The organism is Sagittula sp. SSi028 (assembly GCF_048553715.1).
Classification (GTDB): Bacteria; Pseudomonadota; Alphaproteobacteria; order Rhodobacterales; family Rhodobacteraceae; genus Sagittula.
Window position 1 is genome coordinate 1 of sequence record NZ_JBLZNC010000004.1, and the last position, 56,134, is coordinate 56,134.

The following is a 56,134-nucleotide window of genomic DNA, read 5'->3' on the forward strand; positions in this document are numbered from 1 at the left end:
GACTTCGGAAAGAAAGGCTCCAGACGCGCCATCTGCGCATCACTCAACCAGAAGAGATCAGACATGTTCACCGCTCGATTTTCGAGCCGTGAATCACGCTGATACCGGGAAGTCAGTGGGTCCTGAACCTAAAAGCTTCCGCCGTGATAAGATAATAACCACATCGAAGCAGAAACGTTAAGTCGATCGACCGCTTACTGATCTTTCGCCCTTTTCTCAAAAAATCGCGAAATAAGATGATCATTCATAATGCAGTTCACCTTCTAAATCGGAAACAAAACGCCTAATAACTTGAAGTTCTTCGGACAAATAATTAATGTCGATATTCACCGATTTATCGCCCAATATATACGCTCCACCCCCCTCTGAACCATCAAATCTTGAATCGGAACTCATTTCTCCATCCAGTACACTAGGGCTCGAGCCTGCCGAAATAACACTTTCCCCAATTTCTTCGTATGCTAAAACACCAGCACGCCCCTTCACCGCGCCCGGCGTCTTTGCCACCTCTGTATTATGATCCATGTAATTGAAAATTTCGAGTACTCCCATACTAGACAACCTATTTATCAACATATCATCTAGCTTTTCAGGAAGTAAATTTCGTTCCAAGTTGAGAAATGGGACTATAAAATCTTCATCATTTTCTACACTGACGATAGAATCCATTAAAAACGGGAGTATTTCCTCTAGGGCATCCCCCATATATATACTATTCTCATTTATGAATTCCACTGCGTTATTGTTTTGAGAGCGTGAAATGTACGCCTTGACCAACGAAGTTCCTAGCTTGGGACCGATCTCTTCCTGTCTATATTCAGGCCAAAGACTTTCCGTATAAGAAATCGTTTGATCGCTTACAAATTTGCCTTCCAACAAATGAATATCAATTAGATTCACCAGCTTTTCCACGGAGTAATCGTCATTTCGAGCAACAAAAACCGAGCTTGGATCAACGGCGATAGAGCCGTCTATCATCCTAGTATCCAAGCTCGAACCAAAGCTGGATTCGTGACCATCCAATGACACAAGCCTATCCTGAAGCGCGTACAGAGCATCCAATTCGCCGCTATTCTCTAAAATTTCTGCAATACGCGGCGCTAGGGCGAAAAAAAGAGGCGCAGACAGTTCATTCATTATTCTTTTAAGCGCATATAATTCATTATCATTTGCATCATACCCCGATGGACGAGACAATACACTCCAGAATCTCATACTATCATCGCAGTGGAGGTAAAGATTGATAGCGTCACCTCCGGTTTGATCCCCGTCTACTAAGAAGCTGATCTCCCGGTAAACTCCTGAGCCTCCTCCCGCATAGACATCTAAAACCTGTCTAGCTTCAACTCCAAATCCGTAAGATATAAGCGCACCAACATAACGGAACAAATTATCTCTATCCATGATATCGATATCGGAGTATAAACTGGATAGTAGCTCAGGAACATCAACTTCGTACCCAGTCAACTCCCTATCGATTATCGGATAGATTTCATTTTCAGCATCTTCACATACTTCGTATCCAACGGAAACCGCATCGTTCTCTCTAATACCCATTTCTATTTTTTTCGAAATTTTGGGATCAACGACTAAGAATTTTCGATCAGTCCCTAGCAATTCCCCGGAACTATTCGAACTCTTTTTCGTACTAATTTCCTCGCTGTTGCGTCCAACCGTTTTAAATAAACTTAAGTTGTTGATGGATCGATCAAAGCCAAGTCCGCTGTTTAAACGCCCGGTATTATAGCTTCCCGTGGGTTTAAGGACGTCGTACGCCCACGAAAAATTCGGGAGATTTTCTATCGTGGTATTCTGTTCAAAGCTACCTGCCTGCGTCAACAGAGAATTCTGGGGCACCACGATATTTTCTTCCGCTTCGGAATAAGTAATCTCGCTGTATGCTCGAGAATCTCCATTAATCGGATCATCGGATATATCTATAACCAAAAGACCACCATCTTCATAAGAATTCACAGAACAATTACATGCCATAGTGAATGACAACCCTTCGGAGTTGATCCGGTTAACAGACCGAACTCTATTCCTGTCAATTCGATCAAAAGCTCCCCGTAAATCTATTTCTCCGCCCATTTGATCAAACGAAACATAAAATTCCCTTGTGCCGGACTCCCAATCCAGACTCCAATTAACCCCCTGTGGAACTGGTAGCGTGAATCGGGTGAACCCGACATGATCGCCCGACCTCAGAATAAGTGACTGAGCCGAGGCGCATGAAGGCAGTGCGCACGCTAAAATTATATAGAGTAACCTCATATTACGCGGCGTCCTGTTTTACCGACTTCAATGCTTCTTCGAGGTCTTCAAAGCTCGGTCGGAAGTGCCCAGGGGTGTTTTGGCGTCCAACTTCAATGCAAATATTTGTTGCATGGTTATGAAGGTTGGCCACTAACACTTCTCGTATAAGGTGGTAAAAGTGCATATCCTCTTCTGCCACCGCTTTGACCTTCGTTGCAAATGGGCCGACTAGGCCGTACGCTAGAAAGACCCCTAGAAATGTGCCCACAAGAGCGCCGCCAATAAGCTTGCCCAAAACTTCAGGGGGTTGGTCGATCGAGGCCATCGTTTTAATCACGCCAAGTACCGCGGCGACAATTCCAAGAGCGGGCAGGGCATCTGCAGTTGACTGTAAAGCATGACTGCTATGCTGAGCATGATGAGCCATGCCTTCCAACCTTTTATCCAATACCTCTTCAACTTGGTGAGGATCATCGTAGTTCATCGAAACGGATCGCATGGTGTCGCAAATTAATTCTAAAGCGTATTTGTCACCCACTATCTTTTCGTATTTTCCAAATATTGTAGACTCCGTCGGACTTTCGATATGCTCTTCAATCGCGACCGGATTTTGGCGGGCTAACCGAATGAGTTCAAACAGTAAACAAAGCAGGTCCCGATAATCTTCGTTATTCCATTTAGCGCCTTTGAAAACCTTACCGACGTCCTTCATCGTGTGTTTAATAGTGCCGCCGTCATTGCTGATCATGAATGCGCCAACGGCAGCGCCGCCGATCATCATAAATTCAAACGGAAGGGCCTTAATAATAATGCCCATCTTACCGCCTGCAGCTAAGTATCCGCCAAAAACCATCGCGAAAAGCACGACGATGCCAATCATCCCAAGCATCTAAGCTCTCCCATTTCGATCTGCTCAACAAAATGAAGTGCGGGTATTAAGATTTTCTGTCTGATCTCATCACATCACAACAAAATCGGCGTGTAAGGCGCCCGCGGCTTTGATACTTTTAAGGATATCGATCATGTCACGCGGAGCGACACCAAGGGCGTTCAGGCCTGCGATAACTTCTGACAAATTGGTACCCGACGGGATTTCAGCAAGACCGATACCCGGCTCTTCCTCGATCCCGACGCCAGTCCGAGGAACCACGACCGTCTCTCCCTCGGCGAACGGATTTGGCTGAATGACAAGCGGAGCCTCTTCAATACGAAGTGTTAATCCACCTTGTGACACAGCAACCCGCGATATCCGGACATCGGCGCCCATGACAATGGTACCTGAGCGCTGGTCAACGACAACACGCGCTCGGCGTTGAGGCTCCACAGACAGGTTTTCGATTGCAACGATCGTTCGGGCCGGAGAACCTGCACGGGCTTGGCTCAGATCCAATGTAACGGTTCCCCCGTCCAACATTGTCGCCGCCCTGCGGCCCAAGGAGCGGTTGATGGCGGCCTCGATACGGGCCGCTGTCGTGAAATCAGGCTCCCGCAACGCTAGCCGAATGGTCGATAGCGCGTTGAAATCGAAAGATACCTCGCGCTCTACCCTTGCACCCGATGGGATCACGCCTGAAGTGGGGACACCTTGGACGATCCGTGCTGCATCTCCTTCTGCTTCGGCGCCACCAGCGATGACTGTTCCTTGAGCCACCGCGTAGATCTGGCCATCCGCAGCATTCAGCGGTGTCATGATAAGGGTCCCCCCAAGCAGACTGCTGGCGTCGCCAATTGCCGAAACTGTTACATCGATTTGTCCACCGGTCCGCGCGAAAGCTGGAAGCCGCGCGGTCACAAGCACAGCTGCCACGTTGCGTGGCCGGAACTGCTCGCCGGTGACATTCACGCCCAGCCGTTCAAGAATGTTCTGCATAATCTCCTCGGTGAATGGAGAATTTCGCAGACCATCACCGGAGCCGTTCAGCCCAACCACCAACCCATAGCCGACAAGATCATTCGAACGGACACCATCGACCTCTACCAAGTCCTTGATCCGGACAGATTGAGCGGAACTGGTTGTGGAAAACAGGCCAAAACAGGCCAGCGCAAAACAAATGAGACGCAGCATCAAAGGAACTCCGCCAGGGATAACCGCTGAGACCGAACGGTGATCGCGTAAAGGCTTTCGAGTTGGCTGCGGATGCTTTCATAGCGTGACGCAGTTTCATATTGGTCGGTCCCGACCAGCTCCAATCTGGCAATACGCGTGGCGGTGATTTCAGCCGCATTTCTGGTGGTCGTTTCTTCGACGCGCGCCTCCAGCGCACCCAGCCCAGCGCGAAGCTCTACCAGGCCCTCCTGTGCGCCCAGAAGGTCCCGACCGGCCTTGGACAGGACTTCGACTTGAACATCGGTCGACAATCCCAAAGTGGGGTCCGCTGCCAGAGCCGCCATAACAAGGGGCTTCAGAACCTGTCTGAACGTGGGATCTGTCGCCCGAATATCTACATCTGCAGTTTCCGTTTCGCTGAGCCGGAGCGGCGAAATTCCTGTGTCAGACCCTGTATAAGTGGTTGTTTCAAAGGAACCGCCCGTATCAAAAAGAGGATCCAAAGCCGCTTCGACATCGGCCAAGCTGCTTGCCCCGGCCAAAGCAGTACGCGCGTCGTTCAACAGATCATCTGAAGGGGCGAGCGCCTTTTGATCCGTTGCAGTCCCGGAAAACAGAAACCGCCCCGCAACATTTCGATTCAATGCGTTCATAATCTGGGCCAACGCATTTTCGGCGTCATCCGCCAACGTCGACAGCAGGGCACCATTCGGAGTCAATTCCGCCGCAATAAGCGATTGGGACACACTCTCTGATCTGGTCTGGATTTCATCCATCGTGACCTGCATCGAACTCGTCAGAAACGTCGCTTCGGTCGTATTCACACGATACGCTTCAAGCCTCGCAAGGGATCGATCAATTGCAAGCAGCCCGGATACATCCCCCCCAAGGTGTTGGCCGGGATCAGTCACGAACCCGGTCGCAACCTCCACGGCCAGCTTGTCCATCTCCTCGCGAAGCGAAACTTGATTGGTGCGCAAAATAAGTGCGCGGGCCATATCACCAACGACTTCCATAGGCTTCTCCTTAGATAGACAACAGCCGCTCGTACAAAGTATCCACTGTCGAGATGACCTTTGCATTTGCTGCGTAATATTGTTCGATTTGCATAAGTTTCTGGAGCTCTTGGTCCGTATCGACGCCTTTCGACAACTCCATCTCTTTCAGCGTCGTGTTTTGCGCGACCTGAAAGGTGTAGGCATTTTCGCTGCGCACCCGTTCCCCCGCCACAGCCGACGAAAATTGGGACACTTGGCCAATAAAGCTGCGCGCGACGGACGATAGCGCTGCGGAGCTTGGGGCAACCGCATCGCTCAACGCGTCAGCGATCCTTTGCACGAGCGATGCATCGCCGACATTTCCGGCAGTCGCCGCGCCCAAGCCGTCACGAATGCGCCAAACTTCATCCGAACCGGGCGCGACAATCGGGTTAATCTGAAGCCGCCCTGCCAGACCAGTTTCATTTGTCGACACAAACGCCACGCCGTTGTCGGTGAACAGACCCGCATCGCCTGCCGCCAGCGTAGAGTCAGGTCCGCCCGGCCCCAAACGCTCAATCAGATCACGGGCAATGCCGTCGAGTTCAGCCTGGCGTTGCACAGCAACTTCATCCCGAATCTCAAACTGCGCCGCCAAACTTCCACCGGCGAACATTCCTGTATCGCTCGTCGAAACGGCGGTACCGTTCAGTGTCAGACCGGACAAAAGCCCACCTGACAAAGTCGTGCCAGCGTCAATCGATCCGGTGGTGGTAAACCCGATCTCGAACCCGCGCCCATCCAGCAACGTTGCCCCGTTCTGCGTGAATAGCGCGATGTCCCCCTTCTCACGCTCCACCACACGCAGGGGAACAATCTCTGAAATTTGGTTCAGAATTGCCTGGCGTTCATCAAGCGCCGATGCGGTTTCGGTTCCCGTCGCACTGGCTTTGATCAGCACATCATTCAGGTCGCCAAGTCGCGAAATTGCATCGTTGAGATATCCCACCTGCGTCGCGATAGATGTATCAGCGGCTTGTCGAGAAATCTGGATCTCAGAGGATAGATCATTGATTGCATTCGCCAAATCATTCCCGGTTGTCGCAATCAATTCCAGCCGCTGAGTCGAAGCGGGATTGGATGAGGCCGACAAAAGGGCATTTTCAAACGACGTCACACGATCGGTCAGGGAGCCCGCAGTACCGGAGTCCCCAACCATGTCTTCCAATCGACTGGCAAAGCTGAACATATCGTTTGCATTGGCCAATCTGGCGTCCGACACCATGCGATCCGCAAGCAAGACGGGGTCTGATTGGCGGATAACAGTGGTGACATTTACCCCGCCCAGATTTCCTGCGCTGAGGGCGGAAAGTCCTAGTTCGCGACGCCCGTATGCCTCGTTCGTGGCGTTCGAAATATTGGTCGATACCACGCCAGCGGCACGGGTGTTGGCCTTCAAGCCGGTGAACGCGATGTTCAATGCACTTGATAGGGACATGTCCTGCCCTCCTTGCTATGCGACGATTAAATCAGCGCTTGATGTTGGTCGTTTCCTGCAACATTTCGTCGACGGTCTGGATCACCTTCGCGTTCGACGAATACGCACGCTGCGTTTGGATCATGTCGGTCAGTTCACCTGCGACATCGGTGGTGGATTCTTCGCGCGCGTAGGGCACAATCTCACCGGTTGGCCCGTCACCGGCATCCCACAGGAAGAAGCTGCCGCTGTCCGCCGACGGCTGGAACACTTGGTCGTTCAGAGCGATCATTCCGTTCGGATTGGGGACATCGACCAGCGGCACCTGAAAGATCACAGCGCTGATGCCTGTATCAAAAAATGCGTAAACCCGCCCGTTTTCATCCACTTCGACCGAGGTCATATTGCCCGCCTCGGAGCCATCCTTGGCGATATTCAGCGGTGCGAAACTGTCAGACCGCTGTGTGAGACCACCGTTGGTAAACAATTGACCAATGGTGATTTCAATCGGGCCGCCCGCAGCGTTGACAATGACGGAACCGGTTGATGCATCATAGGTGCCGCCGTTCGTAATCGGCGCACTGACAGACGCCAACGTACCGCCAGCACCGGGCGTATTATCGAATGTGACGGTGTAGTCCCCGATTATAGCGCCCGCGCTGGCAGAATCGGCAATCGAAATTGTCCATTCATTGGATGAGCCAGTTCCCGGGACTGTCGGTGTAAAACTGACCGTCAGCGTCTCGGATCGCCCGAGGTTGTCATAATATTCGACCGGAAGTTCCAATGTGTCGCCATCCGCACCTGCCGTTGTTTCGGTCGCTGGAAGGTTGACCCCCATCGTGATCGCCGTTGTTGGCTCGCTGAGGTATTGGTTTAGAGCGATCTGAACGGGTTCAAGGCTGGCCGACGTGTCACGCGCATAAGTTGGAATAGAGCCATCGGCGTTGGCCTCCCATCCCATCAGCATCAGCCCCGACTCGGTCCGAAGATACCCCTCTGCATCAATTCGGAACGAAGCGGTGGTCGTCATATACATCTGAGGGCTGCCGTTCCCGGCCAGCACCTCTGTCGCCTGCGCGACAGGCAGAAACCCTGTACCCCGAACCGCCAAATCGGTCGGATTGTTGGTAGACACCAGGGCACCATTTTCGGACACAAGGCGGTTCGTCGTCGTCCGAACACCGCCCGCCGTGTATGTGCCGCTACTGCCCGAAGTGACCATTGCCGAAAATTCGGTTTCGACACGCTTGTATCCCTGTGTCGCAGAGTTCGCGATATTATCGGAAATTGTCGCCAAACGACTGGCGTTCGCTGCCAGCCCTGCCACACCTGCGTTGAGGGAAGATGAGATCGTCATGACACGCCTTTCTGCTGTCTCGCTCAATGTTCGAGACCAGAGATAAGGGCATCGGATTTAACGACGGGCTAACATCTAAAATCCAATCGAATCTTCCGGTGAAGCTTGCGGCAGAATTGTGTTCATACGTCCCTCAAGAAAACGATCTCGATCCGGCTGTTACGGATACTCATAGGATTATCTTGTGAAGGCTCTCGATCACCATGGGATGTCAGGCGGTTCACCCGTTGAGCATCAAGCCCGTAAGCAACCAAAAGCGACTGAAACGCGGCAGCGCGTTCCGCAGATAATGTCCATGCAGGATCCTCCGCCAATGCGCGCGGATATGCTGGAGTATGCCCCTCGACCGCCATTTGATTGGGAATAGCTTCTGCCGCACGGACGACCATTAACGCGAGCTGCTCTAACAAAGGTGTCGGATTGGCACGCTCATCGAACAGCCGGCCGACCTCTGTCTCATACAGTTCTACGATGAGCCCTTCGTCAGTGACACGTGTGACAATGTGTTCGAGGGTTTCATCGGCGAGCATGCTTTCACCACCCCGCCCCATCAAAAGCTCTTCGACCTCTTCGAATTGCTCTTCTTCGACCTCGCCTGTGTCATCCGCATCTGAACTGTCCCCGGGCGTGGAATAGGCCCCGGTTTCGCCGTTCTCGGACGCGGGCCGTAGGCTGGTTGAGCCCGTTCCAACCCGCGGCAAGGTATTTTCGGCAAAGACCGAATCTCCACCTAAAGCACCGCTGCCACCACCCGACACCCGCGCAATTGCGATTGTCGGGGTAAAATAATCTGCGATCCCCTTGCGCTGTTTTTCAGTCGTCGCGTTCAACAGCCACATCAAAAGGAAAAAGGCCATCATTGCGGTCACAAAGTCCGCATAGGCCACCTTCCACGCGCCACCATGGTGCCCATCACCCCCGGACACTTTCTTGCGCTTAATGATGATTGGGGCCAGCTCATTATCGCTCGCCATCCCACTCGCCTTTCTCCCACCGATGACCGGTTTAAAGGCGCGGGCTTACCGTCCGCTTAACGTTTAAAAATGTCCTCTTAAACAGGGCCCGGTTTGTCCTATGCATTGATATGACGGGAAAAACCGTCGCCAGCATAAGCCGTAAATCAGACAGCGGTGTGCGGTGACGGGCGTACAGAAGATCCAGTTTTGCTTTCACCGGAATGCAGCGACGACAATACGTCAGCTCCGTCTCTTGTCCGGTTTCGCAATCGGCAAGAATGCGCGCCTCATGCGCGTGATACACAAGGCTTGCCAAGCCGGTAATACCTGGCCGATCCTTTAGAACAGCGGCGTACAGATCAGGAAACATTTCCGTGTACCGTCGCAACGGGGGGCGCGGGCCCACAAACGACATGTCACCACGTAACACGTTGAAAAGCTGAGGCAGTTCATCCAAGCGATGACGGCGCAGCCACCGCCCCGTCGGTGTGATCCGCCCGTTTTGATCACCTCCAGTGGCCCTCAAAGGCGTGTTGTCCACACGCATGGTGCGAAACTTATACAGGCGAAAACCGGTTTCCGGTGTCTTCATGCGTTCGGATACGTAGAAGACCGGCCGCCCCTCACAGACCAAAATCAGCAAGGCGATCAACGCCATAAACGGAGACATAAGTACCAACAGGCCGACCCCATAAACGACGTCCAACATCCGCGTAAGGCGTTTCATCCAAACGCGGCGGACCTTGATGTCGGTTCGTGGTAAACGATTTTCTAATGAGTCATAGGCCATGGTTACCCAGAGCTTTGGCAGATTTGACTTAATCACCTCTGAATTTTGCCAACGCAGCCTGAACTTTCTGGCGAGAGGCACAATGAGAAGACCCTGGCCCCTTTTATTCGTTGCTTTCGCCTTTGCGTTGGCCGCGTGCAGTTTGCCGCGCGGCGCCGCGCTACACTCTGAAATCGTCAAAGCCGCGGCGGAAAACACCGGTGATTTCCAAGTGATCCCCGTCACACGAGCGAACGCAGAAGTTGTCGGCAACTGGGCCCAATCGACGCCGATCCACCGTTGGCCCACGCGCAATGACACTCAAGCCGCTGAAATTATCCGAACCGGAGACGTGTTGGATGTGACCGTCTGGGACAGCGCGGAAAACTCGCTGCTCACCAACCCCGGTGAAAGATACACCAAGATAAATGCTCTTAAAGTTGATGAACTTGGTTCTATATTTCTGCCTTATGTCAACAAGATAGCTGTGCGCGGCCTGACGCCGGATGCCGCGCGTGGCAAGATCCAGAAACGTCTTGAACCCATCGTTCCCTCTGCGCAGGTGCAGGTTTCGCTGACCCAAGGGCGCGGCCATGCGGTTGAAATCGTCGGTGGCGTGAACAAGCCTGGCTCTTATCCAATTCCATCCCACACTTACCGGATCCTCGGCCTCTTGGCCGACTCCGGGGGCATCACGCCCGATCTCCGCAATCCGCAAGTGCGTCTGATACGCGGCGGGCGAACCTACGAAATGTCGGCAAATGCGCTTATGTCCGATGGCCAGAGAAACGTTATTCTTTATCCAAAAGACAGCGTGATCGTGACGGAAGACAACCGCAGCTTTACCGCAATCGGCGCGTCAGGAATCGAGGATTTGATCTACTTTCCCAAGGATCGCCTAACCGGGATGGAGGCGCTTTCGCTGGTTGGCGGCCTATCGGATACGCGTGCCGATCCCGAAGGTCTGCTTGTCCTCCGAGACTATCCCAACGACATCGTAGGACGTGGCCCGACGCATTCGCAGGTGGTTTTCACCTTTGATTTGACGACGGCAGACGGCCTATTTGGCGCGCGCCATTTCGATATTCGCCCGGGGGATACAGTGCTTGCCACGGAAAGCCCTGTCTCAAACATGCGGACCATTCTAGGTCTGTTCGGGTCGACGCTTGGACTTGCGACGCAGACCTCCGCTGTAACCAATTAGGGTCAGCGCCCGCGACGTAGGTACACGTAATAGGCACCGCTTCCACCGTGTTTCAGATGCGCCTCGGAGACTTGCAGGATCACCGAATTCAGCGGAGCCATGGTCAGCCACAAAGGCACCTGCTGTTTCAACACGCCACGGCGGCGCGGCGCGGGATCATACGGGTCCTGTGGGCTTCCCTTGCCGGTAATGACCAGAACCAGCCGATGACCTTTGCTTTGCGCCGTCATGATAAAACGGTTCAACGCCGGATGCGCCTGATTGAGGGTCATGCCATGCAAATCGATACGCGCGTCAGGCTTTAGTTTACCACGCTTCAGACGCTGAAAGGACTTGCTGTCCATGCGGACCGAGGACTGTCGCAAACGATCAGATGTTGTCTGCGGCGCCGCATAGCTCTGTGCAGCGGATAGTTTTTGACCGATGGTAAATTCAGACACGGGCGGTTCGGGATCGGGGACTGCGCGCTTGGGCGCGCCATCCTGAATATCTGGTTTTGACGCAGCAGGCCGCAATTGGTGTGGCATCGGGTCTGCGTCCCGCGTCACCTGGCGCCACAGGTCCATCTCCTCAGCGCGCAAATGTCTGCGGCGACGGCTCATTCTGCCCATTCCGGAAGCAAGGCATAGGCGCGTTGGATAGGCATCAAAACCACCATTCGACCGGGGTCCTTCATACGACCGGCAATCCGCCCCGCCTGATCCCCTGTTCCGACAAAAACATCCGCCCGTTGCGCGCCTTTAATGGCAGAGCCGGTGTCCTGCGCGATCATCAAACGGTTTAGCGGGGCTTTGCCGGCCTTTTCGATCCAGACAGGGGCCCCCAGCGGCGTATATTTGGGATCAACCGCGATCGACCGCATGGCGGTGATTGATCGGTTCATTGCCCCCAGCGGCCCCTTGTCCGAAGGCACCTCGCTCACCTCACGGAAGAAGACGTAGCCGTTGTTATGAAACAGCAATTCACGCCCTTCGCCGGGATTTCTACGGACCCAACTTTTAATCACATCCGCCGATACCTGATGTGACTCGTAGATCCCCCGCCGCACCATTTCTTGTCCGACCGAGCGGTAGCGATGCCCGTTAAACCCCCCGTAACCCACCCGCAGGGTCCGCCCATCCGGGAAACGGATGCGGCCAGACCCTTGGATCTGCAAGAAAAACAATTCGACCGGATCATCAACCCAGGCAATTTCCAGCCCGCGGTTTTCCATCACACCAGAGGTCAGGATATCGCGCCGCGTCAACCAGGGGCGATTGGTGCGCGCTTCTGGCGGCATGCTGTAGACCGGATAGCGGTATCGGGTCGTGCGCACCGGAGAGCCATCGAGTTCCGGTTCGAAATACCCGGTAAACAGCGCGTCCTCTGCACCATCACTGATCAAGACAGGACGGAAAAACAGTTCAAAGAAGTCACGGGCATTCTTGGCTTCATGGGCCACGTGGCACAGGGTGCGCCAATCGGGGTCGTCGAAATCGTGACAGGTGTTGCGAAAAACATCGAGCGCAGAATGATGATCATCCTGCGCCCATCCGTTCAAATCGTCGAACCCGAGAATGGCATAGCCGATCTCAGGCGCATCCTGCGCCGTGCCGGTCATCGGCCAAAAGGCCAGACAAAGCGCAAGAGCATGCCGGATCATTCGTCCGTGGCGACCAGTTGCCAGTTGGGATCGTTGCTGCCCATGACGCGGGCGTAGGTCCACACGTCTTTTTGGCGTTTGACCGCCGTGGGAGAGCCTTCGACCACGTTGCCCTCGGCGTCTTTGACAACAGATGTCAGTTCACCAACATGGCGCACGGTGATCTCGGCTGTTCTGGTCGCAGGATCAAAGGTCGCATCGCTCAGCCCCAGCTCGCGAACGCCGACAAACTGTGCCTCGATGGTCAGACCTTGGGCCTCACGCTGGGCAACTACATCCGAGAACGTGTCATACACATCATCCGCAAGGAACGGCTTCAAATCCGCGATGTCGCCGCGCTCGAATCCCATGAGGATCATCTCATAGGCACCGCGCGCGCCCGACAGGAATTCGGACACGGAAAAGCTCGGCTCGATGCGCTTCATCTCTGCCAGCGCCTCGGCGGCAGGGCTGTTTTCTGCGACGTGGTCCACGATGTCGTGGTCGGGCCCGCCTTCGATCACTTCAAAATCGCGGCGTGTGGCCGGTTCGGGTGCGTTCACCTGCGCAGGCGGCTGTTCAAAGCCCTCGCGTGTGCCCAGAACGCTGCGCAATCTGAGAACGAGGAACACAACAATCCCACCCAGAATGAGCAGTTGGAGAAGTGAACTTTGCATCAAGGCCTCGCCGGTCTTTGGTTGGAAACTTTCGGTTCGGATACCTATGTAGGTGACGTGCCTGAACAAGTCCACTGTACCGGACACCCCGGAACGGCCGGCGGGCACAACAAACGGAGGATTTACCATGTGGCTGTTTCTGGCATTCCTGCTGGTGCCGCTGATCGAAATCGGGCTTTTCATTCAGGTTGGTGGGCTGATTGGCCTGTGGCCGACCCTCGCGATTGTGATCCTGACGGCAATGCTGGGCACGTGGTTGGTGCGACAGCAGGGCGCACGGGCCATGAATGACTTGCGCGGCAGCTTTTCGCGGCTCGAAGATCCCAGCCAGCCACTAGCGCATGGTGCCATGATCCTGCTGTCCGGCGCGCTTTTGCTGACACCGGGCTTTTTTACCGACGCTGTCGGCTTTGCCCTGCTAGCCCCGCCGATCCGCATCGCGATCATGCGGCAATTGGGAAAACGCGTAAAAGTCGCGCGATTTGATATGGGCGGCGGCTTTCAGGACCCCCGCCAGCAGCGTCCGTCGCATAGCGGTGGCGACGTGATCGACGGGGAATACACCGAGGAACTCCAAGACACGTCACCACCAAAATCCCCGACACACCCCGGTTCCGGCTGGACCCGTCACTGATCGGTCGAGCGGCGCGCGCCCCTGACAAGCATTGAGCGCCGCCGCCGCGCCTGCTATTCCCCACACGAACCGAATTTTTCTCAACCGGAGACGACACATGGCAGAGACCAACGGCGGCGCACCGACACCGCAACAACCGCCTAAAATGAACGTACTGGCGCAATTCATCCGCGACATGTCGTTCGAAAATATTCTGGCGCAAAAGGGCGTGAATGGCGAAGTTCAGCCCGACGTCTCCGTTCAGGTCAACCTCGACGCCAAAAAACGTTCGACCGAAGGCCAGTACGAAGTACTGATGAAGCTGAAAGTTGAATCCAAATCGAAATCCAACGACAGCGTTCTGTTCCTGCTGGAGCTCGACTATGTCGGTGTTTTCCAGATCGACAACGTGCCCGAGGATCAGCTGCACCCGTTCCTTCTGATCGAATGCCCGCGCATGCTGTTCCCGTTTGTGCGTCGCATCGTATCGGATGTGACCCGCGACGGTGGCTTCCCACCGCTGAACCTGGAAACCATTGATTTCCTTGCGCTCTACCGTGCAGAACTACAGCGCCGCGCGTCCGAACAGCAGCCGGTCGGCACGGCCTGATAAAGCGCGCTCAGGTCTTGGACCAGAGCGCAGCTTCACCAAGTTTCTCGACAAAGGCGGCGTGAGCCGCCTTTTCCGTTTCCGTTATCCGCGACGGCAAAGGGCTCGGACGTGGCGAAGGTCGCCAAGATGTCTGGACGTCACTGCCTGTGTTGCTTTCCTGAACCGCGCTGAGACCGAAATCAGGTTGCTTGCCCCCGATCAGCTCCAGATACACTTCGGCAAGAATTTCCGAGTCGAGCAATGCGCCGTGAAGCGTTCGCGCGGTGTTATCGATTGCGAAACGGCGACACAGCGCGTCCAACGTGGCAGGGGAGCCGGGAAACTTGCGCCGCGCCATGCCCAAAGTGTCGATCGCGATGTCATTGGGCAAGAGCCGTCGCTTGGCCCAGCCCAGCTCAGCGTTCAGAAACTTCATATCAAAGCTGGCATTGTGAATAACCAGCTTGGCGCCCTGCCCCACAAATTCCAGAAAATCATCTGCAATATCTGCGAACAGCGGCTTATCCTTCAGCGTGACCTCACCTGCCTGCGCCGGTCGCGGCGTTGACAAAAGGTCCGGTCCGATGCCGTGAACGCCGAAAGCTTCATCCGGCATTCCGCGTTCAGGGTTAATATATTGGTGATATGTCTTACCGGTGGGCATGTGGTTGAACAGCTCAACTGCGCCGATTTCGACGATGCGATCGCCGTCATTCGGGTCAAATCCGGTGGTTTCCGTATCAAGCACGATTTCACGCATGAGGTGTCACCTTTTGTATGTCAGCGAGGATAGCTGTGACTTGACGTTGGGCCTCGTCAAAGCTTTCCGTTTCGATAACCCAGTCGGCCCGAGCGCATTTTTCCGAATTCGGCATCTGTCGGCTCAGGATACGGGAAATGTCAGCTTCATTCATTGTCCCGCGTGCGAGGATACGCGAGATTTGCGTTTCACGTGAAACGTTTACACAGGCCACGCCGTCCATGTCGACCTCCGCCCCTGTTTCATACAAAAGGGGAATATCGAACACACCGATCTTGTCAGGATTGTCCGCCATAAACGCGCCCCTGCTTGCCTGTACGAGCGGATGAACAACAGCTTCAACCTTGGCAAGGAGCGTATCATCACTTGCCAAAGCGGCACGTAACGCACCTCGATCCACTGCATTTTCGACAACGATTTGGGGACACAATTCCCCCAAAGGTGCGACCGCCGCACCGCCCTGGGCGTATAAGGCGTGGACGGTTGCATCTGCATCCCAGACGACACAGCCCTGCGCCGCAAACATTTCCGCTGTCGTGGACTTTCCCATGCCCATCGAGCCGGTCAATCCCAACCGATACTTCATGCCAAAACAGCAGCGCGTGTGGCTTCGTCGATCTCAGGACGCAGGCCGAACCAGCGTTCAAACCCCGGAACCGCTTGGTGCAGCAACATGCCCAAGCCGTCTACAACCGTGCAACCCGCCTCTTCAGCTTCACGCAAAAGGCGTGTTTGTAGGGGTGTATACACAAGGTCAGTCACTACCATATTCGGTGTCAAACCATCAAGCGGCACCCGAAATTCCGGCTTTCCTGTCATCCCAAGGGAGCTTGTGTTCACGACGGTTGCGCAATCTTCGATGATATTTCCGCCTTGAACCCAGTCATGAACTTTGACGGCATCACCGAATTCCGCTGCCAGATGCTCCGCTCTTTCACGCGTCCGATTGGTGAGGCGGATTTCAGGAACACCAGCGTCGAGCAGAGATGCCAAAACTGCGCGCGCCGCGCCCCCCGCACCAAACACGGCCGCCGGTCCGCTGTCTGGTGCCCAATCTGGCGCACCTTGCCGCAAATTCTCCGTGAACCCATAACCGTCTGTATTGTCGGCGTGGATCGTGCCATCCTCTTGGAACACCAGCGTATTTGCGGCACCGATCAAACGGGCCCGGTCTGTGCTGTGATCTGCGATCTCCAAAACGCGTTCCTTGTGCGGAATCGTCACGTTCAAACCAACGAATCCCAAGTCAAACATGCCCCGCAAAGCAGATTCCAAGGCGTCCGGAGCGATATCCATAGGAATGTAATGGCCAGCGATCTCGTAGGTTGCCAACCAATGGGCAAACAGGCGGGGCGACCGAGAATGTGCGATCGGTGACCCGATGACTCCCGCAAGAGGGATGCGCTTCATGCTCATGCGGGTATCTCCCCTCGCAGTGAAAGATAGTTCAACAGCTCTAACAATGGCAAACCGAGGATCGTAAAGTGATCGCCTTGAACGTGTGCAAACAGACGCACACCCTCGGCCTCAAGCTTATACCCGCCAACAGATGTACCGACATCAGGCCAGTTCCGGTCCAAATAACTGTCTAAGTAATCATCTGAGAACTGGCGCATCGTCAATCTGGCGATCCCGACGTGTCGCCAAACAGGCTTGGCATCTTCGTAAATGACTGCCGCAGACATTAACCGATGGGTTTTACCACGCAATGAGAGCAACTGTGCCCGCGCATCTGCGCGCGATTGTGGTTTGGAAAGCAAAGTACGATCAACCTCGAGCACTTGGTCACATCCAAGCACAAGACCACCCGGGGCCTTCGACGATATTTTGCGTGCCTTCGCCTCTGCTAACGTATCCGCAATATCTCTGGGCGAGGCTTCTTCTAGAATCAGCGATTCTTTGATCGCCTCTTCGTCGATGGCAGCAGACACAGTTTTTACGCGTAGGCCCGCCGATTCCAGCATTTGGCGCCGGATCGAAGAGGCAGAAGCGAGAGTCAAGTCCACTTTCATGTGGGTAAGTCTTTGTATAAGCGCATGGGTTTTCCTGCGGATGGTTCTGCGGAAAAAGCACCAGACATGCAAGCTTGTGCAAGACTCAGCGGTTTATCGAACCGTTCAGACAAGCTGTCCGTTTGTGTACTTTGAAAACTAAGGTCATCTGGAAAACTTGGTCTGATCCGCCCTGCCAACAGAGTTTTTCATAGAAATTTTTTCAGATCCCGACCTCATAACACTCTGAAAAATATAATGAATTTTGAAATCGGTAAATATATATCGAAAAAAGTACCCATAGTTATCCAGATGATTGATATGTGTTGAGAACCCTGTCGGCATGTGAAGAATCCACAGGCTCCCGCCTCCCTAAAATCACCTAAAACCTATTTTCTTTCTTTTAATTTTACTGAGAAGAGCCTCGCGAACTTGATCATTGACGCAAGACTGACGGCGCTTTAATTCAGGATCGTTCCTGTTCTGGAACTGCACTCTCCCATCCTAAGAAGAAAGCGCGCCGTGATCGCATGGCGTGACATTGTCCATGACCGAAGAGAAATTGAACCTGGCTGATCTGAAGGCTCAAAGCCCAAAGGATCTATTGGCCATGGCCGAAGAGCTGGAGATCGAGAACGCCTCTACGATGCGTAAAGGCGAGATGATGTTCCAGATTCTGCGTGAACGCGCGGATGACGGCTGGCAGATCTTCGGGGATGGTGTTTTGGAAGTGCTCCAGGACGGTTTTGGTTTCCTGCGCTCACCGGAAGCGAACTATCTGCCGGGTCCTGACGATATCTACGTCTCGCCAGATATGATCCGTAAATATTCGCTGCGCACTGGTGACAGCATTGAAGGCGAGATCAAGGCACCTGATGGCGACGAGCGGTACTTTGCTCTGGTTTCTGTCGCAAGGATCAACTTCGAGGAGCCCGAAAAGGCGCGCCACAAGATCGCATTCGACAACCTCACACCGCTTTATCCGGATGAGCGGTTAAAGATGGAGATCGAAGATCCCACGATCAAAGATCGCTCCGCACGGATTATCGATCTCGTGGCCCCAATCGGGAAAGGTCAGCGGAGCTTGATCGTCGCGCCGCCGCGCACGGGTAAGACGGTGTTGCTGCAGAATATTGCGCATTCGATCGAGAAGAATCATCCTGAGTGTTATTTGATCGTCTTGCTGATTGATGAACGACCGGAAGAAGTGACCGACATGCAGCGTTCGGTGAAGGGTGAGGTTGTCTCCTCTACTTTCGACGAACCGGCGGGACGTCACGTCGCCGTTTCCGAAATGGTTATCGAAAAAGCCAAACGATTGGTGGAACATAAACGAGATGTTGTGATCCTCTTGGACTCGATCACAAGACTTGGACGTGCATTCAACACTGTGGTGCCATCGTCTGGTAAGGTTCTAACCGGTGGTGTGGATGCGAACGCGTTGCAGCGACCAAAACGTTTCTTTGGTGCGGCGCGAAACATTGAAGAAGGTGGTTCACTGACCATTATCGCGACAGCTCTGATTGATACAGGTTCGCGTATGGACGAAGTTATCTTCGAAGAGTTCAAGGGCACCGGTAACTCGGAAATCGTTCTTGACCGCAAGGTTGCTGACAAACGCGTCTTCCCCGCTCTGGACATCCTTAAGTCCGGTACGCGTAAAGAAGATCTTTTGGTGGATAAAGTTGATCTGCAGAAGACCTTTGTCCTGCGGCGAATTCTGAACCCGATGGGTACGACGGATGCGGTTGAATTCCTTATTTCGAAACTCAAGCAGACGAAGACAAACTCGGAATTCTTCGACTCGATGAACAGCTGAGGCCGCGATGGATACGATCTTCGCCTTGGCCTCGGCGCCTGGTAAGGCGGGGGTCGCAGTCGTACGGGTGTCCGGCCCTGATGCGTGGCGTGCGGCCGAGTATTTGGCCGGCCATAAACCTCTGCCTCGTATGACAAGTCTCCGGATCTTGAAATCACCTGAGGGTGATTTCTTGGATCAGGCGATGCTCATTGCTTTTGAACATGGCGCCAGTTTTACTGGTGAATGCGTCCTTGAGCTTCACCTTCATGGCAGTATAGCTGTTGTGAAAGCGGTGATGCGTGAGCTTGCGCGATTGCCGAACCATCGACTGGCAGATCCCGGTGAGTTTACGCGGCGTGCTCTCGAGAACGAGTGCCTCGATCTTACGCAAGTCGAGGGATTGGCTGATCTCATTGATGCGGAAACCGAAAGTCAACGCAAACTGGCGGGTTCGGTTCTAAGTGGCCGGCTTACTGACAGGGTGCAAAGTTGGCGACAGTCTCTAATTACAGCTGCATCTTTGATCGAGGCGACAATTGACTTCGTTGACGAAGAAGTTCCGGTTGATGTGACGGATGACGTCTTGGGACTTTTATTGGACGTTCAGAAAGAGCTGTCTCAAGAGCTTTCAGGGAGCCAAGCGGCAGAGCAGATTCGCACCGGGTTCGAAGTGGCCATCGTTGGACCGCCCAATGCTGGCAAGTCCACGCTTCTTAACTATCTCGCAGGACGTGATGCGGCGATCACATCGGATGTCGCGGGAACCACGCGTGATGTGATCGAAGTTCGCTTAGAGGTAAAAGGCTTTGCCGTAACCTTCCTTGATACCGCAGGGTTGCGAGATACGGATGATCCGGTCGAACGCATAGGCGTGCAGCGCGCCCGCGAACGTGCGGGGGACGCTGACATTCGTATTCACCTGGCGAATGATGAACGCGATTTGTTGATGCCGGTGCTGCCGTCTGACCTTGTCCTGAAACCCAAACAGGATATCGCTGTACCGGACGGAGTTTCGGGCAAAACGGGTTATGGTGTTGATCGGCTGCTTGAGCATATTTCTGAGGTTCTGTCAGATCGTGTGAGCGGTGCTGGGTTAGCCTCACACGAGCGGCACCGTAGTAGTATCTCCCGCAGTTTAAATTCGTTGCAGACTGCACTAGATCAACTAAACAGCGGTTCGGAGCAGCTGGATCTTGTTGCCGAGGATATCCGCGTTTCCGCGCGTCATCTGGAAGCTCTTGTGGGCAAGATTAATGTAGAGCATCTGCTGGACGAAATCTTTTCGTCCTTCTGCATTGGGAAGTAAGGAGTGTTTCACGTGAAACAATCGAACTACGATGTCATCGTCGTAGGCGCGGGCCATGCCGGTGCCGATGCTGCTGCCGCCGCTTCCCGTATGGGCGTGACCACAGCCTTGATCACCTTGAAACGCAGCGATTTGGGTGTGATGTCCTGCAATCCGGCCATTGGTGGGCTTGGAAAAGGGCATCTGGTTCGGGAGATTGATGCGCTCGATGGTATTATGGGGCGCGCGGCCGATTACGCTGGAATACAATTCAGGCTGTTGAACCGCCGAAAAGGTCCAGCAGTACAAGGTCCACGGGCCCAAGCTGACCGCTCACGTTACGCCCATGCTGTACAAAATGCATTGGTAAATCAGAAGCACCTGAACATCATCGAGGGCGAAGTCGTTGACCTTTTGGTGGAGAATGGTGCGGTCTCCGGATGTGTTCTTGCAGATGGGTCGGAGATTCGCAGTAAGTCCGTTGTGCTGACGAGCGGAACATTCCTGCGCGGTCTGATACACATCGGAGATGTATCATATGCCGGCGGACGGATGGGGGATGACGCATCGACCCGTCTGGCAGAGCGTATTGATGACTTTGGGTTGAACTTGGGTCGTTTGAAAACTGGCACCCCTCCCCGTTTGGATGGGAACACGATCAAATGGGACATCCTTGAGGAACAGCCCGGTGATGACGAACCAACCCTGTTTTCGTTTTTGTCGGATCGTGTCGAGGCGCGGCAAATTTCATGTGGTATAACTCATACAAATGAGGCGACCCACGACATCATTCGAGATAACTTGGACAGGTCGGCAATGTACGGCGGTCATATCGATGGCGTTGGACCGCGCTATTGTCCATCGATCGAAGATAAGATCGTTCGTTTCGGCGATAAAACCTCTCATCAGATCTTCCTGGAACCCGAGGGGCTAGATACGTCCACTGTCTATCCCAATGGGATTTCGACTTCACTACCGGTAGACGTCCAGGAGCAGTATGTGCGCAGCATTCGAGGTTTGGAGGAGGTGACGATCCTTCAACCTGGTTACGCAATTGAATACGATTTTGTGGATCCCCGCAGTTTGCAACAGACCCTAGAGCTGAAAACCGTTCCTGGATTGTTTTTGGCGGGTCAAATCAATGGGACAACTGGATATGAAGAGGCCGCGGCCCAAGGCGTTGTCGCGGGCTTGAACGCTGCCGCGCGGGCCAAGGGAACAGAAAATATCACCTTCTCTCGAACAGATAGCTATATCGGTGTGATGATCGACGACCTGACCACAAGATCGGTCACGGAACCTTATCGCATGTTCACAAGCCGGGCCGAGTTTCGGCTTTCCCTTCGTGCGGACAATGCCGATCAACGTTTAACGCCGATGGGCGAAGCCGTTGGTTGCATATCGCAAAACCGCCTGGATCAGTTTCACAGAAAAATGGAAGCATTAACGTCTACGAAGGCTCGGTTCCGGAATAAGATGTTTACCCCATCAGAAGCACGGGCAATCGGTATATCGGTCAATCAGGATGGTACACGAAGAAGCGCGTACCAATTGCTGTCTTTTAAGGATGTGACGGTTGGCACCTTCGCCGGAGCAGGTGAAGAATTCGCAGATATCGATCCAAAAATTGCGTTACAGATCGAGCGAGAAGCTATGTATGCAAACTACATAGACCGGCAAGCCCAAGACGTTGAAGTTTTGCGTCGGGACGAAGCTGTCAAAATTCCTACGGATTTCGACTACAGCTCGCTCGGCAGCCTTTCCAATGAACTGCGCACGAAGTTAGAACGTGCCCGCCCATCTAGTATCGCGCAAGCTTCGCGGATCGAAGGTATGACCCCAGCCGCTTTGATGTTGATCCTAGCAAAGCTCAAAAAATCCGATCGGAAAAGCGCATGATGTTTTCCGATCTGGGTGTGGATGTTTCACGTGAAACAATCGAGCGGATTGCGATTTACGAGACGCTTGTTAAGAAGTGGAACCCCAAGATCAATCTGATTGCGCGATCCACTCTGCCTGATCTCTTCGACCGCCACATCCGCGATTCTGCCCAGTTGATGACCCATATTCCTAGAGATGCAAAGCGACTGGGGGACTTTGGGTCAGGTGGCGGATTTCCGGGTATGGTACTCGGAATTTTTTCTGCTGAACTGCGTCCAGATCTTAAAATTACATTGGTGGAATCCGATCAACGTAAAGCGGCTTTCCTTCGGTCCGTAGCCCGGGAAACCGGCATATCCGTCGACGTTACCGTGGATCGGATTGAAAATCTGGATCCGCTCAATCTTGATGTCGTCACGGCGCGAGCCCTGGCATCCCTAAAGGACCTCTGCACATTTACTGCGCGACATCTCGGCCCAAAAGGCGACGCCTTCTTTCTGAAAGGAAAAAGCTGGGGAAAAGAGGTCGAAGAAGCAGAAGTTGAATGGAAATTTGAACTGGCGAAGTTTAAAAGTGAAACCAACCCCGAGGCCGTTATCCTCCATTTGCGAGAAATAAAACATGTCTAACCCCCTGCGTCCCGCCCAGCCGAAAATCATCGCGGTAGCAAACCAAAAAGGCGGCGTAGGTAAAACGACAACTACCATCAACCTTGGTGCGGCCCTGTGCGAGCTTGGGAACAAAGTTCTGATCGTGGATCTCGACCCGCAGGGCAACGCCTCCACCGGTTTAGGCATTGAGACTGAGGACCGCGCACTCACAACCTATGATCTGCTCCTGGACGAAGCAGAGCTGAACGACGTTATCTTACCGACATCCACTGTAGGCTTGTCCTTGATCCCGGCCACTGTGGATCTTAGCTCGGCTGACATTGAATTGATCGCCAACGAAAAACGCAGCTATTTGCTTCATGATGCGCTCCGTCAGCCGGCTATGGATAACCACCAGTTTGACGTTGTCCTGATCGATTGCCCGCCATCCCTTAACCTGCTGACGGTGAATGCGATGGTTGCCTCCCACTCGGTCCTTGTCCCGCTACAAAGCGAATTTTTCGCATTGGAGGGACTGTCCCAACTGATGTTGACGGTGAGAGAGGTTCGCCAGTCGGCAAACACCTCGCTCAGGATCGAGGGCATTGTGCTGACAATGTATGACGCACGCAATAACCTCTCCCAAATGGTCGAGGCAGATGCACGCGCCAATCTCGGAGAGCTGGTGTTCGAGACCGTGATCCCGCGAAACGTGCGGGTCAGCGAAGCCCCGTCATACGCGCTGCCTGTCCTCGCTTATGACACTGGCTCAAAGGGCGCCGCTGCCTATCGGGCTTTGGCCACAGAACTCACACAAAAATACAACCGCGTCGCATAACGCGTAGGAGGCAATGATGGCAGACAAAAAAGAACAACGCCGTGGATTGGGCCGTGGCCTGTCGGCATTGATGGCCGATGTTGCACCGCAGCCGGAAGCATCGACATCGGACGCGCCGCGCCGCCCTGACCGCCAACTCCCGATCGAATCGATCCGGCCAAATCCCGACCAGCCGCGGCGTGTGTTTGCCTCCGAGCACCTTGACGACCTGGCGAATTCGATCCGCGCCAAGGGTGTCATTCAGCCTCTTATCGTGCGTCCTGACCCCAAAACCGATGGCATGTACGAGATCGTGGCCGGCGAACGGCGCTGGCGAGCCGCTCAAATGGCCAAGCTGCACGAAGTTCCGGTCCTGATCCGCGAGTTTGACGACACCGAAGTCCTCGAAGTCGCCATCATTGAAAACATTCAACGTGCCGATCTCAGCCCGATCGAAGAAGCCGCAGGCTACCGCCAACTGATGTTCAAGTTCGGCCATACGCAGGAAAAGCTGGCAGAAGCTCTTGGGAAATCGCGATCCCATATCGCCAATCTGATGCGGCTTTTGAACCTGCCCGAAACTGTTCAGGAAATGGTTACCGAGGGAACGCTCAGCGCCGGCCATGCCCGCGCCCTTATCACCGCGACGAACCCTGAGGAGATGGCAAAGACGGTGGCCGAAAAAGGCCTGTCCGTGCGCGAGACCGAAAAACTGGTAAAAGCCGGACCCAGTCTGGACAAACCCCCGATGAAGCCCTCCGCCAGCGGTGCGTTCAAAATGGACAAGGACGCCGATACCAAAGCGCTGGAGGGGGATTTGTCAGCGGCTTTGGGGATGAAGGTCATCATTGACCACAAGCCGGGTCAGGAAAAAGGGCGTGTCACAATCTCTTATGACACGCTGGAACATCTCGACGCGCTATGCGCGTTGCTCAGCACCTATCGTTAAGGCGCGAGCTTCTCAATCACACTGTTAAGAACCATTCGGCCTTCCGCTGTCGCACCGACGCGGGAGGCATCTTTCCACATGAGCCCCATATCAATCAGATCGGTTAACGGTGCCTCGGAAGCATGCACCCCCGACATCTGGTGGAGCCTCTCCAGATCTATACCCTCGGTCAGCCGAAGTCCCATAATCAGGTATTCCGAAGCCTGATCTTCTCGGGAAACACCCTCCCGAGACACCTCGCCCAGCCCCGCTTCTGACGCCGCCATCCAAGCGCCCGGCATCTTATGTCCAACGGTTTCGATACGTTCCCCATTGTCCAGGGAATATCTTCCATGCGCCCCCGGACCGACCCCGACCCAATCTCCGTAACGCCAATAGATCAGATTGTGCCGCGACTCAGATCCGGGGCGTGCATAGTTCGACACTTCATAGCCCGCGTAACCCGCCGCAGAGCAAACCTTCTGGGTCAGTTCATACATATCGGCGCCAAGATCTTCGTCAGGAAGTCCACGCAAACCGCCCCTTTGGGCTCGGTCCCAAAACGCCGTCCCGGGCTCGACTGTGAGCTGATACAGTGACAGGTGATCAATCGCCATATCCAGCGCCTCCCCCAGCTCGTCCTCCCAGGCCTGCAGACTTTGCCCTTGTCGGGCGTAAATCAGATCAAAGCTCACCCTTTGAAACACATCCCGTGCAATCTTGAAGGCAGCTTTGGCCTCTTCGACATCGTGCAGGCGGCCCAACCGTCTCAGGTCTTCGCTGCGTAACGATTGAACACCCAAGGACACCCGATTGACGCCGGCCATGGCATAACGTTCAAACCGGCCTGCCTCGACCGACCTTGGATTGGCCTCAAGCGAAATCTCGATATCGTTGGCAAAGGTCCAGCAGTCCCGCGCAGCGTTCAAAACATGGGCCACGGTCTCTGGCGCCATTAGCGACGGCGTGCCGCCACCGAAGAAGATGGCAGACAGCACCCGATCAGGCGTTTCCGCAGCGTAGCGCCGAATATCGTGGGCCAAAGCCTCAGCCCAGCGGCGCTGGTCGATATGGCTGACAACGTGGCTGTTGAAATCACAATACGGGCACTTCGCCTCGCAGAAGGGCCAATGGACATAAAGGCCAAAGCCCCCCTGCTGCCAGTTGTGCAACTGCAGATCAGGCAAAACAGCCCTCGACGAACTTTCGGAACGCATCTGCGCGGTGGCTAATCTTGTTCTTCTCCCAACGGTCCATTTCACCAAAGGTGATGTCATAGCCGTCGGGTTGGAAAATCGGATCATAGCCGTGACCCTGATCCCCGCGCATGGGCCAGACCACCTGCCCTTCCATTACGCCCGGGAAGACGTGATCAGACCCATCCGGCAGCGCCAGAACAAGCGTGCAACAGAACCGTGCCGTCCAAGGCGCCGCCGCCCCTTTGGCGATCAAAGCGTCATGCGATTTGGTCATCGCCATCACAAAATCCCGACCGTTCGGCGTTTCTGCCCAGTCCGCCGTATAAACACCGGGGGCCTTGTCTAGCGCGTCGATTTCAATCCCGCTGTCATCGGACAACGCTGGCAAGCCCGTGGCTTTGGCCGCGGCGTGCGCCTTGATCCGGGCGTTCTCGACAAAGGTCGTGCCCGTCTCTTCGGGTTCGGGCAGGCCTTTTTCCTTCGCACCCACACAGGTCACGCCATAGGGTTTCAGCAGGGCTGCGATCTCGTCCAGCTTGCCTTGGTTGTGGGTCGCCACCAACAGTGTATCGCCAATCAGATCGCGCATCACGCCACCGCCGCCTGTTGTGCGGCCACCAGTTCCGACACGCCCTTTTCGGCAAGATCCATCAGCGCATCCATTTGCGCGCGCTGGAAAACCGACCCTTCGGCGCTCATCTGCACTTCGATCAGCGCACCGTCGCCGCGCAGGATAAAGTTGCCATCCACACCAGCCTCTGAATCCTCGGGGTAGTCGAGGTCCAGCACCGGCTGCCCTGCATAGATCCCGCAGGACACAGCGGCCACAGGCGACACCAGCGGATCCGTCACGATATCACCTGCTTTCATCAACTTGTTCACCGCCAGACGCAGTGCAACCCAACCGCCGGTGATCGACGCGCAGCGTGTGCCACCATCCGCCTGGATCACGTCGCAGTCCACGGTGATCTGACGTTCGCCCAGTGCGTTGCGATCCACGCCCGCACGCAAGGCCCGCCCGATCAGACGCTGGATCTCAACAGTGCGCCCCCCCTGTTTGCCGCTGGCCGCCTCGCGCCGCATCCGCGACGTGGTCGAGCGCGGCAGCATGCCGTATTCTGCGGTGACCCAGCCCTGACCGGATCCTTTGATAAACGGCGGCACACGCGGCTCCAGCGAGGCGGTGCACAGCACATGGGTGTCGCCCATCTTGATCAGGCAAGAGCCCTCCGCATGCTTGATAACTCCGGTCTCGATTGAAACCGCACGCATTTCGTTTAGTTCTCGTCCTGACGGTCGCATGGTCCGCTCCTTTGTCGATGTTTGCATCGGGGATAGTCGCGCCCCTGCCCCAAGCGCAACCCCGATTGACGTCGCAGGACAGAGCGCTTTAATGACCGGTGAAGGGAATAGCATGATCGACGCAAGCGAACTATTGGCGCAAATGAACGCCCGATCACGCGAGGTCTTCCGCCGCGTGGTCGAAGGCTACCTTGATACCGGAGAGCCGGTCGGCTCGCGCACATTGACGCGATCGCTGACGGAAAAGGTCTCCGCCGCGACGATCCGCAACGTGATGCAGGATCTCGAATTTCTGGGCCTGCTCGACAGCCCGCATGTCTCGGCCGGACGTATTCCCACGCAAATGGGCTTGCGGATGTTCGTGGACGGGCTGTTGGAGGTGCGCGAACTGGACCACACCGACCGTGAAAAGCTGGACGCAACCGTGGGGCGCAATGCCTCTGACGTTGGTGGCCTTCTGGACGAGGTCGGCTCCGCCCTGTCGGGTGTGACGCGTGGGGCGTCTTTGGTGCTGACCCCGAAACACGAAGCGCCGCTCAAGCATGTTGAATTTGTCTCTCTGGCGCAGGACCGTGCGCTGGTGGTCATTGTCTTCGCGGATGGCCATGTGGAAAACCGCGTCTTTACCCCGCCGCCGGGGCTGACCCCTTCTGCCATGCGCGAGGCGGCCAATTTCATCAATGCCCTGACAGAGGGGCGCACCCTGTCGGAACTGCGCCGCGTGATGGAGCAGGAAATTGTCCGCCGCCGGACAGAGATCGACAGCCTGGCCTCTGACCTGATTGATGCGGGCATCGCGGTCTGGGATGGCAAGGACAATCAGTCGGAACGGCTGATCGTGCGGGGGCGGGCGAATCTTCTGGATGAGGCCGCCGAGGAAGAGCTCGACCGCATCCGCAGCCTGTTTGATGACCTTGAACGCAAGCGGGACATCGCCGAATTCCTCGAATTGACCGAAGATGGCGAGGGCGTCCGCATTTTTATTGGCTCAGAGAACAAACTTTTCTCACTTTCGGGTTCCAGTCTGGTGGTGTCTCCATATATGAACGCAGACCGAAAGATCATCGGTGCTGTGGGGGTCATCGGGCCCACCCGCCTGAATTATGGGCGCATCGTGCCGATCGTGGATTATACAGCGCAACTGGTCGGCAAGCTGATCACCGACCGGAGCCAGAGGTAGACAAATGGCAGACTCGAAAGACGAACAGTTCCTGGACGACGTGGAAACCGCCGAAGCTGATTACGCTGACGAAGAGATTTCGGATGAGGCGCTCGAAGTTGACACGCTGCGCGCGGAACGCGACGATTTTAAAGACAAATACATGCGCGCGCTGGCGGAGGCAGACAATGCCCGCAAACGCGCGGCTAAGGACCGCCAAGAGGCACAGGCCTACGGCGGCACACGCATCGCCCGCGATCTGTTGCCGGTGTATGATAACCTCAACCGTGCCCTGATCGCGGCGAAGGAAACGGATTCCGGCGCCTCCACCGCTTTGGTCGAAGGTGTGGAGCTCACGCTCAAAGAGCTGTTGAATGTGTTCGACCGTCACGGTGTGACCCGTGTCGCGCCAGAGATTGGCGACAAGTTCGATCCCAAGATCCACGAGGCCATGTTCGAGGCCCCCGTGCCCGGCACCACCGCTGGCGAGATCATTCAGGTCTCGGCCGAGGGTTTCATGCTGAACGACCGCTTGCTGCGTCCGGCACAGGTCGGTGTCAGCTCGACCCCGGCCAGCTAAGACCCGTTCATATCGCATAGAAAAGCCGGGCGCTCTGCCCGGCTTTTTTGTTGGTCCACGGCGAAAATGTCAGGGCGTAAGCCCCTTTAGTTCGTACAACGCCTGCAGCGCCTCGCGCGGGGACATATCGTCAGGGTTGATCGCTTTAAGCTTTTCTTCGACCTCTGACGGTGTTTCCCGTGAAACAGGGACCTCGCGCTGCGCCACGGCCGAAAACAGCGGCAAATCGTCGATCAATGCTTTGGGGGAGGTCCGCTCCCGCTCGCCCTTCTCCAACGCCTCCAGCACATCCCGCGCCCGCGTGATCACGGCCTTGGGCAGTCCCGCCAGTTGCGCCACCTGCACACCATACGACCGATCAGCCGCGCCTTCCCGCACTTCGTGCAGGAAAATAACGTCACCTTCCCATTCCTTCACGGCCACAGTGGCGTTTTTCACCCCTGCCAATTTGCCCGCAAGCACCGTCAATTCATGATAGTGCGTCGCAAACAGGCCGCGCACGCGATTGACCTCGTGGAGATGCTCTAGCGTGGCCCAGGCGATGGACAGACCGTCATAGGTCGCAGTGCCCCGCCCGATTTCATCAAGGATCACCAAGGCACGGCTGTCGGCTTGGTTGAGGATGGCCGCGGTTTCCACCATTTCCACCATAAAGGTCGACCGCCCCCGCGCCAGATCGTCCGACGCCCCCACGCGGCTAAAGATCTGGCTGACCACCCCGATATGCGCGCTGCGGGCCGGCACATAAGACCCGATCTGCGCCAGCAGTGCGATCAACGCGTTCTGACGCAGGTAGGTGGATTTACCCGCCATGTTCGGACCCGTCAGCAAAGTCACCGAGGCCGCATCGCCCCCGGCGCTCAGCCCGCAGTCGTTTGCGATGAATGGTTCACCCGCCTTCTGCAGCGCGGCCTCGACCACCGGATGCCGCCCGCCATCAATGGCAAAGGCGCGGCTGTCATCGACCTGCGGCAGGCACCAGTCGCGCTGCCGTGCCAGTTCCGCCAATCCCAGCGCCAGATCGAATTCCGCAAGCGATACGGCCAGCTCGCCCAGAACACCGGCATGCTCCAGAATGGCGGCTTTCAAGGCGTCATAGAGCCGCTTTTCGATCTCCGACGCCTCATTCCCCGCATTCAATATCCGCGTTTCCAGCTCGGACAGCTCGGTCGTGGTAAAGCGCACCTGATTGGCTGTGGTTTGCCGGTGGATGAACCGTTCGTTCAAGGCATGCATCTTGTCCGCATGGGTTGCGGTGACTTCAATAAAGTAGCCCAAGACATTGTTATGCTTGATCTTGAGCGACCCGATCCCGGTCTCTTCGGCGTATTCTCCCTGCATACGGGCGATGACACCACGCCCTTCGTCGCGCAGCGTTCGTGCCTGATCCAGCCCATCGTCAAACCCGGGCGCGATAAAGCCCCCATCAGACAGACGCAGCGGTGGCTCTGCGACTAAGGCCGCCTCAAGCTGGTCCAGAAGCGTCTCGTGACCCGTCAAACAGGCTCTACTCCGCCCCAAAAGCGGTGGAAGCTCCATGCCATCCAACCGTTCAGACAGACCCACCGCCTGCGCCAAGGCGTTGCGCACTGCCGCCAAATCCCGCGGCCCCGCCCTGTCCAGTGACAGCCGCGACAGCGCGCGTTCCACATCCGGCACGCGGCGCAACACCTCGCGCAAGGCGTCCGAGGCCGATCCCTCAACCCCCCAACGCACAGCGTCCAGCCGCTCATGGATCGTCGCCAGATCTTGCGAGGGCGAGGAAACCCGCCGTTCCAACAAACGCGCGCCGCCTGCCGTGACGGTCCGGTCGATCGTGGCCAACAGACTGCCCGCACGCCCGCCAGACATGGCAGAGGTCAGCTCCAGATTGCGGCGGGTGGCAGCATCGATCTGCATTAACCGCGCGCCTGCCTCCTGCTTTGGGGGCAGCAACAGCGGCAAGCGGCCCTTTTGCGTGATGTCGAGGTAATCGACCAAGGCCCCCATGGCAGACAGTTCCGCCCGGGCAAAGCTGCCGAAGCCCGCCAGCGTTTTCACATGGAACGTGGCACACAGCCGCGTCTCCGCCGCACCGGATTCAAAAGACGCAGCCCCCAGCACGGTGGGCTCAACGCCCAGATCAGCCAGCACCTCGCGCAGGATCTCGTCGGTCTTCTCGGACACCAACACCTCGGACGGGGCAAGCCGCGCCAGTTCCGCGCCAATACGGGCCTGACTTAGCGGCATCACGTGAAACGCCCCTGTGGAGATATCGGTCCAGGACAGCGCCCATTCGTCCCGAACATTGCCCAAAGCGCACAAATAGTTGTGGCGGCGTGCCTCCAGCAGCGTGTCCTCGGTCAGGGTGCCGGGGGTCACCAGACGCACGACATCGCGTTTGACCACCGCCTTGTAGCCACGCTTCTTCGCCTGTTCCGGCGTTTCAAGCTGTTCGCCCACCGCCACGCGGAATCCCTTGCGGATCAGCGTCAGCAAATACCCTTCGGCCGCGTGCACCGGCACACCGCACATGGCGATGTCCTCGCCTTCGTGTTTGCCGCGCTTGGTCAGGGCAATATCCAGCGCCTCGGACGCCGCCACAGCGTCGTCAAAGAACAATTCGTAAAAATCACCCATGCGGTAGAACAACAAAGCGTCAGGATACTGCGCTTTGATTTCCAAATATTGCGCCATCATCGGCGTGACGGTACTTTTATTTCCCTTGTTAGCGCTCACGTATCTTTTCCCCGTCCGTTCGGCGTGACAATAAGGCTGCAGACCACCGGGTAAAACCAGATTTCAGGCGGGAGTCCCATGTCCAAAGTCAAATTCACCCGCGAGGAAGCCCTCGCCTTTCATCTTGAACCGACCCCAGGCAAGTGGGAGGTGCAGGCCACCGTCCCCATGACCACGCAGCGCGATCTGTCTCTGGCCTATTCGCCCGGTGTGGCCGTGCCCTGCGAAGACATCGCCGCCAACCCCGAACTGGCCTATGATTACACCAACAAGGGCAACCTCGTCGCGGTGATTTCCAACGGCACGGCTGTGCTGGGTCTGGGCAATCTAGGTGCGTTAGGGTCGAAACCGGTGATGGAGGGCAAGTCCGTCCTGTTCAAACGTTTCGCGGATGTGAACTCGATCGATATCGAGCTGGACACCGAAGATCCCGATGCCTTTTGCGAGGCGGTCAAGCTGATGGGCCCGACCTTTGGCGGTATCAACCTCGAAGACATCAAGGCGCCCGAATGTTTCATCATCGAGCAGCGTCTGAAGGAAGAGATGGACATTCCCGTCTTCCATGACGACCAGCACGGCACGGCGGTCATCTGTGCTGCGGGTCTGATCAACGCGCTGCATATCTCGGGCAAGAAAATCGAGGATGTGAAAATTGTCCTCAACGGCGCGGGGGCTGCGGGGATTGCCTGTATCGAGCTGCTGAAATCCATGGGCGCGCGTCACGAAAACTGCATCGTTTGTGACACCAAGGGCGTGATTTATCAGGGCCGCACCGAAGGCATGAACCAGTGGAAATCGGCCCATGCGGTCGCCACCGATTTGCGCACGCTCGAGGATGCAATGCGCGGTGCGGATGTGTTCCTTGGGGTGTCTGCAAAGGGTGCTGTGACCCAGCAAATGGTCACGGATATGGCGGAAAACCCTGTTATCTTTGCTATGGCCAACCCCGACCCCGAGATTACGCCGGAAGAGGCGCATGAGGTCCGCCCCGACGCCATCGTGGCCACCGGCCGGAGCGATTACCCCAATCAGGTGAACAACGTTCTGGGCTTTCCTTACCTGTTCCGCGGCGCGCTGGACATCCACGCCCGCGCCATCAACGATGAGATGAAGATCGCCTGCGCCGAAGCGCTGGCCGAACTCGCGCGCGAGGACGTGCCGGATGAGGTGGGTCTCGCCTATGGCAAAACCCTGTCCTTCGGACGGGACTATATCATCCCCACGCCCTTTGATCCGCGACTGATCTGGCGCATTCCGCCGGCTGTGGCCAAGGCGGGCATGGACACCGGTGCCGCGCGTCGCCCCATCGTGGACATGGACGGCTACACAGAGCGGCTCAAAGGTCGGATGGACCCGACCACGCCGATCCTGCGGTCGATCAACAACCGGGCGCGGGCAGCACAGGCGCGGATGATCTTTGCCGAAGGCGATGACCCGCGTGTGTTGCGTGCTGCTGTGACCTACCAGCGGTCCGGCTTTGGCAAGGCCTTGGTCGTGGGCCGGGAAGCGGACGTGGCCAAAAAGCTCGAAGACGCAGGGCTGGCCGATGCGGTGCGCGAAATCGAGGTGGTGAACGCCGCTAACACCCGCCATCTGAGCCAGTACAAGGATTTCCTTTACGAGCGTCTGCAACGGCGTGGGATGGACCGGCAGGATGTGCACCGGCTGGCGGCGCGCGACCGCCATGTCTTTGGCGCGCTGATGCTGGCGCATGGGCATGGCGACGGGCTGGTGACGGGGGCGACCCGGAAATCGGCGCATGTCATGCAGCTGGTGAACCATGTGTTCGACGCAGACGCCAAACACGGGGCCGCAGGCGTGACCGCGATTTTGCACAAGGGCAAGGTGGTGCTGATCTCTGACACATTGGTGCACGAATGGCCCAACGAAGAGGATCTGGCCACCATCGCGGAACGCGGTGCAGATGTGGCCCGCCATCTGGGGTTGGAGCCGCGTGTGGCCTTTGTCTCCTTCTCGACCTTCGGCTATCCGGTGTCCGAGCGTGCCGAAAAGATGCATATCGCGCCGCAGGTTCTGGACCGTCGCGGCGTGTCGTTTGAATACGAGGGCGAGATGACCGTCGACGTGGCCCTGAACGAAAAGGCGCGGGAGGCCTATCCCTTCCAGCGCCTGAGCGGTCCGGCGAACATTCTGGTGGTGCCTGCGCGGCACTCGGCCTCGATCTCGGTCAAGCTGATGCAGGAAATGGCGGGCGCGACGGTGATTGGCCCGATCCTCGCGGGTGTGGATCATTCGATCCAGATCTGTTCCACCAACTCCACCGCGAATGATATCCTGAACATGGCGGTTCTGGCCGCTTGTAAGGTGGGGTGAGCCCGGCATAGGGTGCGCATCTGTTGCGCACCCAAACCGGACGATCTGACGATGACGATTTACAACCTCGGCTCCATCAACGCGGACCATTTCTACCGGGTGGGCCACCTGCCCCTACCCGGCGAAACGCTGGCCGCCGCAGACTATAGCCGGGGCTTGGGTGGCAAGGGGGCCAATATGTCCATCGCGGCGGCGCGGGCGGCGTCTCGGGTGGTGCATGTGGGCGCTGTCGGACCGGATGGCGGCTGGGCCACGGATTATCTGTTGGAAAGCGGCGTTCTGACCCAGCACATCCAGCGGCTGGACGTGCCAACCGGCCATGCCATCATCAATGTGGACGCCAGCGCCGAAAACACCATTGTCCTGTTTCCCGGCGCGAACCGTGAAATCGCTCTGGCCTCGGTCATGGCTGCACTGGCGGAGGCGGGACCGCAGGACAGCTTTGTCACGCAAAACGAAACCAATGCGCAGGCGGATGGGCTGCGTTTGGCGCGGAGCAAGGGGATGCGCACGGTCTATGCCGCTGCGCCCTTTGACGTGGCTGCGGTGCAGGCCGCCCTGCCCCACATCTACATGCTGGTGTTGAACGAGGTCGAGGCCCAGCAGCTTGAACAGGCCACCGGCCAGAGGCTGACCGATCTGGGGGTGGCCGATGTTGTCATGACACTGGGGGCCGAGGGCTGTCGCTGGTTTCACGGGAAACAACAGCAAGACTTTGCGGCGCATAAGGTGACGCCCGTCGACACCACAGGCGCGGGCGACACCTTTACCGGTTATCTGCTGGCGGGTCTGGATCAGGGGATGCCGATGGCGCAGGCGATCACGCTTGCACAAAAGGCCGGTGCCGTGATGGTCACCCGTCAAGGCACCGCCGATGTGATCCCCGATCTAAAAGACGTGCGCGACGCCTTTCCGCCGGAATAGAGCCTATTTGGCAAAGGGGGCGGCATCGCCCCACAGCGCCTTGACCCGCTGGTCGCGGCCACAGGCATCGCGGTAGCGTTTGTAGGCGTCGGACTTTTTCAACAGGCCGAAACGGGTCACGATACGCTCATCGCTTTGGTAATAATCCTGATGGTATCCGTCGGCGGCATAGAAGGCGCCGGCGTTCAGGATCGGGGTGACGATCTTTTGCCCCAGCGCCTGTTCAGCGGCGGCTTTTGCAGCTTCGGCGGCGGCGCGTTCATCGGCGCTGTCGACGAAAATCGCGGTGCGATAGCTGGCGCCCCGGTCGCAGAACTGCCCGCCATCATCGGTGGGATCAATTGAGCGGAAGAAGCTGTCATACAGTGACCGTGCGGACACCCGCGAGGCGTCGTATTCGATCTTGACCGCCTCGTAATGGCCGGTTCCGCCGCCGGTGACCTGCTTGTAGCTGGGATTTGCCACAGACCCGCCGGTGAAGCCGGAAACAGCCTCTGACACACCTGAAACCCGTTCAAAATCCGCCTCGACGCACCAAAAGCAGCCCCCGGCCACCACGATATCAGCCGCCCGCGCTTGCGGGGCCATGGCCAGCGATCCGACAGCCACTGCGGCCAATGCGATGTGTTTAACGATCTTCATGATTACGCTCCTCTTTGGTCGCAGCCTGACCCGTTAATCGGTGACAAGGCAACAGCGAGAGCGTCCGTCTCACCGCATGGTGAGAGTGCGTGAAAAATTGAAAAAACTTTGAAACTTATTGTCGGCTCAAACGTGAATACAGGGTTGTCAGCGGGCCTTCCCCAGACCCGCGCTGGTAAATAGTTCTGTGTTTCCTGATGTATCCCGGCCTGATGCGCCGTCACGCGTTCTGTATGTGGCAGCTTGGGTCGCGGGTGTTCTGCCCTTAATCCCAGTCACTCACGGGGCGGACACAGTTACAATGTCCCCAAAGTAATCAGTACCGGCGCCTCTCTCCCCAGTGAGGCGCCGGTTGTTTCACGGGGATCATCAGCCCAGAAGCTGTCCCAGTTTCATCGCCAGTTTCATATCGCCGGTCACCTTGATCTTACCCATGACAAAGGCCGTCATCGGGTTCAGCTTTCCCCCGATCAGCTTTTGCAGGTTCGGCTCGGAGATGTGGATGGTGCATTGCGCGGGGCGGTCCTCGATCACGGCCTGACCGGCATCCAGAGTGATCGCGCCATCGTCGCCACAGTCGAATTTGATCGTCTCGGCCAGCGGACGTTTGTCCAGCCCGCGCTGCATCCGCTCTGCGATGTCCTGAAGTGCCATGTGTTCCTCCCCTTGGCTGTGCGTAGGGGCTAGCGCGTCGGGGATCACACGGGCAACAAAGACGTTACGGCGCAGCAGATACGAAAAGACCCGCCACATCGGGCGGGTCTTTTGCAATAGGTTCAGGTGGTGTTAGCCCAGACGGTTCTTGCGGGCGGCCAACAGGCGCAGGCGCAGGGCGTTCAGCTGGATAAAGCCCGCCGCGTCCTTCTGGTCATAGGCGCCGGCGTCATCCTCGAAGGTCACATGCGCTTCGGAATACAGCGACGCGTCGGACCAGCGGCCCACACAGGTGACAGAGCCTTTGTACAGCTTCAGACGCACGGTGCCGGACACCAGTTCCTGCGACTTGTCGATGGCGGCCTGCAGCATCTCACGCTCGGGCGAGAACCAGAAGCCGTTGTAGATCAGCTCCGCATAGCGGGGCATCAGGCTGTCCTTGAGGTGACCTGCGCCGCTGTCGAGCGTGATCTGTTCGATGCCGCGGTGGGCCTCCAGCAGGACGGTGCCGCCGGGGGTCTCGTAGATGCCGCGGGATTTCATGCCGACGAAACGGTTCTCGACGAAATCCAGACGGCCACAGCCGTGCTTGCCACCCAGCTCGTTGAGCTTGGTCAGGATCGTGGCCGGGCTCATCGCCTCGCCGTTGATGGCAACCGCGTCGCCTTTTTCAAAGGTGACTTCGATGAATTCCGGTGTCTCGGGCGCGTCCTCTGGGGCGACGGTGCGCTGATAGACGTAGTCGGGCGCCATTTCCGCCGGATCTTCCAGAACCTTCCCCTCGGACGAGGTGTGCAGCAGGTTCGCATCGACCGAGAACGGCGCTTCGCCGCGCTTGTCCTTGGCGATCGGGATCTGGTTCTGCTCGGCGAATTCCAACAGTTTGGTGCGCGAGGACAGGTCCCATTCACGCCAGGGCGCGATACATTTGATGTCGGGGTCAAGGGCTGCGGCGGACAGCTCAAAGCGGACCTGATCGTTGCCCTTGCCGGTGGCGCCGTGCGCGATGGCATCTGCGCCCACTTCCTTGGCGATCTCGACCAGACGCTTGGAAATCAGCGGCCGCGCGATAGAGGTGCCCAGCAGGTACAGACCCTCGTACACCGCGTTGGCGCGGAACATCGGGAAGACGAAATCGCGCACGAATTCTTCGCGCACGTCTTCGATGTAGATGTTTTCCGGCGTAATACCGAGAAGCTCTGCCTTCTGGCGTGCGGGTTCCAGTTCCTCGCCCTGGCCCAGATCGGCGGTGAAGGTGACGACCTCGCAACCGTATTCGGTCTGAAGCCACTTCAGGATGATCGAGGTATCGAGGCCACCGGAGTAGGCCAGCACGACTTTCTTGGGCGCGGACATATCTTTTTCCTTTGTTCGGATCGCTGGCGCGATAGCGGGTTTTTTCCCTTTGGGCAAGGTGGCATGCCTCTGGCGGGCTTGACACCCCTGCTGCACGCCCATCTTAAAGGCACAGATCCACCGGAGACTTCGGTCGTGCGCTTTCTCGCTTTTATCTGGCCTACGCTTGCGGTGTTGAACCGCCGTATCTTTGCGGGGCTGCGCCTGTCTGTCCTGCCTGTGCTGGCGGCGGTCGGGGTCATTATGCTGGGGCGCAGCTGGTCGTTTTATCTGGTTGGTCGCAATGCGCTGGGCATCTTGGCGTTTCTTACCGTCGAAGGGATTGCGCTTTCGCTGTGTTTTGCGTGGTTCGCGATCCGCTGGCACAGGTGTTTGCTGCTGCAAGACCCGCAAACGGCACTGGGCGGAGAGTTCCCGCCCCGCAGCCTGCGCCGCTATAGTTTGCGGCTGTTCGGGCTGGGGGCTGCGATGACGGCGGCGCTGATCGTGATGTCACTGATCAGCGGGGATGGCTGGCACGACGGATCGCTGCGCGCCGTGGTGTTGCAGACCCTGTTCAGCATCTGCGTCGCTTGGGCGTTTTACCGTTTCAGCCCCTTGCTGGTGGGCGTGCCATTGGGTGATCCGCCGAGCCGCGTTCAGGCGTGGCGACAGACCCGCAAGGCCAAGCTGCCTTGCCTTGGCCTTGCCGTCGGGACGGTGGCGATTTCGCTGCTTCTGGCCTTGCCGGTGCTGCCCGACCATACCCCGATTACCGCGCTGGAGCCTGTCTATATCATCACCTCGATCTGGGTGCAGATGCTGGTGGTGGCCACCGCGCTCAGCGTGGTGCATCAAAAGACCGCGCGCCGCCAATAACTGCTTGCCTCTTGTCCGTGACCTATGGGACCCAAAGTTATGACCGATTTCCAGACCCTTGCCCGTGCTGCCGAACAGGCCATGCGCGATGTCTTTCCCGCCACGCCGCTGCTGCGCAATGATCACCTGTCGGCGCGCTTTGGTGCAGAGATTTACCTTAAACGCGAAGACCTGTCGCCGGTGCGGTCGTACAAGCTGCGCGGCGCGTTCAACGCCATGCGCAAGCGTCCGGATGTGGGGCTGTATGTTGCCGCCAGCGCGGGCAATCACGCGCAGGGCGTGGCATTCATGTGCCGCCATCTGGGCGTCAAAGGCGTGATCTACATGCCGGTCACCACGCCGCAGCAAAAGATCCAGAAGACGCGGATGTTCGGCGGCGACAATATCGAGATCCGCCTGACGGGTGACTACTTCGATGACTGTCTGGCGGCGGCGCAGTGCTATTGCGCCGAGGCGAGCGGGCATTTCCTGTCGCCCTTTGACGATGAGGACGTGATCGAGGGTCAGGCCTCTGTCGCGGTGGAGATTGAACGCCAGTTGGGCCGCCTGCCCGATCACATGGTGATCCCTGTGGGGGGCGGCGGTCTTGGGGCCGGGGTGCTGTCTTACTACGGGACGCAGACGCAATACACCTTTGTCGAACCAGCCGGTGGGGCCTGTTTGCAGGCGGCATTGATGGCGGGCAAGCCGGTGGCCCTGCCGCAGGTCAACACCTTTGCCGATGGCGCTGCGGTGGCCAAAATCGGCGCCCAGACCTTTGCCCGGCTCAAAGGTGTGGGTCTGGCCAATACCCTCACCATCGCAGAGGACCGTTTGTGCACGACGATGCTGGACATGCTGAACGTCGAGGGGATCGTGCTGGAACCGGCGGGTGCACTGGCGGTCGACGCGCTGAAGGATCTTGGCCAAGGCATCCTTGGGCGGACCGTCGTCTGCATCGCCTCCGGCGGTAATTTCGATTTCGAACGTCTGCCAGAGGTCAAGGAACGGGCGCAGCGCTATTCCGGGGTAAAGAAATACTTCATCCTTCGGCTGCCCCAGCGCCCCGGCGCGCTAAAGGATTTCCTGAACCTTCTGGGCCCAGAGGATGACATCGCGCGGTTCGAATACCTGAAGAAATCGGCGCGCAACTTCGGTTCTGTTCTGATCGGGATCGAAACCGACGCCCCGCAGAGCTTTGACAGGTTGTTCGCGCAGTTGGATGCCAATGGCTTCACCTATCAGGATATCACCGAGGACGAGACACTGGCACAGATGCTGATCTGACGGTCATGCCGCCAGTCTCTTCGGCAGGTCCTGTTCAAAACACGATCGCGACAGGCGGTAGCATTCCGTGATCTCCGCCAGTGTGACAACATCGGGGCGGCCTGCCTTGGCCGCCTTCTCCCCCTTGAGGCAAAGCTGGGCCAGTGCCTCGAACCCGAGGTTGAGCGCAGCCCCTTTCAGGAAATGCATCTGTTCCTCGATCAGGATCGGGTTGTTGCCTGCGGCGTCCAGCGCGATAATCGCGCCATCCACCTCTTGCAGAAACAGATCGACGACCTCGGTAAAATCCTCGGCCCCGATTTCATCCACCAATTCCCGAACGCGTGCCCATTCAATCATGTGACCCTCCTGATGATGGAAATGGCTACCGCAAGAAAGTGAACGCAGCCTTTTGAACTGCGGGATATTGCGTCGCATTTGAGGTTTCAGCCCCTGTTAAGAAACACGCTCTAAGAGGGGCACATCAATGTAGTTTGCCAGTCAAAGGGCCATGTGGTGCAAGCTGACCCTGCCAGGATCGATTCCCCCGTCGCATCGTCCATCCGGCGTGTGCTTGTTGTCGATGACAGCAAACTGCAGCTGAAGCTGATCAGCAGCATGCTGACCCGTTGGGGGTTCGACGTGATGGTGGCTGAATCCGCGCAGGATGCGCTGGATATCTGCGCCTCTACCCGTCCCGATCTTATCCTGTCCGACTGGATGATGCCGGGCATGACGGGTTTGGATTTCTGTCGCGAATTCAGAAAGATGGACGGCGACCATTACGGCTATTTCATCCTTGTCACTTCCAAAAGCGAGAAGGGCGATGTTGCGCAGGGGTTGGACGCGGGGGCGGACGATTTTCTCAGCAAACCCGTTAGCAATGACGAATTGCGCGCGCGCATCAATGCGGGCGAGCGTATCCTGTCCATGCAGCGGCAACTGTCGGAAAAGAACCGTGATCTGTCACAGGCGCTGGATGAGCTGCGCGAAATCCATCAGGCGATCGACAATGATCTGCGGCAGGCCCGCACCATCCAGCAATCGCTGGTGCCGGAGCGGGTGTGCGAGCTCGAAACCTCGCGGATCAGCCTGTTGTTGCGACCTTGCGGGCATGTGGGCGGTGATCTGGTCGGCATGTTTCGTCCGGGCGATGCGCGGCTGGGGTTGTACAGCATCGATGTCTCGGGTCATGGCATCACCTCTGCCATGGTGACCGCGCGCGTGGCGGGTTACCTCTCCAGCACCTTTCCCGAACAGAATATCGCGCTGGAACGGCGTTTTGACCGGTTTTTCCACATGCGCGAACCGGCAGAGGTGGCGCGCCTTTTGAACCAACGGCTGGCTGCCGATCCGGGGGTCGAGGAATATCTGACCATGGCCTTTGTCGCCGGCGATTTGCGGAGCGGCCGGATGCGGATGGTGCAGGCTGGCCATTCGCCGCCGCTGTTGCTGCGCGCGGACGGATCTGTGGCGTTTATCGGCGATGGGGGCCTGCCCATCGGGCTGGTGGATGAGGTCCGTTATGACCAACACGAGTTTCACATGAAACGCGGTGATCGCCTGCTGTTGTATTCGGACGGTTTCACCGAGGCGGTGATGAAAAACGGCGACATGCTGGGGGAGGACGGTCTGATCCGGCTGTTTCGTGACAGCGCCGCGTCCGGCGCCGGTCCCGATTTGATGGAGGATATGTTCTGGCGGCTGACATCGGAGATGGAGAACCCCGATAAGCTGGGGGATGATGTCTCTGCCGCTTTGCTGGAATTCGACGTGCTCGACCATCCGGTCAACCGCCCGCCCCTATAGCAGATGCAGATCAACCAGATCGCGTTCACCGGGATTGCCCAGCTCTTCGGCGGCCAGTTCGGTGGGCATCCAGACCGCAGAATGCCCCTGTTCGGTCGGCTGCGCGAGGCGGCGCACAGGCCGCGCCATATAGACGATGCACAGCTTTTCCGCGTGGATCTCATACTCCGGCATCCAGGTGAATCGCCGAAAGGCGCCAAGCCGCACCGGCTCCGCGATCTTCCAGCCGGTTTCCTCGAACACCTCGCGGTGCAGTGCCTGCAGGGGGCTTTCACCGGGGTCGATCCCCCCGCCGGGCAGCTGAAATTCAGGATAAGGCGTTGATTGCAAAGTTAAAAGAAGCGCGCCATCCCGCGGCAGCATGACGTAAACGCCCGGCCGAAATGTGTATTTCTGACCCTCGATCGGTGCATCACCATATCTGCGCATGCCCTGCCCCTTTGCGTTTGCTGCATTTGTGCCTATATGCTCGCCTTAACTGCCAGCCATCGGCACCCAAGAAAACCCCCAAGGATCTCCTCATGAGCTTCGGTGACAAGATCGCCTGGGACGATACCGTCCTGCCCTTCCAGCTTGACCGCTCTGACATGCGTGGCCGCGTGGCCCGTTTGGACGGCGTGTTGTCAGGCGTTCTGAAACAGCACAACTACCCTGCACCGGTCGAGGCATTGGTGGCCGAAATGGCCCTGCTGACCGCGTTGATTGGCCAGACCGTGAAACTGCGGTGGAAGCTGTCGTTGCAGGTGCAGACGAATGGCCCGGTGCGCATGATTGCGACGGACTACTACGGCCCCGAAAAAGAGGGTGAACCGGCCCGCATCCGCGCCTACGCCAGCTTTGACGGCGACCGCATCACCGATGAGACCCCGTTCAAACAGTTGGGCGATGGCTATTTTGCGATCATGATCGATCAGGGCACCGGCATGCAGCCCTATCAGGGGATCACCCCGATTGCGGGCACCAGCCTGTCCGATTGCGCGGCGGCCTATTTCGCCCAGTCCGAACAGCTGCCGACCACCTTTGCCCTGTCCTATGGTCGCTCGACCGAGGCCGGTCAGGCGGAGAAATGGCGCGCGGGCGGCATCATGTTGCAGCACATGCCAAAGGCGTCGCCCTTTGCCAAGGACGCGCCAGCCGGCGATGCGCCAGAGGGTGTGTTGCTCAGCGCGGACGATCTGGTCAACGGCGACGAGGCAGAGAACTGGAACCGCGTGAACATGCATTTGGGCACCGTCGAAGAGCTGGAGCTGATTGGCCCCTCTGTGCCGCCGACCGACCTGTTGGTGCGCTTGTTCCACGAGGAACAGCCCCGCGTCTACGACAGCCAGCCGATCAAATTCGGCTGCACCTGCTCCGAGGATCGCGTGCGCCAGTCGCTGTCGATCTATTCGGCCCGCGACATCGAGAAGATGACGACCGAAGACGGCAAGGTGACAGCGGACTGCCAGTTCTGCGGCGCGCATTACGTGTTGGATCCCGCGACCGTAGGGTTCGAGGCGGATGGCGGTCAGTGACCAGATCGCCGCATTGAGGCGCGCGCCCCATATCGCGGGCGCGCCCTCGTCGGATTTCGACCTCAATGGTCCCACACCTCTGCCAGAGGGGCGCAAGCTGCGCGCGGCGGGGGTGCTTATCGGCTTTGCCCCGCGTTGCGATGGGTTGGAGCTGTTGCTGACCAAACGTGCCTCGCATTTGAAACATCACCCCGGTCAGATCGCCTTTCCCGGTGGGAAGGTCGATGCGGGCGATGCGGATGAGGTTGCCGCAGCCCTGCGCGAGGCCCGCGAAGAGGTCGGTCTGCCCTCTGACCATGTGGAGGTGCTGGGCACCCTGCCGCCGCACGAAACCGTCACAGGTTTTTCCGTGACGCCGGTGCTGGCGCTGATCCACACACCCTTTGACCCCGTTCCCGAACCCGGCGAGGTCGAGGAGATTTTCTACACCCCCTATCATCACGTCATGACTCCAGCGCGTTACAGCGTGCAGGGTCGTCGCTGGCGGGGGCAAAAGCGGCTCTATTACACCGTGCCTTACGGTCCGTATTACATCTGGGGGGCCACCGCACGGATGCTGCGCGCCCTGGCCGAGCGGACGCAATGACGCAGGCGCAGGTCACAGGCGATTGGCTGACCGCTGCGGGCACACAGGCGGTGCTGCGGATGTTAGATGACGCGGGCCATCAGGCCTACGCGGTGGGCGGCTGTGTGCGCAATGCGCTGTTGGGGCAGCCGGTGTCTGATGTGGATATCTCGACATCTGCGCGGCCCCAACAGGTGATGGACCTCGCCAAAGCGGCGGGGTTAAAGCCCGTCCCCACAGGCATTGATCATGGCACGATCACCGTGGTGGCCGATGGCACGGGGTATGAGGTGACGACCTTTCGTGCGGATGTGGAAACCGATGGGCGGCGCGCGGTGGTGGCCTTTGCCGATGACATCCACGCCGATGCCATCCGTCGCGATTTCACGATGAATGCGCTTTATGCGGATCGTGAGGGCCATGTGATCGACCCGCTGGGCGGTCTGCCGGATCTGCGCGCGCGGCGCCTGCGCTTTATCGAAGACCCCAACCGGCGCATCCGCGAGGATTACCTGCGGATTCTGCGCTTTTTCCGCTTTTTCGCGTGGTATGGTGACGAAACCGCGGGCATCGACCCCGAGGCCCTGTCCGCCATTGCCAATAACATCGACGGTTTGGCGCAGCTGTCACGGGAGCGCATCGGCGCAGAGGTTGTTAAACTGTGTGCCGCGCCAGACCCGAATATGGCGGTCTGCGTGATGGCGCGTTGCGGTGTCTTGGCTGCGGTTCTTGAAGGCGCGACAGAGACGCCATTGGGTCCGCTGCTCGTGCATGAGGCCGCGCTGGGCCTGTCCCCCGATCCGCTGCGCAGGCTGGCGGTTATGGGGGTTCGTGACGGCGCCGCGCTGCGCCTGTCGAAACCGCAACAAAAGCAACTTGCGCTGTATCAGAGCCTGATGTCGGGCACGGAGTCCGTGGAAGAGATCGCCTATCGCCATGGCGTGCAGGTTGCGCTGGACACTGTCGCCCTGCGCGCTGCCAGCTTTGAAACACCCCTGCCCCATATCGATCAAAACAGTCTCGAACACGCCGCAACCGCCAGATTTCCGATCCGGGCCAAAGACCTGCAGCCGCACCTCCAAGGCCCCGCGCTGGGCGCGGCGCTCAAGCGGTTGGAGCAGGATTGGATCGACAGCGGCTGTGCCTTGGACCGCGCCGCGCTGCTCGACCGTATCTAAAGCGTGACACAGGCATATATCTAGGCTACACGAAGCATGATCTCTTTCGGAGGCAGCCAGATGACAATTGCACGGTCCCGATCCAGCCACGCCTGAACGACCTGATCTTTCGGTCGATTTGCGCGCCCGTCATCCTATTGTCTAACGCCGGTATAAAGGCGCTTCCGAATGTTCCGTTTCTTTGAAAATCTGATTGATCCCTATCAACCCTACGCCGCCAATGACACGCCACCGCGCCGGTTGTGGCCGTTCCTGTTGCAGTATGCGCAGCCCTTCAGGCGGGTGTTCATGGCCGCCGGCATCCTGTCCGTCGTCGTGGCCACGGTGGATATCGGGCTGATCTACGCGATGGGCTGGGTGGTTGATATCCTTGAAGGCGATCCCGCGCAGGTTTGGTCGGCCCATGGGGCCACGTTGATCGCGCTGGCGGGGTTCTTGTTGTTTCTGCGGCCTTTGCTGAACGTGCTGGATGTGGCGCTGTTGAACCAGACGATCCTGCCCAACCTTGGAACGCTGGTCCGGTTTCGCGCGCATGGCCATGTGCTGCGGCAGTCGGTGGGCTGGTTCGAGAATGATTTTGCCGGTCGGATCGCGAACCGTATTATGCAGACCCCGCCCGCCGTGGGCGAAGTGGCCTTTCAGACGTTTGATGCGGTGACCTTTTCGCTGGCCTATGTCGTCGGTGCGCTGGTCTTGCTGGGCGACGCCGATCCGCGCCTGATGATCCCGCTTGCGGCGTGGGTCGTTCTGTATGGGGCGCTGATCCGCTGGACCGTGCGCAATGTCGCCCCTGCGTCCAAGGCAAGCTCGGACGCGCGCAGCCAAATCAATGGCCGCGTCGTGGACAGCTACACCAATATTCCGTCGGTCAAGATGTTCGCCCAAGGGGATGCCGAGCTGCACCATGCGCGTGAGGCGATTGAAGAGGCGCGGGTGACCTTTCAACGGGAAATGAGGCTCTATACCACCATGGATCTTGCGCTGAACTTGCTGAACGCGCTGTTGATCGTGGGTGTGGTGGGCATGGCGCTGGCGCTTTGGATGGCAGGCAATGCCACCGCCGGTGCGGTCGCGGCGGCCACCGCGCTGGTGTTGCGGCTGAACGCCATGACCGGCTGGATCATGTGGGCCACCACGTCGCTGTTCCGCGAGCTGGGCATCGTGCAGGAGGGGATGGAGACCATCGCCCAGCCGATCACCTTGGTCGACGCGCCGGATGCGACACCGCTGGTCATGCGCGATGGTGAAATCCGGCTGAGCGGCGTCACGCATCATTACGGTCGCGGGGCAGGGGGCTTAAATGATCTGACGCTGACCATTCCCGCCGGTCAGAAGGTGGGGCTTGTCGGGCGTTCGGGTGCGGGTAAATCGACCTTGGTCAAACTGTTGCTGCGGTTCTACGACCCCGAACAGGGCCGGGTCGAGATTGACGGACAGGATATTTCGCGGGTCACGCAGGACTCTTTGCGAAAACAGATTGGCATGGTTCAGCAGGAATCGTCTCTGTTACACCGCTCTGTTCGGGACAATATCCGCTACGGGTCCGACGGTGCGACGGACGCCGAGGTGATACTGGCCGCGCAAAAGGCGCATGCGCATGAATTTATCGATACGCTGACCGATCCACAGGGGCGCGGCGGTTATGATGCGCAAGTGGGCGAGCGCGGCGTGAAACTGTCCGGCGGTCAGCGGCAGCGGATCAGTCTGGCGCGGGTCATCCTGAAGGATGCGCCGATCCTGATCCTGGACGAGGCGACAAGCGCGCTTGATTCCGAGGTCGAGGCCGCCATTCAGGACACGCTGTACGGGATGATGGCGGGAAAGACGGTGATCGCCATCGCGCACCGGCTGTCGACGATTGCCCAGATGGACCGGATTCTGGTCATGGATCAGGGGCGCATCGTCGAAGACGGCAGCCATGACGTGCTCTTGGCGCAGGGCGGGCTATATGCCTCGTTCTGGGCGCGCCAATCGGGCGGTTTTCTGGACATCAAGACGGACGAAGAGGCAGCACAATGATCGAAGCGATCCTGAAACGGGCAGGCGGGTTGATCAACACCGAGGCCGCCGCCAAAGGGCCGCCGCCCCAAAGCCTGTGGCGGTTCATCCGCTGGGCCTTGCGCGGGGCATGGCCGGTGATCGCGCTGGGCGCGGTCATTTCCCTGTCCGCTGGCGGCACAGAGGTGCTGTCGATGTACCTGCTGGGCCTGATCGTCGACGCCGTGGGCGAGGCGGGGCCGCTGTCGGCGCATTGGCCGCTGTTTGTGACGGCTATTCTGGTGATGGTGGTGCTGCGCCCGCTGCTGTTTGGCGGGCTTGCGCTGACCCAGACGGTGATGATTGGCCCCAACGTGTTCAATCTGGTGATGACGCGGCTGTACCGCTGGACCATCGACCAATCGGTGAGCTTTTTCGACAATGATTTCGCCGGACGGCTGGCGCAGAAAAAGGTGCAGGCCGCGAACTCGCTAACCGAAACCGTGATCGAAAGCGTGAACGCCCTGACACTGGGTCTTGCGACCGTGTTGGGGACGGCTGCGCTGTTGGGGGCGGTGAACGCATGGCTGATCGTGATACTGGCAGTCTGGTTTGTGGGCTATCTGCTGTTTCTGCGGGCGCATCTGCCGGCCATTCGCGAACGCTCTGCCGCGCGGGCAGGGGCGCGGGCCATGGTGACGGGGCAGGTGGTCGATACGCTGTCCAATATCAAGGTGGTCAAGCTGTTCGCCGGTCGCCAGTCCGAAGACGACCGCACGCTGGGCGCGCTGGGCGCCTTGCGCACCCGTGCGCTGCGGTTCGGGGAGGCCACGACAAGCTTTCGTCTGGGACTGATCGCGATTGCAGGCGTGCTGCCTGTGGGTTTGATCGGGGCTGCGGTGCTGCTGCGTGACAGCGTCACGCCGGGTGACATTGCGGCCATCGGCGGGGCGTCGCTGCGGCTGGCGCAAATGACCGGCTGGATCAGCTTTTCGATCATGGTGATCTCCGGCCATCTGGGCGAGGTGGAGGACGGCATGACCACCCTGTCTGTTGGCCACGATCTGGTGGATGCGCCTGACGCGAAAACCCTTAATGTGAGCCAGGCTGAGGTGCGGTTCGATCAGGTGGCTTTTGCCTATGGCGGCGACACAGGCGGGGTGGACGGCATCGACCTGACGATCCATCCCGGTGAAAAGCTGGGCATTGTCGGGGCGTCTGGTGCGGGGAAATCCACGCTCGTGGCCTTGTTGATGCGGCTCTATGACACCGAAACAGGCCGCGTTCTGATTGACGGGCAGAACGTATCCGAGGTCACGCAGGACAGTTTGCGCCGCCAGATCGGGATGGTCACGCAAGAGACGTCCATGTTCAACCGCTCCGCTTTGGAGAACATCCGCTATGGTCGGCCGGAGGCCACCGAGGAAGAGGTTTACGCCGCCGCCCGTCGCGCCGAGGCGCATGAGTTCATCCTTGAGCTGCAGGACGGTGAGGGGCGCGTGGGCTATGACGCGCATCTGGGCGAACGGGGTGTGAAACTGTCCGGCGGGCAACGCCAGCGGATCGCGCTGGCCCGGGCCATTCTGAAAGACGCGCCGATCCTGATTTTGGACGAGGCCACAAGCGCCTTGGATTCCGAGGTCGAGGCCGCCATTCAGCAGGCTCTGGACCATGTGATGGAAGGCAAGACTGTCATGGCCATCGCGCACCGGCTGTCCACCATTGCAAGCATGGACAGGATCATCGTTCTGGATCAGGGGCGGATCGCCGAAATGGGCACACATGACGAACTTCTGGCGCAACAGGGTCTGTATGCGCGCTATTGGGACCGCCAATCCGGCGGCTTTATCGGCATGGGGCAGGAGGCTGCAGAATGATCCGCAACTGGCTGCCCAGCATTGATCCGTTTCAGCCCGCCGACGGGCCGCCGCCGCAGGGGATGGTGCCGTTCATGCGCTGGGCGCTGAAGGGGTCTTGGCACGCGATTGCGCTGGCCGTGGCGATCACCTGCATGGTCGGCTTGGTCGAGGTTATCGCCGCCTGGTACACCGCCTGGGTGATCGACGGGGCGCAGGCGGCGGGCGAGGGGGCGTTCTGGTCCGCGTTCTGGCCACAGATCCTGTTCGGCATCGGCTTTTACATGCTGTTCCGGCCCGTTCTGTTCCTGTTCGACGCGGCTGTGTCGGGGGTGATGTTGCAGCCCAGCTTGTTTCCGCTGGTTCTGGCGCGGATCAACAATCACACGCTGGGCCATTCCATGTCGTTTTTCGAAAACGACTTTGCCGGTCGCATCAGCCAGAAGGCCAATCAGGTGGCCCGCGCACTGACCGATCTGGTGGTCGAGGTCACGGATGTGGTCGTCTATGCGCTGGCCATGTTTGCCGGTGCCTTTGTGCTGCTGGGGGGCGTGGACTGGCGGTTGTTGCTGGTGTTTGTGGGCTGGTCGGTGCTGTATGCTGCGGCGCTGCGCTATTTCATTCCACGGGTGCAGGGGCGGTCCGCGAAACGTGCGGGCGCGCGCACGCAGGTGATCGGGCAAATCGTCGACACGCTGTCCAATATTTCGACGGTAAAGCTGTTTGCGCGCGACAAGTCAGAGGACGACACCACCCGCGCCACGTTGGAGGTGTACCGCCAGCGCAGTCTCGATTTCGGGGAGCTTTCGGCTCTGTTCCGCATGGTTCTGATGACGCTTGGGGGCTTGTTGCCGATGGTGTCGATCCTGATGGCGTTGTTTCTGTACAGCCAAGGGACCGCGACTGTGGGCGATATTGCCATGACGGCGATGATGACCTCGCGGCTGTCGATGCTGACGAACCGGCTGGGGCGCGTGGCCATCTCGATCTTTACCCAAGTGGGCGAGATCGAGGACGGCGTAGGCACGCTCGCCCCGCCCCATGCGATCACAGATCGTCCCGGTGCGCGGGATGTTGCGCCGCGTGGGGGGATCACCTTTGATCAGGTCGGCTTTGGCTATGGTGGCGAGACGAGCGCGCTGGACGGGTTCGATCTGTCCATCGCCGAGGGGGAAAAGGTGGCCTTGGTCGGCGCGTCGGGGGCCGGTAAGTCGACTGCAGTTTCTCTACTGTTGCGGCTACATGAGGTGGAACAGGGTCGCATATTGCTGGCCGACACCGACATCCGCGACATCAAGCAGACCGCCCTGCGCGAGGCAGTGGCCGTGGTGCGGCAGGACACGTCCATGTTCAACCGCTCTGCCATGGAGAACATCCGCTATGGCCGTCCTGATGCCACCGACGCCGAGGTGCACGAGGCGGCGCGCCGTGCCTCGGCGCATGAATTTATCCTTGGCCTGCAGGATACGGCGGGGCGGCAAGGCTACGAGGCGCGCTTGGGTGAGCGTGGTGTGAAACTGTCCGGCGGGCAGCGGCAGCGCATAGCCTTGGCGCGGGCCATTCTGAAAGACGCCCCGATCCTTGTGCTGGACGAGGCGACCAGCGCGCTGGATTCCGAGGTTGAGGCAGAGATCCAGACCGCGCTGGGTCAGGTCATGCAGGGCAAGACGGTGATCGCCATTGCGCACCGTCTGTCCACCATTGCCGAGATGGACCGCATCGTCGTGCTGGAGGGCGGTCGCATCGTCGAATCCGGCACGCATGAGGATCTTCTGGCGCAACAGGGCCTGTATGCGCGTTACTGGGCGCGGCAATCCGGCGGGTTTATCGGGGCAGAGGCTGCAGAATAACCCCTATAGCCGGTGGCGCGCGGAACGTGTAAGGCAGGCCCCTGAAGCCACCACCACGAGGGAGCCAACCATGTCCGAAGATCAGCGCGTCACCGTCGACCGTCTGGGGCATCGCGGCGACGGGATCGCCGAGGGGCCGATCTACGTTCCCGGCTGCCTGCCGGGCGAAGTCGTCGAAGGCGCAGTGAACAACGGTGTCATGGCCGTGCCGCGGATCGTTACGCCGGTGTCCGACCGTGTCTCTCCCCCGTGTCGCCATGCGAAATCCTGCGGCGGCTGTCAGCTGCAACATGCCTCTGACAGTTTTGTCGAAGGATGGAAGACCGATGTGGTGGTGCGCGCCCTTGCAGCGCAGGGTCTGGAGGCCGAGATGCGGCCCTGTATTACCTCTCCTTCGCAATCGCGGCGCCGGGCGGGCTTTTCGGCGCGTCGCACGAAAAAGGGGGCCCTGGCCGGTTTTCATGCCAAGGCCTCTGACGTGGTGATTGCTGTGCCCGATTGTCAGCTTGTCCGTCCCAAACTGGCGGCGGCCCTGCCCTTGGCCGAGGCGCTGGCCGTGGCGGGTTCATCGCGCAAAGGCGAGCTGACCGTTCAGATCACCGACAGCGACAGCGGGCTGGACGTGGCGGTCACCGGCGGCAAGGCCATCGACGACGGGTTCCGCGTGACGCTTGCCGGTATCGCGCAGGAGTTCGATCTGGCGCGACTGGCGTGGGATGACGAGGTGCTGACCCGTCGCCCGCCCTATCAGCAGTTCGGCAAGGCGCGTGTGGTGCCACCGCCGGGGGCCTTTCTACAGGCCACCGCCGAGGGCGAGGCCGCGCTTCTGGCCTGCGTCACCGAGGCGATGAGCGGCGCGAAATACATGGCGGATCTGTTTGCAGGCTGCGGCACCTTCGCCCTCCCGCTGGCGCAACAGGGTAAGGTTCATGCGGTCGAAGCCTATGCCGATATGGCGCGTGCGTTGGACAAGGGCTGGCGCATGGCCGAGGGGCTGCGCCATGTTTCACATGAAGCACGCGATCTGTTCCGCAATCCGCTGCTGCCTGACGAGCTGGCCAAATTCGACGGGGTGGTGATTGACCCGCCCCGCGCCGGTGCCGAGGCCCAGACCGTGCAGCTTGCCATCGCGCAGGTGCCGCGCATCGCCTTTGTGTCCTGCAATCCGGTGACCTTTGCCCGCGATGCGGCGCGTCTGGTCGAATCCGGCTATCGGTTGGACTGGGTGCAGACCGTGGACCAGTTCCGCTGGTCGACCCATGTGGAACTGGCGGCGCAATTCAGCCTGCAATAGGCAAGATTTCAAAATCGTGAGATGCCATGCCCCCCCTTTATGGGGTATGGGAAAAGAAAAACGCATCGAGGCAGTGATATGCGATTTCTCCGGTTTGGACTGTTGGTCCTGGCCCTGCTGACGGCAGCGGCCTGTTCATCGAAAAAATACTATAATTACCGCGGGCCCGAGGTAACTCAGGTCGTGGTGAACAAGGGCGAGCGGCGGATGTACCTGCTGCACAACACAAAGGTGTTGGAAGCCTATGATATCGGACTGGGCTTTGCCCCGCGTGGGCACAAGCAGTTCGAAGGCGACGGAAAGACCCCCGAGGGGATCTATTACGTTGACCGGCGCAACCCGAATTCGGCCTTCCATTTGTCAATCGGTGTCAGCTATCCCAACCCGCTGGACCGCGCGAAGGCAGAGGCCGTGGGCAAAAGTCCGGGCGGCGATATCTTTATCCACGGGCGCGGCAACGGGTTCCGCATTGGCGCGCCGCGCGACTGGACCGCAGGCTGTATCGCGGTGACGGATAAGGAAATGCGCGACATCTATTCGATGGTCACCGACGGCACCCCGATCATCATCAACCCCTGATACGCAAAAGGGCTGGCGCGCAAACGCCAGCCCTTTTCAATGCAGTGTCGTGGTGGATCAGCCTTGCAGGCCGGGGATCTGTGCGGCGCCAGCGGCGCCAACGACCATGCACCACCAGATCTTGCCGTTGTCCTCCTGATACCAGGAAAAACCCATCTCTGTGGCAGAAGGGTCAAGGATCACGCGGCGCGTGGGCTCTTCTTCCATCCAGGCGGCGAGGGTTTCGGTCTCTGTTTCGTAGGTCTCGGAAATCGTCTCGCCCACAAGGCGGCCGGAATAACCGACGCGCTGCACCCGATCCACGGGCGACGAGCCATCCGAGCCGAAATGCCACGGGCGGTTTTGCACCGACATGTCCCGCGCATGGGTCGCGGCGGCGGCCTGCAACTGGCTGTTGAGCTCAAGCGGTGCCGCGCCGGAGGCCTGACGCAGCGCGTTCACCGAATCAAGCATGCGATATTCGATCTCTGCGCGCTGGAACGCGCCGATGCGGTACACACGCGGCAAGGGTTTGCCGTCCGGCCCAATTCCGCCGCCTGTGGTGGCGGGTCCAGAGGTACAGGCTGCAATGGCAGCGACAGAAGACAGGGCAAGGAAGGCGCGACGGTTCATATTTGCTGCTTTCGGATGTGCGTTTTGAACTGACTTAGCGTTTCATGCGTTGCCAATCAAACCCACATCGGCGTGAGACAGCGCAAACACAACCCTTTGAATTGCGACTGAGGCTTTCCGGCCATATCATGCCGATAGCAGCAATTTTATCGTCTGAGAGGATTGGACCATGGCTGATCGGTCAACTAACAAGCTGGGGCGTCGCGCTTTTCTGGCAGGCAGTGCTGCGGCATTGGCCAGCCCCGCGTTGGCGCAGGATGTGAACGGTGCAGGCACCACAGAGATCGAGCGCGAGCTCAACAGCGCGGTGCGGCGCAATATTTCCAGCTTCCGCACGCTGGATTGGCAGCCGTATTTCTCGAATCTGTCGGGCGGCGCGATCCTTGTGGATCTTTCATCGCGCGCCCTGCATTACTGGCAGGAAACCGGCACCTACCACCTGTACCCCTGTTCGGTGCCCCTGACCGAAGACCTGACCCGTCGCGGTCGCACCTCGGTCACGCTGAAAGACCCCTCGCCGGATTGGCGCCCGACCCCGTCGATGAAAAAGCGCAACCCCGAGTGGCCGGATTACGTAGGTCCGGGTCCCGACAACCCGCTGGGCACGCGCTCCATGCACCTGAGCTGGCAGTATTACCGGATTCACGGCACGCATGACACGCGCAAGATCGGCCGTCGTTCGTCCAACGGCTGCATCGGCCTGTACAACGAGCACGTCGAAGAACTGTACGAGATGGTTCAAGTTGGCGCGCAGGTGTTGCTTATTTGACCACAAAGAGGCGACGGGCAGATTTTACAGGTCAAGTAGCAATTGCAAAGGCCCTGAAATACTGCTTAGAACGACTCACGAGGTAAGTCTTGGGTGCCTGCTATAGGTCGCATTGCGTCTAACGCAGGCAAATATCTGGAGAATAGAAATGAAAAAAATCGCACTCGCCGCTACTTTCGCTGCAGCTGCAACTTCCGCAATGGCCGGTTCCTACGCCAAGGACGACGTTGTCATGGAAGTGGAGCCCGTTGTTGTTGTTGAAGAGACCCAGGCGTCTTCTTCTTCCGCAGCTCTGCTGATCCCGCTGATGCTGATCGCAATCGTTGCGGCTGCTGCAGCTGACTAATTGTCAGATGCACCCGCCTGAGAGCGGGGCTTGATATTAAAGAAGGCGGGGCGACGGTTCCGCCTTTTTTGTTGTCTGCCTGTCAGGTGCGGCGCGGCCCGAAGGCCGCCACCAAGGGTCAGCTGACCCAGCCGCCCAGATTTTCACCAATCACGGTGCACAGCGCCTTCACATGCGCGTCATCGTCATTCAGGCAGGGGATATACAGGAAATGCTCGCCGCCGGCGTGCTCGAAGCTTTCCTTGATCTCCTCGTTGATCTCTTCCAGCGTTTCGATGCAATCCGCGCTAAAGGCCGGAGCGCAAACGGCGATGTTTGTTTTGCCCTCTTCCTTGGCCAGACGGGCGACTTCCTCGACGGTGTAGGGGCGTAGCCAGTCTTCGGGGCCGAACTGGCTTTGGAAGGTGGTGGCAATCTGCGTGTCGTCCCAGCCCAGCCGTTCCTTCAGCAGGCGCGTCGTCTTCTGGCACTGGCAATGGTAGGGGTCACCTTCCATCAAGTAGCGTTTTGGCACGCCGTGGTAGGAACAGATCAGAAGCTCCGGTTTCACCTCGGCCTGAGCGTAGGCGCGTTCGATGCTTTGGGCGAGCGCCTCGATATATTCGGGGTGTTCGAAATAGGGATCGACCACACGGGCGGTCGGCTGCCATTTCTGCTCCATCAACGCGCGAAAGAACTGGTCGTTCGCGGTGGCCGATGTGGCGCCCGCGTATTGCGGATACAGCGGGAAGAACAGGATCTTGTGGCAGCCTTTGTCGACCAGCTCTTGCACCTTTGACTGGGTCGACGGGTTGCCGTAGCGCATGCAGAAATCGACCTCGACCTGATCGCCGTAGGTGGCGTGCAGCTGTTCGGCTATCTTTTCGGTCTGCGCGCGGGTGATGGTCATCAGCGGGGATTCATTCGCCGCCTCGTTCCAGATCGATTTATACGCGGCCCCGGACGTAAACGGCCGCTTGGTCAGAATGATCAGCTGCAGCAGCGGCTGCCATTTCCATTTCGGGTAGTCGATCACCCGCTGGTCGGACAGGAATTCGTTCAGGTAGCGGCGCATCGACCAGTAATCGGTGCCATCCGGCGTGCCCAGATTGGCCAGAAGGATACCAACCTTGGCCGGTTTGACTTTGGGGTGGTCTGCAGGGGCATGAGCCGGGCGGCTGCCCTCGGGTCTGGAGTCGAGCATGGTGCGTCCCGTTCTTTTTATCTGTTGCTGCCTAAGTATCGTTCCCGCGTATACGGTCAATCCTTCAAACTGGTTTCATCTGTCCCAAGCGCCTGAGCCAGACGATGGGTCGCAGAGCCGGGGCGCAGGGGTTGCGGCTGGCTGGCATCCGGCGCCCAGCCCGCCAATGTTATCATCTCGAAGGTCGCGGCGACACGCCGGTCATCGGTGCCAAAGGTTTCCGCGTAGATCTGCGCGGCCCGCATCATCACGGCGCGCCGCGTGGGGCGGCGCAGCCGTGCGGCCAGTGCATTGCCCTCACCCATGGCGCGCAATTCCCGCATCAGGTGCAGCGGCGTGGCATAGGTGGTGTTCAGCGGCGCGCTGTCTGCCACAGGCAAGGCCAGCCCTGCCCGTTGCATCAATCCCCCCAGATCGCGGATGTCGGCCATGGGCAACACGCGGGGGGACAAGCCGCCGGTGATCTCTGTTTCGGCCTGCGCCAAAGAGGCACGCAGCTCATGCAGGGTCTGCCCGCCCAGCGTCAGAACCAGCGCCATCCCGTCAGGCTTCAACGCGTGCCGCAATTGGATCAGCTGGCCAACGGGATCATCCGCCCAATGCAGGGCAAGCGCATGGATCACCAGATCATGCGCCCCCGGTGTCAGCTGCAGAACCGGCGTATCGGCGACCACAGTGGCATCGGCAAAGGCGCTCTGCCAGATCCGGGGGAAAGGCGTTACAACCGCCACGTCCGTAAACGTTTTGTTAACCATTGAAAGCCGATCCTCGGCTTCGCCCACCGCGATCTCGTGCAGGAACAAGGCGTCAGGCCGCGCGCGGTTGCGGTTGCGTGTCAGGGCGCGGGGATCGGTCAATCGAGGAGGTGTTTCCATATGCGTTCAGATAGGTTCTGGGCCACGCAGATGCAAACCCTCGTGCATATGGTGTTCCCGCCACGTTGTCTGAACTGCGGCGGCCTTGTGGAAACCGATTTCGGCCTGTGCAGCGACTGCTGGAAGGACACGCGGTTCATTTCCGGGCTTGGCT

54 protein-coding genes (1 of these 54 cut by a window edge) are annotated in these 56,134 nt (G+C 58.3%); 27 read left to right on the forward strand and 27 right to left on the reverse strand.

The features are described 5' to 3' along the window. Positions 1-240: 240 nt before the first annotated feature. The 8 genes from ACN5AZ_RS08615 to ACN5AZ_RS08650 form a co-directional block, all read right to left on the reverse strand. Positions 241-1,974: a hypothetical protein gene (locus ACN5AZ_RS08615; protein WP_419428467.1), complete on the reverse strand. Its 1,734-nt coding sequence runs from the start codon at positions 1,972-1,974 to the stop codon at positions 241-243. 301 nt (positions 1,975-2,275) lie between these two features. Then, complete coding sequence (gene motA / locus ACN5AZ_RS08620) at positions 2,276-3,145, reverse strand: flagellar motor stator protein MotA (RefSeq protein WP_419428468.1); 870 nt, start codon at positions 3,143-3,145, stop codon at positions 2,276-2,278. A gap of 69 nt (positions 3,146-3,214) precedes the next feature. Beyond that, positions 3,215-4,321 (reverse strand): flagellar basal body P-ring protein FlgI, encoded by a 1,107-nt coding sequence (locus ACN5AZ_RS08625; protein ID WP_419428469.1) that lies wholly within the window; start codon positions 4,319-4,321, stop codon positions 3,215-3,217. Further along, positions 4,321-5,319, reverse strand: coding sequence for a flagellin (locus ACN5AZ_RS08630; protein ID WP_419428470.1), 999 nt, complete (start codon positions 5,317-5,319; stop codon positions 4,321-4,323). Before ACN5AZ_RS08630 ends, ACN5AZ_RS08625 begins: the two co-directional genes overlap by 1 nt. Positions 5,320-5,329: 10 nt before the next feature. Continuing rightward, positions 5,330-6,778, reverse strand: a complete 1,449-nt coding sequence (flgK, locus tag ACN5AZ_RS08635) for a flagellar hook-associated protein FlgK (RefSeq protein ID WP_419428471.1) — start codon at positions 6,776-6,778, stop codon at positions 5,330-5,332. 31 nt (positions 6,779-6,809) lie between these two features. Then, a complete protein-coding gene (locus tag ACN5AZ_RS08640; protein ID WP_419428472.1) occupies positions 6,810-8,117 on the reverse strand; it encodes a flagellar hook protein FlgE in 1,308 nt (435 codons plus the stop codon). 122 nt (positions 8,118-8,239) lie between these two features. Continuing rightward, positions 8,240-9,091: a flagellar motor protein MotB gene (locus ACN5AZ_RS08645; RefSeq protein ID WP_419428473.1), complete on the reverse strand. Its 852-nt coding sequence runs from the start codon at positions 9,089-9,091 to the stop codon at positions 8,240-8,242. A 31-nt stretch (positions 9,092-9,122) separates the two neighbouring features. Continuing rightward, positions 9,123-9,800, reverse strand: a complete 678-nt coding sequence (locus ACN5AZ_RS08650; RefSeq protein WP_419428860.1) for a sugar transferase — start codon at positions 9,798-9,800, stop codon at positions 9,123-9,125. A 61-nt stretch (positions 9,801-9,861) separates the two neighbouring features. Between ACN5AZ_RS08650 and ACN5AZ_RS08655 the strand changes: the two genes are divergently transcribed. After that, positions 9,862-11,046 carry a polysaccharide biosynthesis/export family protein gene (locus ACN5AZ_RS08655; RefSeq protein ID WP_419428474.1) on the forward strand — a complete coding sequence of 395 codons (1,185 nt, stop codon included), beginning with the start codon at positions 9,862-9,864 and terminating at the stop codon, positions 11,044-11,046. Positions 11,047-11,048: 2 nt separating this feature from the next. Here the strand turns inward: ACN5AZ_RS08655 and ACN5AZ_RS08660 are convergent, their stop codons facing one another. The 3 genes from ACN5AZ_RS08660 to ACN5AZ_RS08670 are packed head-to-tail and all read right to left on the reverse strand — an operon-like array spanning position 11,049 to position 13,344. Then, positions 11,049-11,612, reverse strand: coding sequence for a Smr/MutS family protein (locus ACN5AZ_RS08660; RefSeq protein WP_419428475.1), 564 nt, complete (start codon positions 11,610-11,612; stop codon positions 11,049-11,051). A gap of 32 nt (positions 11,613-11,644) precedes the next feature. Further along, positions 11,645-12,688 carry a murein transglycosylase A gene (locus ACN5AZ_RS08665; protein ID WP_419428476.1) on the reverse strand — a complete coding sequence of 348 codons (1,044 nt, stop codon included), beginning with the start codon at positions 12,686-12,688 and terminating at the stop codon, positions 11,645-11,647. Continuing rightward, on the reverse strand, positions 12,685-13,344 hold the full coding sequence (locus ACN5AZ_RS08670) for a Tim44/TimA family putative adaptor protein (protein WP_419428477.1): 660 nt from the start codon (positions 13,342-13,344) through the stop codon (positions 12,685-12,687). The genes ACN5AZ_RS08665 and ACN5AZ_RS08670 overlap by 4 nt, the downstream gene beginning before the upstream one ends. A gap of 127 nt (positions 13,345-13,471) precedes the next feature. On the opposite strand from ACN5AZ_RS08670, the gene ACN5AZ_RS08675 reads away from it, so the two are divergent. Next, entirely contained in the window at positions 13,472-13,978 is a 507-nt protein-coding gene (locus ACN5AZ_RS08675) for an FxsA family protein (protein WP_419428478.1), read from the forward strand. Positions 13,979-14,075: 97 nt separating this feature from the next. Further along, complete coding sequence (secB, locus tag ACN5AZ_RS08680) at positions 14,076-14,567, forward strand: protein-export chaperone SecB (protein WP_419428479.1); 492 nt, start codon at positions 14,076-14,078, stop codon at positions 14,565-14,567. Between the two features lie 10 nt (positions 14,568-14,577). On the opposite strand, the gene dnaQ is transcribed toward secB, so the two are convergent. The 4 genes from dnaQ to ACN5AZ_RS08700 are packed head-to-tail and all read right to left on the reverse strand — an operon-like array spanning position 14,578 to position 17,321. Beyond that, positions 14,578-15,309: a DNA polymerase III subunit epsilon gene (dnaQ, locus tag ACN5AZ_RS08685; protein WP_419428480.1), complete on the reverse strand. Its 732-nt coding sequence runs from the start codon at positions 15,307-15,309 to the stop codon at positions 14,578-14,580. Then, positions 15,302-15,895, reverse strand: coding sequence for a dephospho-CoA kinase (gene coaE, locus ACN5AZ_RS08690; RefSeq protein ID WP_419428481.1), 594 nt, complete (start codon positions 15,893-15,895; stop codon positions 15,302-15,304). The genes dnaQ and coaE overlap by 8 nt, the downstream gene beginning before the upstream one ends. Further along, positions 15,892-16,725: a shikimate dehydrogenase gene (locus ACN5AZ_RS08695; RefSeq protein WP_419428482.1), complete on the reverse strand. Its 834-nt coding sequence runs from the start codon at positions 16,723-16,725 to the stop codon at positions 15,892-15,894. The genes coaE and ACN5AZ_RS08695 overlap by 4 nt, the downstream gene beginning before the upstream one ends. Beyond that, positions 16,722-17,321 carry a Maf family protein gene (locus ACN5AZ_RS08700; RefSeq protein WP_419428483.1) on the reverse strand — a complete coding sequence of 200 codons (600 nt, stop codon included), beginning with the start codon at positions 17,319-17,321 and terminating at the stop codon, positions 16,722-16,724. Before ACN5AZ_RS08700 ends, ACN5AZ_RS08695 begins: the two co-directional genes overlap by 4 nt. 526 nt (positions 17,322-17,847) lie before the next feature. Here ACN5AZ_RS08700 and rho point away from each other — a divergent pair. The 6 genes from rho to ACN5AZ_RS08730 are packed head-to-tail and all read left to right on the forward strand — an operon-like array spanning position 17,848 to position 24,623. Further along, positions 17,848-19,119, forward strand: a complete 1,272-nt coding sequence (rho, locus tag ACN5AZ_RS08705; RefSeq protein ID WP_419428484.1) for a transcription termination factor Rho — start codon at positions 17,848-17,850, stop codon at positions 19,117-19,119. A gap of 7 nt (positions 19,120-19,126) precedes the next feature. Continuing rightward, a complete protein-coding gene (gene mnmE, locus ACN5AZ_RS08710) occupies positions 19,127-20,407 on the forward strand; it encodes a tRNA uridine-5-carboxymethylaminomethyl(34) synthesis GTPase MnmE (RefSeq protein ID WP_419428485.1) in 1,281 nt (426 codons plus the stop codon). A gap of 3 nt (positions 20,408-20,410) precedes the next feature. Continuing rightward, a complete protein-coding gene (gene mnmG / locus ACN5AZ_RS08715; RefSeq protein ID WP_419428486.1) occupies positions 20,411-22,285 on the forward strand; it encodes a tRNA uridine-5-carboxymethylaminomethyl(34) synthesis enzyme MnmG in 1,875 nt (624 codons plus the stop codon). Further along, entirely contained in the window at positions 22,282-22,896 is a 615-nt protein-coding gene (rsmG, locus tag ACN5AZ_RS08720) for a 16S rRNA (guanine(527)-N(7))-methyltransferase RsmG (RefSeq protein WP_419428487.1), read from the forward strand. Before mnmG ends, rsmG begins: the two co-directional genes overlap by 4 nt. Beyond that, complete coding sequence (locus tag ACN5AZ_RS08725) at positions 22,889-23,695, forward strand: ParA family protein (RefSeq protein ID WP_419428488.1); 807 nt, start codon at positions 22,889-22,891, stop codon at positions 23,693-23,695. Before rsmG ends, ACN5AZ_RS08725 begins: the two co-directional genes overlap by 8 nt. A 16-nt stretch (positions 23,696-23,711) precedes the next feature. Next, the gene (locus tag ACN5AZ_RS08730) at positions 23,712-24,623 is read left to right on the forward strand and encodes a ParB/RepB/Spo0J family partition protein (RefSeq protein WP_419428489.1); all 912 of its coding nucleotides are present in this window, start codon (positions 23,712-23,714) and stop codon (positions 24,621-24,623) included. On the opposite strand, the gene hemW is transcribed toward ACN5AZ_RS08730, so the two are convergent. The 3 genes from hemW to rph are packed head-to-tail and all read right to left on the reverse strand — an operon-like array spanning position 24,620 to position 27,103. Further along, positions 24,620-25,774, reverse strand: a complete 1,155-nt coding sequence (gene hemW / locus ACN5AZ_RS08735; RefSeq protein WP_419428861.1) for a radical SAM family heme chaperone HemW — start codon at positions 25,772-25,774, stop codon at positions 24,620-24,622. The genes ACN5AZ_RS08730 and hemW overlap by 4 nt on opposite strands. Positions 25,775-25,781: 7 nt before the next feature. Then, on the reverse strand, positions 25,782-26,390 hold the full coding sequence (rdgB, locus tag ACN5AZ_RS08740; RefSeq protein WP_419428490.1) for an RdgB/HAM1 family non-canonical purine NTP pyrophosphatase: 609 nt from the start codon (positions 26,388-26,390) through the stop codon (positions 25,782-25,784). After that, complete coding sequence (gene rph / locus ACN5AZ_RS08745) at positions 26,390-27,103, reverse strand: ribonuclease PH (protein WP_419428491.1); 714 nt, start codon at positions 27,101-27,103, stop codon at positions 26,390-26,392. Before rph ends, rdgB begins: the two co-directional genes overlap by 1 nt. 112 nt (positions 27,104-27,215) lie before the next feature. On the opposite strand from rph, the gene hrcA reads away from it, so the two are divergent. Both hrcA and ACN5AZ_RS08755 read left to right on the forward strand, forming a co-directional pair. Next, positions 27,216-28,283: a heat-inducible transcriptional repressor HrcA gene (hrcA, locus tag ACN5AZ_RS08750; protein ID WP_419428492.1), complete on the forward strand. Its 1,068-nt coding sequence runs from the start codon at positions 27,216-27,218 to the stop codon at positions 28,281-28,283. A 4-nt stretch (positions 28,284-28,287) separates the two neighbouring features. Then, on the forward strand, positions 28,288-28,842 hold the full coding sequence (locus ACN5AZ_RS08755) for a nucleotide exchange factor GrpE (RefSeq protein ID WP_419428493.1): 555 nt from the start codon (positions 28,288-28,290) through the stop codon (positions 28,840-28,842). A 69-nt stretch (positions 28,843-28,911) separates the two neighbouring features. Here the strand turns inward: ACN5AZ_RS08755 and mutS are convergent, their stop codons facing one another. After that, positions 28,912-31,521, reverse strand: a complete 2,610-nt coding sequence (gene mutS / locus ACN5AZ_RS08760; protein WP_419428862.1) for a DNA mismatch repair protein MutS — start codon at positions 31,519-31,521, stop codon at positions 28,912-28,914. Between the two features lie 117 nt (positions 31,522-31,638). On the opposite strand from mutS, the gene ACN5AZ_RS08765 reads away from it, so the two are divergent. Then, a complete protein-coding gene (locus tag ACN5AZ_RS08765) occupies positions 31,639-33,894 on the forward strand; it encodes an NADP-dependent malic enzyme (RefSeq protein WP_419428494.1) in 2,256 nt (751 codons plus the stop codon). A gap of 51 nt (positions 33,895-33,945) precedes the next feature. Further along, on the forward strand, positions 33,946-34,818 hold the full coding sequence (locus ACN5AZ_RS08770; protein WP_419428495.1) for a ribokinase: 873 nt from the start codon (positions 33,946-33,948) through the stop codon (positions 34,816-34,818). Positions 34,819-34,821: 3 nt separating this feature from the next. On the opposite strand, the gene msrA is transcribed toward ACN5AZ_RS08770, so the two are convergent. The 3 genes from msrA to ACN5AZ_RS08785 all read right to left on the reverse strand — a co-directional run bounded on the left by msrA (position 34,822) and on the right by ACN5AZ_RS08785 (position 37,470). Next, positions 34,822-35,460 (reverse strand): peptide-methionine (S)-S-oxide reductase MsrA, encoded by a 639-nt coding sequence (gene msrA, locus ACN5AZ_RS08775; protein ID WP_419428496.1) that lies wholly within the window; start codon positions 35,458-35,460, stop codon positions 34,822-34,824. A 369-nt stretch (positions 35,461-35,829) separates the two neighbouring features. Then, positions 35,830-36,213, reverse strand: coding sequence for an SCP2 sterol-binding domain-containing protein (locus ACN5AZ_RS08780; RefSeq protein WP_419428497.1), 384 nt, complete (start codon positions 36,211-36,213; stop codon positions 35,830-35,832). A gap of 33 nt (positions 36,214-36,246) precedes the next feature. After that, positions 36,247-37,470 carry an argininosuccinate synthase gene (locus ACN5AZ_RS08785; RefSeq protein WP_419428498.1) on the reverse strand — a complete coding sequence of 408 codons (1,224 nt, stop codon included), beginning with the start codon at positions 37,468-37,470 and terminating at the stop codon, positions 36,247-36,249. A 78-nt stretch (positions 37,471-37,548) separates the two neighbouring features. Here ACN5AZ_RS08785 and ACN5AZ_RS08790 point away from each other — a divergent pair, with 78 nt between their 5' ends. Together ACN5AZ_RS08790 and ilvA are read left to right on the forward strand one after the other, a co-directional pair. Then, positions 37,549-38,328 (forward strand): hypothetical protein, encoded by a 780-nt coding sequence (locus ACN5AZ_RS08790; RefSeq protein ID WP_419428499.1) that lies wholly within the window; start codon positions 37,549-37,551, stop codon positions 38,326-38,328. Between the two features lie 39 nt (positions 38,329-38,367). Beyond that, complete coding sequence (gene ilvA, locus ACN5AZ_RS08795) at positions 38,368-39,594, forward strand: threonine ammonia-lyase IlvA (RefSeq protein ID WP_419428500.1); 1,227 nt, start codon at positions 38,368-38,370, stop codon at positions 39,592-39,594. Positions 39,595-39,597: 3 nt separating this feature from the next. Here ilvA and ACN5AZ_RS08800 read toward each other — a convergent pair whose 3' ends face one another. Beyond that, positions 39,598-39,933, reverse strand: a complete 336-nt coding sequence (locus tag ACN5AZ_RS08800; RefSeq protein ID WP_419428501.1) for an Hpt domain-containing protein — start codon at positions 39,931-39,933, stop codon at positions 39,598-39,600. A gap of 156 nt (positions 39,934-40,089) precedes the next feature. On the opposite strand from ACN5AZ_RS08800, the gene ACN5AZ_RS08805 reads away from it, so the two are divergent. Beyond that, on the forward strand, positions 40,090-41,382 hold the full coding sequence (locus ACN5AZ_RS08805; RefSeq protein WP_419428502.1) for a PP2C family protein-serine/threonine phosphatase: 1,293 nt from the start codon (positions 40,090-40,092) through the stop codon (positions 41,380-41,382). Here the strand turns inward: ACN5AZ_RS08805 and ACN5AZ_RS08810 are convergent. After that, positions 41,377-41,811 carry an NUDIX domain-containing protein gene (locus tag ACN5AZ_RS08810; protein ID WP_419428503.1) on the reverse strand — a complete coding sequence of 145 codons (435 nt, stop codon included), beginning with the start codon at positions 41,809-41,811 and terminating at the stop codon, positions 41,377-41,379. The genes ACN5AZ_RS08805 and ACN5AZ_RS08810 overlap by 6 nt on opposite strands. 92 nt (positions 41,812-41,903) lie before the next feature. Here ACN5AZ_RS08810 and ACN5AZ_RS08815 point away from each other — a divergent pair, with 92 nt between their 5' ends. From ACN5AZ_RS08815 to ACN5AZ_RS08850, 8 genes are all read left to right on the forward strand, one after another. Beyond that, positions 41,904-42,896, forward strand: coding sequence for an Hsp33 family molecular chaperone HslO (locus ACN5AZ_RS08815; protein WP_419428504.1), 993 nt, complete (start codon positions 41,904-41,906; stop codon positions 42,894-42,896). Beyond that, complete coding sequence (locus ACN5AZ_RS08820) at positions 42,883-43,482, forward strand: CoA pyrophosphatase (protein WP_419428505.1); 600 nt, start codon at positions 42,883-42,885, stop codon at positions 43,480-43,482. The genes ACN5AZ_RS08815 and ACN5AZ_RS08820 overlap by 14 nt, the downstream gene beginning before the upstream one ends. Continuing rightward, entirely contained in the window at positions 43,479-44,639 is a 1,161-nt protein-coding gene (locus ACN5AZ_RS08825) for a CCA tRNA nucleotidyltransferase (RefSeq protein WP_419428506.1), read from the forward strand. The genes ACN5AZ_RS08820 and ACN5AZ_RS08825 overlap by 4 nt, the downstream gene beginning before the upstream one ends. Before the next feature lie 168 nt (positions 44,640-44,807). Continuing rightward, entirely contained in the window at positions 44,808-46,658 is a 1,851-nt protein-coding gene (locus ACN5AZ_RS08830) for an ABC transporter ATP-binding protein (RefSeq protein WP_419428507.1), read from the forward strand. Next, positions 46,655-48,493, forward strand: a complete 1,839-nt coding sequence (locus ACN5AZ_RS08835) for an ABC transporter ATP-binding protein (protein WP_419428508.1) — start codon at positions 46,655-46,657, stop codon at positions 48,491-48,493. Before ACN5AZ_RS08830 ends, ACN5AZ_RS08835 begins: the two co-directional genes overlap by 4 nt. Continuing rightward, a complete protein-coding gene (locus tag ACN5AZ_RS08840; RefSeq protein WP_419428509.1) occupies positions 48,490-50,322 on the forward strand; it encodes an ABC transporter ATP-binding protein in 1,833 nt (610 codons plus the stop codon). Before ACN5AZ_RS08835 ends, ACN5AZ_RS08840 begins: the two co-directional genes overlap by 4 nt. Before the next feature lie 70 nt (positions 50,323-50,392). Further along, positions 50,393-51,616, forward strand: a complete 1,224-nt coding sequence (locus ACN5AZ_RS08845) for a class I SAM-dependent RNA methyltransferase (protein ID WP_419428510.1) — start codon at positions 50,393-50,395, stop codon at positions 51,614-51,616. 78 nt (positions 51,617-51,694) lie between these two features. Further along, the gene (locus ACN5AZ_RS08850) at positions 51,695-52,195 is read left to right on the forward strand and encodes a L,D-transpeptidase family protein (protein ID WP_419428511.1); all 501 of its coding nucleotides are present in this window, start codon (positions 51,695-51,697) and stop codon (positions 52,193-52,195) included. 57 nt (positions 52,196-52,252) lie between these two features. Here ACN5AZ_RS08850 and ACN5AZ_RS08855 read toward each other — a convergent pair whose 3' ends face one another. Then, positions 52,253-52,807 (reverse strand): CAP domain-containing protein, encoded by a 555-nt coding sequence (locus tag ACN5AZ_RS08855; RefSeq protein ID WP_419428512.1) that lies wholly within the window; start codon positions 52,805-52,807, stop codon positions 52,253-52,255. 169 nt (positions 52,808-52,976) lie between these two features. Here ACN5AZ_RS08855 and ACN5AZ_RS08860 point away from each other — a divergent pair, with 169 nt between their 5' ends. Together ACN5AZ_RS08860 and ACN5AZ_RS08865 are read left to right on the forward strand one after the other, a co-directional pair. Beyond that, positions 52,977-53,576 carry a L,D-transpeptidase gene (locus tag ACN5AZ_RS08860; protein ID WP_419428513.1) on the forward strand — a complete coding sequence of 200 codons (600 nt, stop codon included), beginning with the start codon at positions 52,977-52,979 and terminating at the stop codon, positions 53,574-53,576. Positions 53,577-53,724: 148 nt separating this feature from the next. Next, positions 53,725-53,922, forward strand: coding sequence for a hypothetical protein (locus ACN5AZ_RS08865; protein WP_419428514.1), 198 nt, complete (start codon positions 53,725-53,727; stop codon positions 53,920-53,922). Positions 53,923-54,040: 118 nt separating this feature from the next. Here the strand turns inward: ACN5AZ_RS08865 and hemH are convergent, their stop codons facing one another. Continuing rightward, entirely contained in the window at positions 54,041-55,105 is a 1,065-nt protein-coding gene (gene hemH, locus ACN5AZ_RS08870; protein ID WP_419428515.1) for a ferrochelatase, read from the reverse strand. Between the two features lie 56 nt (positions 55,106-55,161). Beyond that, a complete protein-coding gene (locus ACN5AZ_RS08875; RefSeq protein WP_419428516.1) occupies positions 55,162-55,980 on the reverse strand; it encodes an SAM-dependent methyltransferase in 819 nt (272 codons plus the stop codon). Between ACN5AZ_RS08875 and ACN5AZ_RS08880 the strand changes: the two genes are divergently transcribed. Beyond that, a protein-coding gene (locus tag ACN5AZ_RS08880; RefSeq protein ID WP_419428517.1) for a ComF family protein crosses the window boundary here: on the forward strand, positions 55,981-56,134 show its 5' portion. It continues 590 nt past the right edge of the window; only the first 154 of its 744 coding nucleotides appear in the window; it begins with the start codon at positions 55,981-55,983; the stop codon falls past the right edge of the window. It abuts the gene before it with no gap.

What these genes read in the sequence shown, in the direction of transcription:
- ACN5AZ_RS08655 (WP_419428474.1), top strand. Translation starts at nt 9,862, where the DNA reads ATGGTTACCCAGAGCTTTGGCAGATTTGACTTAATCACCTCTGAATTT.
- ACN5AZ_RS08725 (WP_419428488.1), top strand. Translation starts at nt 22,889, where the DNA reads ATGTCTAACCCCCTGCGTCCCGCCCAGCCGAAAATCATCGCGGTAGCA.
- motA (WP_419428468.1), bottom strand. Translation starts at nt 3,145, where the DNA reads ATGCTTGGGATGATTGGCATCGTCGTGCTTTTCGCGATGGTTTTTGGC.
- ACN5AZ_RS08845 (WP_419428510.1), top strand. Translation starts at nt 50,393, where the DNA reads ATGTCCGAAGATCAGCGCGTCACCGTCGACCGTCTGGGGCATCGCGGC.
- ACN5AZ_RS08835 (WP_419428508.1), top strand. Translation starts at nt 46,655, where the DNA reads ATGATCGAAGCGATCCTGAAACGGGCAGGCGGGTTGATCAACACCGAG.
- ACN5AZ_RS08860 (WP_419428513.1), top strand. Translation starts at nt 52,977, where the DNA reads ATGGCTGATCGGTCAACTAACAAGCTGGGGCGTCGCGCTTTTCTGGCA.
- coaE (WP_419428481.1), bottom strand. Translation starts at nt 15,895, where the DNA reads ATGAAGTATCGGTTGGGATTGACCGGCTCGATGGGCATGGGAAAGTCC.
- mnmE (WP_419428485.1), top strand. Translation starts at nt 19,127, where the DNA reads ATGGATACGATCTTCGCCTTGGCCTCGGCGCCTGGTAAGGCGGGGGTC.
- dnaQ (WP_419428480.1), bottom strand. Translation starts at nt 15,309, where the DNA reads ATGCGTGAAATCGTGCTTGATACGGAAACCACCGGATTTGACCCGAAT.
- msrA (WP_419428496.1), bottom strand. Translation starts at nt 35,460, where the DNA reads ATGAAGATCGTTAAACACATCGCATTGGCCGCAGTGGCTGTCGGATCG.
- ACN5AZ_RS08695 (WP_419428482.1), bottom strand. Translation starts at nt 16,725, where the DNA reads ATGAGCATGAAGCGCATCCCTCTTGCGGGAGTCATCGGGTCACCGATC.
- ACN5AZ_RS08855 (WP_419428512.1), bottom strand. Translation starts at nt 52,807, where the DNA reads ATGAACCGTCGCGCCTTCCTTGCCCTGTCTTCTGTCGCTGCCATTGCA.
- ACN5AZ_RS08675 (WP_419428478.1), top strand. Translation starts at nt 13,472, where the DNA reads ATGTGGCTGTTTCTGGCATTCCTGCTGGTGCCGCTGATCGAAATCGGG.
- ACN5AZ_RS08730 (WP_419428489.1), top strand. Translation starts at nt 23,712, where the DNA reads ATGGCAGACAAAAAAGAACAACGCCGTGGATTGGGCCGTGGCCTGTCG.
- ACN5AZ_RS08645 (WP_419428473.1), bottom strand. Translation starts at nt 9,091, where the DNA reads ATGGCGAGCGATAATGAGCTGGCCCCAATCATCATTAAGCGCAAGAAA.
- ACN5AZ_RS08640 (WP_419428472.1), bottom strand. Translation starts at nt 8,117, where the DNA reads ATGACGATCTCATCTTCCCTCAACGCAGGTGTGGCAGGGCTGGCAGCG.
- ACN5AZ_RS08765 (WP_419428494.1), top strand. Translation starts at nt 31,639, where the DNA reads ATGTCCAAAGTCAAATTCACCCGCGAGGAAGCCCTCGCCTTTCATCTT.
- rho (WP_419428484.1), top strand. Translation starts at nt 17,848, where the DNA reads ATGACCGAAGAGAAATTGAACCTGGCTGATCTGAAGGCTCAAAGCCCA.
- ACN5AZ_RS08875 (WP_419428516.1), bottom strand. Translation starts at nt 55,980, where the DNA reads ATGGAAACACCTCCTCGATTGACCGATCCCCGCGCCCTGACACGCAAC.
- ACN5AZ_RS08630 (WP_419428470.1), bottom strand. Translation starts at nt 5,319, where the DNA reads ATGGAAGTCGTTGGTGATATGGCCCGCGCACTTATTTTGCGCACCAAT.
- ACN5AZ_RS08625 (WP_419428469.1), bottom strand. Translation starts at nt 4,321, where the DNA reads ATGCTGCGTCTCATTTGTTTTGCGCTGGCCTGTTTTGGCCTGTTTTCC.
- ACN5AZ_RS08865 (WP_419428514.1), top strand. Translation starts at nt 53,725, where the DNA reads ATGAAAAAAATCGCACTCGCCGCTACTTTCGCTGCAGCTGCAACTTCC.
- ACN5AZ_RS08820 (WP_419428505.1), top strand. Translation starts at nt 42,883, where the DNA reads ATGGCGGTCAGTGACCAGATCGCCGCATTGAGGCGCGCGCCCCATATC.
- rph (WP_419428491.1), bottom strand. Translation starts at nt 27,103, where the DNA reads ATGCGACCGTCAGGACGAGAACTAAACGAAATGCGTGCGGTTTCAATC.
- ACN5AZ_RS08755 (WP_419428493.1), top strand. Translation starts at nt 28,288, where the DNA reads ATGGCAGACTCGAAAGACGAACAGTTCCTGGACGACGTGGAAACCGCC.
- ACN5AZ_RS08665 (WP_419428476.1), bottom strand. Translation starts at nt 12,688, where the DNA reads ATGATCCGGCATGCTCTTGCGCTTTGTCTGGCCTTTTGGCCGATGACC.
- rsmG (WP_419428487.1), top strand. Translation starts at nt 22,282, where the DNA reads ATGATGTTTTCCGATCTGGGTGTGGATGTTTCACGTGAAACAATCGAG.
- hemH (WP_419428515.1), bottom strand. Translation starts at nt 55,105, where the DNA reads ATGCTCGACTCCAGACCCGAGGGCAGCCGCCCGGCTCATGCCCCTGCA.
- ACN5AZ_RS08770 (WP_419428495.1), top strand. Translation starts at nt 33,946, where the DNA reads ATGACGATTTACAACCTCGGCTCCATCAACGCGGACCATTTCTACCGG.
- hrcA (WP_419428492.1), top strand. Translation starts at nt 27,216, where the DNA reads ATGATCGACGCAAGCGAACTATTGGCGCAAATGAACGCCCGATCACGC.
- secB (WP_419428479.1), top strand. Translation starts at nt 14,076, where the DNA reads ATGGCAGAGACCAACGGCGGCGCACCGACACCGCAACAACCGCCTAAA.
- ACN5AZ_RS08810 (WP_419428503.1), bottom strand. Translation starts at nt 41,811, where the DNA reads ATGCGCAGATATGGTGATGCACCGATCGAGGGTCAGAAATACACATTT.
- ACN5AZ_RS08815 (WP_419428504.1), top strand. Translation starts at nt 41,904, where the DNA reads ATGAGCTTCGGTGACAAGATCGCCTGGGACGATACCGTCCTGCCCTTC.
- ACN5AZ_RS08800 (WP_419428501.1), bottom strand. Translation starts at nt 39,933, where the DNA reads ATGATTGAATGGGCACGCGTTCGGGAATTGGTGGATGAAATCGGGGCC.
- ACN5AZ_RS08830 (WP_419428507.1), top strand. Translation starts at nt 44,808, where the DNA reads ATGTTCCGTTTCTTTGAAAATCTGATTGATCCCTATCAACCCTACGCC.
- ACN5AZ_RS08660 (WP_419428475.1), bottom strand. Translation starts at nt 11,612, where the DNA reads ATGGACCTGTGGCGCCAGGTGACGCGGGACGCAGACCCGATGCCACAC.
- rdgB (WP_419428490.1), bottom strand. Translation starts at nt 26,390, where the DNA reads ATGCGCGATCTGATTGGCGATACACTGTTGGTGGCGACCCACAACCAA.
- flgK (WP_419428471.1), bottom strand. Translation starts at nt 6,778, where the DNA reads ATGTCCCTATCAAGTGCATTGAACATCGCGTTCACCGGCTTGAAGGCC.
- ACN5AZ_RS08785 (WP_419428498.1), bottom strand. Translation starts at nt 37,470, where the DNA reads ATGTCCGCGCCCAAGAAAGTCGTGCTGGCCTACTCCGGTGGCCTCGAT.
- ACN5AZ_RS08825 (WP_419428506.1), top strand. Translation starts at nt 43,479, where the DNA reads ATGACGCAGGCGCAGGTCACAGGCGATTGGCTGACCGCTGCGGGCACA.
- ACN5AZ_RS08780 (WP_419428497.1), bottom strand. Translation starts at nt 36,213, where the DNA reads ATGTGGCGGGTCTTTTCGTATCTGCTGCGCCGTAACGTCTTTGTTGCC.
- ACN5AZ_RS08700 (WP_419428483.1), bottom strand. Translation starts at nt 17,321, where the DNA reads ATGAAAGTGGACTTGACTCTCGCTTCTGCCTCTTCGATCCGGCGCCAA.
- ACN5AZ_RS08850 (WP_419428511.1), top strand. Translation starts at nt 51,695, where the DNA reads ATGCGATTTCTCCGGTTTGGACTGTTGGTCCTGGCCCTGCTGACGGCA.
- ACN5AZ_RS08840 (WP_419428509.1), top strand. Translation starts at nt 48,490, where the DNA reads ATGATCCGCAACTGGCTGCCCAGCATTGATCCGTTTCAGCCCGCCGAC.
- mutS (WP_419428862.1), bottom strand. Translation starts at nt 31,521, where the DNA reads ATGATGGCGCAATATTTGGAAATCAAAGCGCAGTATCCTGACGCTTTG.
- ACN5AZ_RS08650 (WP_419428860.1), bottom strand. Translation starts at nt 9,800, where the DNA reads ATGAAACGCCTTACGCGGATGTTGGACGTCGTTTATGGGGTCGGCCTG.
- ACN5AZ_RS08670 (WP_419428477.1), bottom strand. Translation starts at nt 13,344, where the DNA reads ATGCAAAGTTCACTTCTCCAACTGCTCATTCTGGGTGGGATTGTTGTG.
- ilvA (WP_419428500.1), top strand. Translation starts at nt 38,368, where the DNA reads ATGACCGATTTCCAGACCCTTGCCCGTGCTGCCGAACAGGCCATGCGC.